The sequence below is a fragment of the Mycobacterium sp. IDUB_28 genome, assembly GCF_055419285.1.
In genome coordinates this window covers 854767-909220 of the sequence record NZ_JBVAXK010000001.1, presented here as the reverse complement: position 1 = coordinate 909220, position 54454 = coordinate 854767, and the positions used below count along the sequence as shown (strand labels likewise).

Annotated in this window: 42 protein-coding genes, 3 tRNA genes and 1 pseudogene (1 of these 46 cut by a window edge); 32 read left to right on the top strand and 14 right to left on the bottom strand. The window is 64.5% G+C overall.

The genetic code is table 11. From position 1 onward, the window contains the following. Nucleotides 1-162 precede the first annotated feature (162 nt). The 6 genes and pseudogenes from ACZYZ9_RS04105 to ACZYZ9_RS04080 form a co-directional block, all read left to right on the top strand. A pseudogene (locus ACZYZ9_RS04105) lies at nt 163-711 on the top strand (recombinase family protein); the annotation flags it as partial. Between the two features lie 604 nt (nt 712-1315). Next, nucleotides 1316-2353 (top strand): hypothetical protein, encoded by a 1038-nt coding sequence (locus tag ACZYZ9_RS04100; RefSeq protein WP_463824896.1) that lies wholly within the window; start codon nt 1316-1318, stop codon nt 2351-2353. A gap of 122 nt (nt 2354-2475) precedes the next feature. Beyond that, entirely contained in the window at nt 2476-4452 is a 1977-nt protein-coding gene (locus ACZYZ9_RS04095) for a type I restriction-modification system subunit M (protein WP_463824895.1), read from the top strand. After that, complete coding sequence (locus ACZYZ9_RS04090; protein WP_463824894.1) at nt 4449-5711, top strand: restriction endonuclease subunit S; 1263 nt, start codon at nt 4449-4451, stop codon at nt 5709-5711. The genes ACZYZ9_RS04095 and ACZYZ9_RS04090 overlap by 4 nt, the downstream gene beginning before the upstream one ends. 3 nt (nt 5712-5714) lie before the next feature. Beyond that, nucleotides 5715-8846 carry a type I restriction endonuclease subunit R gene (locus tag ACZYZ9_RS04085; RefSeq protein ID WP_463824893.1) on the top strand — a complete coding sequence of 1044 codons (3132 nt, stop codon included), beginning with the start codon at nt 5715-5717 and terminating at the stop codon, nt 8844-8846. Nucleotides 8847-9093: 247 nt separating this feature from the next. Continuing rightward, complete coding sequence (locus ACZYZ9_RS04080) at nt 9094-9726, top strand: DUF2510 domain-containing protein (RefSeq protein WP_463824892.1); 633 nt, start codon at nt 9094-9096, stop codon at nt 9724-9726. A gap of 428 nt (nt 9727-10154) precedes the next feature. Here ACZYZ9_RS04080 and ACZYZ9_RS04075 read toward each other — a convergent pair whose 3' ends face one another. The 7 genes from ACZYZ9_RS04075 to ACZYZ9_RS04045 form a co-directional block, all read right to left on the bottom strand. After that, the gene (locus ACZYZ9_RS04075; RefSeq protein WP_463824891.1) at nt 10155-10598 is read right to left on the bottom strand and encodes a hypothetical protein; all 444 of its coding nucleotides are present in this window, start codon (nt 10596-10598) and stop codon (nt 10155-10157) included. Between the two features lie 102 nt (nt 10599-10700). Then, nucleotides 10701-11099: a hypothetical protein gene (locus ACZYZ9_RS04070; RefSeq protein ID WP_463824890.1), complete on the bottom strand. Its 399-nt coding sequence runs from the start codon at nt 11097-11099 to the stop codon at nt 10701-10703. Between the two features lie 254 nt (nt 11100-11353). Next, nucleotides 11354-12538 carry an AAA family ATPase gene (locus tag ACZYZ9_RS04065; protein WP_463824889.1) on the bottom strand — a complete coding sequence of 395 codons (1185 nt, stop codon included), beginning with the start codon at nt 12536-12538 and terminating at the stop codon, nt 11354-11356. A 134-nt stretch (nt 12539-12672) separates the two neighbouring features. Continuing rightward, on the bottom strand, nt 12673-13656 hold the full coding sequence (locus ACZYZ9_RS04060; RefSeq protein WP_463824888.1) for a bifunctional DNA primase/polymerase: 984 nt from the start codon (nt 13654-13656) through the stop codon (nt 12673-12675). 88 nt (nt 13657-13744) lie between these two features. Beyond that, the gene (locus ACZYZ9_RS04055; protein ID WP_463824887.1) at nt 13745-13948 is read right to left on the bottom strand and encodes a helix-turn-helix transcriptional regulator; all 204 of its coding nucleotides are present in this window, start codon (nt 13946-13948) and stop codon (nt 13745-13747) included. A 204-nt stretch (nt 13949-14152) separates the two neighbouring features. Further along, on the bottom strand, nt 14153-15238 hold the full coding sequence (locus ACZYZ9_RS04050) for a tyrosine-type recombinase/integrase (protein WP_463824886.1): 1086 nt from the start codon (nt 15236-15238) through the stop codon (nt 14153-14155). Between the two features lie 271 nt (nt 15239-15509). Next, nucleotides 15510-15583: transfer RNA gene (locus tag ACZYZ9_RS04045), tRNA-Arg, on the bottom strand. A gap of 187 nt (nt 15584-15770) precedes the next feature. Here ACZYZ9_RS04045 and lipQ point away from each other — a divergent pair. The 4 genes from lipQ to ACZYZ9_RS04025 all read left to right on the top strand — a co-directional run bounded on the left by lipQ (nt 15771) and on the right by ACZYZ9_RS04025 (nt 22799). Continuing rightward, on the top strand, nt 15771-17030 hold the full coding sequence (gene lipQ / locus ACZYZ9_RS04040; protein ID WP_463824950.1) for an esterase LipQ: 1260 nt from the start codon (nt 15771-15773) through the stop codon (nt 17028-17030). A 152-nt stretch (nt 17031-17182) separates the two neighbouring features. After that, nucleotides 17183-18637: a WS/DGAT/MGAT family O-acyltransferase gene (locus ACZYZ9_RS04035; RefSeq protein ID WP_463824885.1), complete on the top strand. Its 1455-nt coding sequence runs from the start codon at nt 17183-17185 to the stop codon at nt 18635-18637. Continuing rightward, complete coding sequence (locus tag ACZYZ9_RS04030; protein ID WP_463824884.1) at nt 18634-20379, top strand: HAD-IB family hydrolase; 1746 nt, start codon at nt 18634-18636, stop codon at nt 20377-20379. Before ACZYZ9_RS04035 ends, ACZYZ9_RS04030 begins: the two co-directional genes overlap by 4 nt. A gap of 8 nt (nt 20380-20387) precedes the next feature. Then, nucleotides 20388-22799, top strand: a complete 2412-nt coding sequence (locus ACZYZ9_RS04025; RefSeq protein WP_463824883.1) for a glycerol-3-phosphate 1-O-acyltransferase — start codon at nt 20388-20390, stop codon at nt 22797-22799. On the opposite strand, the gene ACZYZ9_RS04020 is transcribed toward ACZYZ9_RS04025, so the two are convergent. Then, a complete protein-coding gene (locus ACZYZ9_RS04020) occupies nt 22747-23487 on the bottom strand; it encodes a hypothetical protein (RefSeq protein WP_463824882.1) in 741 nt (246 codons plus the stop codon). The genes ACZYZ9_RS04025 and ACZYZ9_RS04020 overlap by 53 nt on opposite strands. Nucleotides 23488-23678: 191 nt before the next feature. On the opposite strand from ACZYZ9_RS04020, the gene ACZYZ9_RS04015 reads away from it, so the two are divergent. From ACZYZ9_RS04015 to ACZYZ9_RS03995, 5 genes are all read left to right on the top strand, one after another. After that, nucleotides 23679-24179 (top strand): single-stranded DNA-binding protein, encoded by a 501-nt coding sequence (locus tag ACZYZ9_RS04015; RefSeq protein WP_463824881.1) that lies wholly within the window; start codon nt 23679-23681, stop codon nt 24177-24179. A 79-nt stretch (nt 24180-24258) separates the two neighbouring features. Beyond that, the gene (gene ettA, locus ACZYZ9_RS04010) at nt 24259-25935 is read left to right on the top strand and encodes an energy-dependent translational throttle protein EttA (protein ID WP_463824880.1); all 1677 of its coding nucleotides are present in this window, start codon (nt 24259-24261) and stop codon (nt 25933-25935) included. A gap of 51 nt (nt 25936-25986) precedes the next feature. Next, nucleotides 25987-30825 (top strand): NAD-glutamate dehydrogenase, encoded by a 4839-nt coding sequence (locus ACZYZ9_RS04005; RefSeq protein ID WP_463824879.1) that lies wholly within the window; start codon nt 25987-25989, stop codon nt 30823-30825. Further along, nucleotides 30822-31238: an acyl-CoA thioesterase gene (locus ACZYZ9_RS04000; RefSeq protein WP_463824878.1), complete on the top strand. Its 417-nt coding sequence runs from the start codon at nt 30822-30824 to the stop codon at nt 31236-31238. The genes ACZYZ9_RS04005 and ACZYZ9_RS04000 overlap by 4 nt, the downstream gene beginning before the upstream one ends. 5 nt (nt 31239-31243) lie before the next feature. After that, nucleotides 31244-31906: a DUF8010 domain-containing protein gene (locus tag ACZYZ9_RS03995; protein ID WP_463824949.1), complete on the top strand. Its 663-nt coding sequence runs from the start codon at nt 31244-31246 to the stop codon at nt 31904-31906. Nucleotides 31907-31946: 40 nt separating this feature from the next. Here ACZYZ9_RS03995 and ACZYZ9_RS03990 read toward each other — a convergent pair whose 3' ends face one another. The 3 genes from ACZYZ9_RS03990 to ACZYZ9_RS03980 all read right to left on the bottom strand — a co-directional run bounded on the left by ACZYZ9_RS03990 (nt 31947) and on the right by ACZYZ9_RS03980 (nt 34988). After that, nucleotides 31947-32963: an FAD/NAD(P)-binding protein gene (locus tag ACZYZ9_RS03990; RefSeq protein WP_463824948.1), complete on the bottom strand. Its 1017-nt coding sequence runs from the start codon at nt 32961-32963 to the stop codon at nt 31947-31949. A 61-nt stretch (nt 32964-33024) separates the two neighbouring features. After that, nucleotides 33025-34593: a glycoside hydrolase family 13 protein gene (locus ACZYZ9_RS03985; RefSeq protein WP_463824877.1), complete on the bottom strand. Its 1569-nt coding sequence runs from the start codon at nt 34591-34593 to the stop codon at nt 33025-33027. Then, nucleotides 34593-34988, bottom strand: coding sequence for a globin (locus tag ACZYZ9_RS03980; protein WP_463824876.1), 396 nt, complete (start codon nt 34986-34988; stop codon nt 34593-34595). The genes ACZYZ9_RS03985 and ACZYZ9_RS03980 overlap by 1 nt, the downstream gene beginning before the upstream one ends. A 134-nt stretch (nt 34989-35122) precedes the next feature. Here ACZYZ9_RS03980 and ACZYZ9_RS03975 point away from each other — a divergent pair, with 134 nt between their 5' ends. From ACZYZ9_RS03975 to ACZYZ9_RS03965, 3 genes are all read left to right on the top strand, one after another. After that, nucleotides 35123-35776 carry an HNH endonuclease gene (locus tag ACZYZ9_RS03975; protein WP_463824875.1) on the top strand — a complete coding sequence of 218 codons (654 nt, stop codon included), beginning with the start codon at nt 35123-35125 and terminating at the stop codon, nt 35774-35776. 63 nt (nt 35777-35839) lie between these two features. Beyond that, on the top strand, nt 35840-36064 hold the full coding sequence (gene ctaJ / locus ACZYZ9_RS03970; protein ID WP_463824947.1) for an aa3-type cytochrome oxidase subunit CtaJ: 225 nt from the start codon (nt 35840-35842) through the stop codon (nt 36062-36064). Next, a complete protein-coding gene (locus ACZYZ9_RS03965) occupies nt 36051-36518 on the top strand; it encodes a DUF5130 domain-containing protein (RefSeq protein WP_463824874.1) in 468 nt (155 codons plus the stop codon). The genes ctaJ and ACZYZ9_RS03965 overlap by 14 nt, the downstream gene beginning before the upstream one ends. Nucleotides 36519-36529: 11 nt before the next feature. Here ACZYZ9_RS03965 and pepN read toward each other — a convergent pair whose 3' ends face one another. Continuing rightward, nucleotides 36530-39109 carry an aminopeptidase N gene (gene pepN, locus ACZYZ9_RS03960; RefSeq protein WP_463824873.1) on the bottom strand — a complete coding sequence of 860 codons (2580 nt, stop codon included), beginning with the start codon at nt 39107-39109 and terminating at the stop codon, nt 36530-36532. A 109-nt stretch (nt 39110-39218) separates the two neighbouring features. On the opposite strand from pepN, the gene ACZYZ9_RS03955 reads away from it, so the two are divergent. The 3 genes from ACZYZ9_RS03955 (at nt 39219) to ACZYZ9_RS03945 (ending at nt 41201) form a co-directional block, all read left to right on the top strand. Beyond that, nucleotides 39219-39830: a mycothiol-dependent nitroreductase Rv2466c family protein gene (locus tag ACZYZ9_RS03955; protein ID WP_463824872.1), complete on the top strand. Its 612-nt coding sequence runs from the start codon at nt 39219-39221 to the stop codon at nt 39828-39830. Nucleotides 39831-39911: 81 nt separating this feature from the next. After that, entirely contained in the window at nt 39912-40391 is a 480-nt protein-coding gene (locus ACZYZ9_RS03950; protein WP_463824871.1) for a ribose-5-phosphate isomerase, read from the top strand. A gap of 3 nt (nt 40392-40394) precedes the next feature. Then, nucleotides 40395-41201: an Fpg/Nei family DNA glycosylase gene (locus ACZYZ9_RS03945; protein ID WP_463824870.1), complete on the top strand. Its 807-nt coding sequence runs from the start codon at nt 40395-40397 to the stop codon at nt 41199-41201. 118 nt (nt 41202-41319) lie between these two features. On the opposite strand, the gene ACZYZ9_RS03940 is transcribed toward ACZYZ9_RS03945, so the two are convergent. Both ACZYZ9_RS03940 and ACZYZ9_RS03935 read right to left on the bottom strand, forming a co-directional pair. Then, nucleotides 41320-42522 carry a serine hydrolase domain-containing protein gene (locus ACZYZ9_RS03940; RefSeq protein ID WP_463824869.1) on the bottom strand — a complete coding sequence of 401 codons (1203 nt, stop codon included), beginning with the start codon at nt 42520-42522 and terminating at the stop codon, nt 41320-41322. Between the two features lie 33 nt (nt 42523-42555). Next, nucleotides 42556-42626 (bottom strand) — tRNA-Gly (locus ACZYZ9_RS03935). Nucleotides 42627-42758: 132 nt separating this feature from the next. Between ACZYZ9_RS03935 and ACZYZ9_RS03930 the strand changes: the two genes are divergently transcribed. The 11 genes from ACZYZ9_RS03930 to ACZYZ9_RS03880 all read left to right on the top strand — a co-directional run. Next, nucleotides 42759-42835 (top strand) — tRNA-Pro (locus tag ACZYZ9_RS03930). 53 nt (nt 42836-42888) lie between these two features. Continuing rightward, a complete protein-coding gene (gene tig, locus ACZYZ9_RS03925) occupies nt 42889-44379 on the top strand; it encodes a trigger factor (protein ID WP_463824868.1) in 1491 nt (496 codons plus the stop codon). A 97-nt stretch (nt 44380-44476) separates the two neighbouring features. Continuing rightward, complete coding sequence (locus ACZYZ9_RS03920; protein ID WP_463824866.1) at nt 44477-45079, top strand: ATP-dependent Clp protease proteolytic subunit; 603 nt, start codon at nt 44477-44479, stop codon at nt 45077-45079. Then, on the top strand, nt 45079-45714 hold the full coding sequence (gene clpP2, locus ACZYZ9_RS03915; RefSeq protein WP_463824865.1) for an ATP-dependent CLP protease proteolytic subunit ClpP2: 636 nt from the start codon (nt 45079-45081) through the stop codon (nt 45712-45714). Before ACZYZ9_RS03920 ends, clpP2 begins: the two co-directional genes overlap by 1 nt. A 251-nt stretch (nt 45715-45965) precedes the next feature. Then, nucleotides 45966-47246 carry an ATP-dependent Clp protease ATP-binding subunit ClpX gene (clpX, locus tag ACZYZ9_RS03910; protein WP_463824864.1) on the top strand — a complete coding sequence of 427 codons (1281 nt, stop codon included), beginning with the start codon at nt 45966-45968 and terminating at the stop codon, nt 47244-47246. A 299-nt stretch (nt 47247-47545) separates the two neighbouring features. Continuing rightward, on the top strand, nt 47546-49498 hold the full coding sequence (locus ACZYZ9_RS03905) for a 2-oxoacid:acceptor oxidoreductase subunit alpha (RefSeq protein WP_463824863.1): 1953 nt from the start codon (nt 47546-47548) through the stop codon (nt 49496-49498). An 89-nt stretch (nt 49499-49587) separates the two neighbouring features. Then, nucleotides 49588-50679 (top strand): 2-oxoacid:ferredoxin oxidoreductase subunit beta, encoded by a 1092-nt coding sequence (locus ACZYZ9_RS03900; protein ID WP_463824862.1) that lies wholly within the window; start codon nt 49588-49590, stop codon nt 50677-50679. 13 nt (nt 50680-50692) lie between these two features. Next, nucleotides 50693-51298, top strand: a complete 606-nt coding sequence (gene mobA, locus ACZYZ9_RS03895) for a molybdenum cofactor guanylyltransferase (RefSeq protein WP_463824861.1) — start codon at nt 50693-50695, stop codon at nt 51296-51298. A gap of 757 nt (nt 51299-52055) precedes the next feature. After that, nucleotides 52056-52589, top strand: coding sequence for a transglycosylase family protein (locus ACZYZ9_RS03890; protein ID WP_463824860.1), 534 nt, complete (start codon nt 52056-52058; stop codon nt 52587-52589). Between the two features lie 171 nt (nt 52590-52760). Continuing rightward, nucleotides 52761-54017, top strand: coding sequence for a saccharopine dehydrogenase family protein (locus tag ACZYZ9_RS03885; RefSeq protein ID WP_463824859.1), 1257 nt, complete (start codon nt 52761-52763; stop codon nt 54015-54017). Nucleotides 54018-54121: 104 nt separating this feature from the next. Then, nucleotides 54122-54454, top strand: the 5' portion of a protein-coding gene (locus ACZYZ9_RS03880) for a DUF937 domain-containing protein (protein ID WP_463824858.1). 258 nt of this gene lie beyond the right edge of the window; only the first 333 of its 591 coding nucleotides appear in the window; its start codon is at nt 54122-54124; the stop codon falls past the right edge of the window.

The following is a 54454-nucleotide window of genomic DNA, read 5'->3' as shown; positions in this document are numbered from 1 at the left end:
TCAGCGCAACGGCGTAACATCACCCACCGAAGCCAGAAGCTCCGAAGGACCATTTACACCGGATTACGGACGCCACCCGATCGTCTAAGTAGGGTCGTTGCCGGATTGATAGGCAGTGTCTAAAATAGTTCTGAGAGTTCAAATAGGCAGACAGGGGTATGAATGGGCAAAGGTCAGATCGTCGGCTATGTGCGGGTGAGCACCGCCGACCAGAACACCGACCGTCAGCTCGACGGCATAGAACTGGACGAGGTGTTCACCGACCACGCCAGCGGCAAGGACACTAAGCGGCCCCAACTTCAGGCGATGATCAAGCACGTCCGCAAGGGCGACGAGCTGGTGGTGCACAGCATGGACCGGCTGGCCCGGTCGTTGGTTGACCTTCGCCGCACCGTCGATGAGCTGACAGCCAAGGGGGTACGAGTCCGCTTCGTGAAGGAGGGCCTGACCTTTGGCGACACCACTGATCCGTGCGCGACGCTGATGTTGTCGGTCATGGGAGCGGTCGCAGAGTTCGAACGTGCCCTTCTACTTGAACGCCAGCGCGAGGGCATCGCCATCGCCAAGACCAAGGGGGTTTACCGGGGCCGCAAGCCGACGTTGAGCGCCGAACAGGCCGCCGCCATAGACCGGCGGCTGGATGAAGGTGAGTCGGCCTCAGCGCTGGCGCGCGAGTACGGCGTCAGCCGGGCGACCATCTACAACATGCGATGGCCCGAGGCCGACGTCGTCGCCGTGGACCACCTGTACCGCCAGCACGGAGAACCTCTCGATGCCTCACACCGCCTCGTGGATCTCCTGGCACGCCGTCTAAAGCGCACACCGGAGGCGGTTGCCGAGCGGATGCGCAACCTCCATGGCGCACATAGCGAACCGGGATATCCCGGTACTCGCTCGCACTTCACCAAGCTTGACCGCAAGGTGGCCGACCGCAAGCAGGGCGACTGGTGATCGAGCGGACCCGCGCCGGACTCGCAGCGGCTGCTGCTAATGGGCGCGCAAGCGTGGTCGCCCCCGCAAGGTCCATGACGCCGCCCCCACCAAGGCGCGCAACCTCGGGGGCAAAGGTATCGCCGCGACCGACATGGGAAAGATGCTGGGAGTCTCCCGGGCCACCCGTGTACCGCTACTTCTCCGAGGATGTGCCAATCCTCGCCTAACGGCGTCGCTAGATCTGTCTCGACTTCGAGCCGAGGATGCCACTCGAATTGAGCTTTGATGAAACAACGCCCAGTCTGTCAGTACCCAGGTGTATTCCTGATCTAACGCCGATTCGCGTGAGGAGCGGCATCCGAACACACGTCAGGAGTCGATGATGGGGTTTGACGCCCATGTGCTGAAAGTGTTGATAGCTTCCCCCGGCGATACTGGCCGGGAGCGAGATGCGGTCGAAAAGGCCCTTCACGGTTGGAATAGTGCGAGGGCCGAACGAGAGCAAATTCAACTAGCGCCGTGGCGGTGGGAGTTGCATGCCATTCCCGAGTTGGGTGGCTCGGCGCAAGCAATCATCGACCGCCAAGCGGTTGATGCGTGCGACGTGGTCATCGCTGTCTTCAACGCCTACCTTGGGACGGCGACGGACGAAGCCGTGTCGGGTACAGCCCACGAGATTCTTCGAGCACATCGCGCAGGCAAGCCGGTTCATGTGTATTTCTCGACGGAACCGCTGCCTCGGGACACAAAACCCGAGGAACTGATGCGGTTGAACGACTTCAAGAAACAACTCAGCGGAGACGCGCTCCTTGGCGAGTACTCCGGCGTCGAAGACCTGCAGTTCAAGGTAAGGGATGCGATCGAGCACGATCTCGCGGGCCTAGATCTAGGCAAGGTAATCATCCGCAGCAACAAGGCGGACCAAGCTCGGAAAATCATGACGTATCGGATGTCGGTCAGTCTGCTGGGCACGGGGGCGTGGCGAGTGAAGGTCCATAACCATAGTGTCGGCCCCGTCACCGGGCTGGTGGTGGATGTGTCGGCGTTGGACTCTTCGGGCAACATAGTGGCCAATAGCGTTGTGCGCTCGAAGGACATGATTTCAATCGAAGAGGCGATGGCTCGTGTCATCGGTGACGCATTGTCCGGCGGCTTAAGGCCGATACTTGGCGCTGGCACCGCCTCAATGGCCAGCAGTGCGCTGCGACCAACCATCCAGCCGAGATTTCAGGATGTGCTAGTCGCGCACATGGCTGACGGGTTTCCTTCGGGCCTGGCTCCGGACGAGTCCGCGGTTGCTTTGTACATGTTGCCGCCCAATACATCTCCCATCGTCAAGATCGAGTTCAACGACGAGACCGGCGTCAGGTGGGCACGAGAAAACGACGAAGATCCGCAGCGCGTTCCCGACCCAGAGTGAATACGCTAGACGCGCTCGCGACGCTCACGTAAAGGGGTTTCCGCGTCTTTGGGTGCATCGTTCGAGGTTCGGGGTAGCTTTCAGCTGACTCAACATTTCGAACCGGGGAGCAAACCGACACCATGGCTCAGACCAACGCCAACCTGATCTGGAAGATCGCTGACCTGCTGCGCGGGCCGTATCAACCGAACCAGTACGGCGACGTGATCCTACCGTTCACCATCCTGCGCCGCTTGGACTGCATCTTGGAACCGACCAAGGACGAGGTGCTGGCGGAGTACAACAACATCGCGGCGACCAAGGTGGACCCCAGCGTGTTGTTGAAAGCCAAGTTCAAGTTGCCCTTCTACAACACTTCGAAGTGGAGTTTCGCGTCCCTGATCAGCGACCCGGACGGCGTGGCGGACAACGTAGTTGACTACATCGAGCATTTTTCCCCGAACGTGCGTGACGTGTTTGACGGTTACAAGATGCTCGACGAGATCGCCAACCTGGCCAAATCCGACCGGCTCTACCTGATCGTCAAGGCCTTCGCAGCCGTCGACTTGCACCCCAAGGTCGTCACCCAGCACGACATGGGCTACATCTTCGAAGAACTGATCCGCAAGTTCGCCGAATCCAACTCCACCCAGGCTGGCGATCACTTCACCCCGCGCGAAGTCATCGCCCTGATGGTCGACATCCTGTTCTCCACCCAAGACGACGCGCTTACGAAGCCGGGCACCGTGCGCACCATCTACGACCCGGCTGCCGGTACCGGCGGCATGCTCTCCACCGCCTACGACCACCTCGTCGAGATGAACCCCAAAGCGCGACCAGTGCTGTACGGCCAGGACATCAATCCTCGCTCCTACGCCCTCTGCAAGTCCGACATGATCATCAAAGGCCAGGACATCGACAACATCTACCTCGGCGACACCCTCACTGATGACGGATTCCGCACTCAGCACTTCGACTTCCTCCTGTCAAACCCGCCGTTCGGGGTTGCCTGGAACAGTCAGCAGAAGAAGGTGACTGACGAACACGAACAGCGTGGATTCGCAGGACGATTCGGCCCAGGCCTGCCCCGCGTCTCCGACGGATCCTTACTGTTCCTGATGCACCTGATCTCCAAAATGCAACCCGTCAAGAACGGTGAAGGCGGCAGCCGCCTGGCCATCGTCCTCAACGGCTCCCCACTCTTCACCGGAGGAGCAGGGTCTGGCGAGTCCAACATCCGGCAGTGGATCATCGAGAACGACCTACTGGACGCGATCATCGCATTGCCGACTGACATGTTCTACAACACCGGAATCGCGACCTATATTTGGATTTTGGACAACAACAAGCCCGCTAAGCGCAAGGACAAAGTCCAGCTCATCAACGGTGTGGAGATGTTCGGCAAGCTGCGTAAGTCCCTCGGTTCGAAGCGCAAAGAGCTGCGGCCCAAGGACATTGAGCGGATATGCCACCTGTACGACAGCTTCCGCAACGAACACGGCAGCGACGAACACCCCGCCCTGTCGAAGGTCTTCAACGGTGAGGAGTTCGGCTACTCCACCATCACCGTCGAACGCCCCCTGCAACTGCGGTTCACCCCCACAGAGGACAAAGTCGAGGAAGTGCTAGCTCAGAAGAGCATCGACAAGCTCAAGCCCGTTGAGCGAGAGGCGATCCGCACTGCTCTGACCAGGCTAGTCGGGTGGGAGTGGAAGGACCGCGATGAGTTCATTACCGAACTCAAAGACGCGCTCCGCAAGCCGGGGTTAACCAAACCGCCTGCCCCACTGATCAAGACGATCTGGTCCACCATCGGCGAACACGATGAGACCGCCACCATCGTCACCGACACCAAAGGCAACCCCGAACCCAACCCAGCACTTCGCGACACCGAAAACGTGCCCCTCACCCAGGACATCCAGGAGTACTTCGCCCGTGAGGTCTTGTCGCACGTACCCGATGCCTGGATCGACCACACCAAGTCCAAAATCGGCTACGAGATCCCCTTCACCCGTCACTTCTACCGGTACACGCCGCCGAGGCCGTTGGAGGAGATTCAGAAGGATCTCCGCATCCTGGTCGGTGAGATCCAGGCCATGCTCGCTGAGGTCGGAGTATGAACTGGCCCGTGTACCCGGCATACACAAAGGAAGGTGTTTCACGGCTCGACAATTACCCCGCCGGTTGGTCAGCCAAGCCGCTCAAACTGCTGGCAACGATGCGCAACGGGGACTCGATAACGTCGGATTCGATTCACGATTCAGGTGACTACCCCGTCTATGGCGGTAACGGGCTGAGAGGCTTCACTTTTGCCTACACACACCAGGGCGAACGGGTGTTGATCGGACGCCAAGGGGCGCTGTGCGGGAACATCCACCTAGTCTCTGGAAAGTACTGGGCCTCTGAGCATGCAATCGTGACAACGCCGGTAGCTGCCGTCAGCCCCCGGTGGCTTGCCTATGTGCTAGGCATTATGAATCTCGGTCAATACTCCCAGGCTGCTGCGCAACCGGGCATTGCCGCCGATGTCATTGGGAACCTTCGGATTCCTACGCCGTCTCTCAAAGAGCAAGAAAGCATTGCAAGCTTCCTCGACTCTGAGACCGCGAAGATCGATGCGTTGATCGACAAGCAGGAGCAGCTCATCGCCACCCTGCGCGAGGACCGTCAGGCGCAGCTGATCAATCTTGTGGCGCATGGCTGTGACTCATCCTGGCCCCTGAAGCAATGCGGCCTGGGGTGGGTAAGCGAGGTACCTGTTCACTGGACGGTGCTCAACATTCGCCGCGTGGCCACGATGAAGACAGGGCATACACCCAGCCGGTCGGTGGCCCAATACTGGGAAAACACCACCATCCCGTGGTTCACACTTGCCGATGTATGGCAGTTGCGCGATGGTCTGCGAACTTACCTCGGCGAAACATCAGACCATATAAGCGATTTGGGCCTGGCTAATTCGGCAGCAGAGTTGCTGCCAGGAGGGACGGTGGTGTTGTCGCGGACTGCGTCAGTCGGGTTTTCTGGCATCATGCCCAGACCGATGGCAACCAGTCAGGATTTCTGGAATTGGGTGTGCGGACCGCGACTGCTTCCTGAGTACTTGATGTTCATCTTCCGTGCGATGCAGGGCTATTTCTCCGCATTAATGATGGGTTCTACACATAAGACTATCTACCAAGCGGACGCGGCGGCAATCCGCATCCCGTTGCCGCCGTTGGAGGAACAGAAAGCGATTGTCTCGCAGATCAGCACGAAGACAGCCGCCATCGATGCCCTTATCGATAAGGCAACATTTCTCATCAGCACAATGCGCGAGTATCGGTCCGCGCTGATCACAGACGCGGTGACCGGCAAGATCGACGTGCGAGGGACGGCGTAGGACATGTCGCAGCAGCACCACGAGTCCTCATTTGAGGGTGAGATCTGCGCGCACCTGGCCGAGCATGGCTGGCTGTACTCGCCAACTGATGCGGGTTACGACCGTGAGTTGGCGTTGTTCCCGGAGGACGTGTTCGGTTGGCTGGCGGATACGCTGCCGGAGCAGTTGGCCAAGCGGGTCAAGCCGGAACTAACCGGAGAGGCGTTGACCAAGGCCAGGGCGGGAGTTTTAGCGACACTGGTGAAGCAGCTGGGAGCCGATCCGAAGGCGAACGGTGGGACATTGTCGGTGCTGCGTCGGGGTTTCAAAGACCTCAACGCGCAGTTTCAAATGTGTCAGTTCCAGCCCAACACCACTTTGAACGAGACCAGCAAAAAGCGTTACGAGGCAGTCCGTTTGCGGGTGATGCGGCAGGTCCACTACTCGACTCAACACGCGAACAGCATCGACCTTGCGTTCTTCGTCAACGGCATCCCTGTAGCCACAGCAGAGCTGAAGACCGACCTGAGCGTCCAGAACGTCACGGATGCGGTGCTGCAGTACAAGAACCACCGGCTGCCTAAGGGTGAACCGCTGCTGCAGTTCGGTTCTCGGGCATTAGTGCACTTCGCGGTGTCGAACTCCGAGGTGCAGATGACTACCAAGCTGGCGGGCAAAGACACCATATTTCTGCCGTTCAACCGAGGCGATCACGGCCATGCCGGAAACCCGGCCAACCCTCACGGCTCGCCCACGGCCTATCTGTGGCAGCAGATCCTGAACCGTGACACCTGGCTGGACATCCTCGGGCGCTTCTTGCACCTGCAGATCGACGAGAAGATTGACCCCGTCACGAATAAGAAGACTCGCACCCAGACCATGCTTTTCCCGCGCTACCACCAGTGGGACGTGGTCACTCGTTTGGTCGCCGACGCGCACAGTAAGGGTCCGGGTCAGCGCTACCTGATTCAGCATTCCGCCGGATCGGGCAAGACCAACTCGATTTCGTGGTTGGCGCACCGACTTTCGGTGCTGCACGACGACGCCAACAAGCCCGTGTTCGATTCGGTCATCGTGATCACCGACCGCAACGTGCTCGATGCCCAGTTGCAGGAAGCAATCCGCCAGATCGACCGCACCCCAGGGGTAGTCGCCCACATCGCCGGTTTAGGCGGTGCCAAGTCTCAAGAGCTGGCGGAAGCGCTGACCGGTGGGACCAAGATCATCATCGTCACCATCCAGACCTTCCCCTACGCCCTGCAACTGATTCAGGAGCAAGCCGACCTCAAAGGCAAGAACTTCGCGATCATCGCCGACGAAGCGCATTCGTCCCAGGCGGGGGAAGCCTCCAAGCGGCTTAAAGCGGCCCTGACCGCCACGGAGCTTGACGAACTCGCCGACGGCGGCTCAGTCGATGCAGAAGACGTGTTGGCGGCGGAGATGGCCGCTCGGGCGGAGTCGAAGAACCTGTCCTTCTTCGCATTTACTGCCACCCCCAAGGCCAAGACTCTAGAGCTGTTCGGCCATAAGTCCGGCATCACCGACAAGCCACATCCGTTCCACCTGTACTCGATGCAGCAGGCCATCGACGAGGGGTTCATCCTCGACGTGCTGCGCAACTACACCCCCTACAAGACCGCCTTTCGGCTCACCCACCACGGGCAGACCTTCCAGACCGAGGACACCGCCGCTTCCGGAACCATCCAGGTCTCCGGCGAACCCACCGAAGGCTTGGTGGACAAGAGCGCGGCGATCAAGTCGGTGATGAATTGGGTCAAGCTGCACCCCACCAACATCAGCCAAAAGGTCGCCATCATCATCGAGCATTTCCGCGACAACGTCGCGTGGCGGCTCGACGGCAAGGCCAAGGCCATGGTGGTCACTTCCTCGCGCAAGGCGGCAGTGCGCTACAAGCTGGCCTTCGACAAGTACATCGACAAGCGCAAGTACACCAACATCGCGGCCCTGGTGGCGTTCTCCGGCGAGGTCACCGATACCGATTCCGGGTTGGAGAAGGTCACCGAAACATCGCCCCTGATGAATCCCAGTTTGAAGGGTCGCGATCTCCGCGATGCGTTCGCCACAGACGAGTACCAGGTGATGTTGGTGGCCAACAAGTTTCAAACTGGATTCGATCAACCGCTGCTGGTCGCGATGTACGTCGACAAACGCCTGTCGGGCGTGGCGGCGGTGCAGACCCTGTCGCGGCTCAACCGGACTGCGCCGGGCAAGGACCAGACCTTCGTCCTGGACTTCGCCAACGCCGCCGAAGACATTGTGGAGGCCTTCGAGCCTTACTACGAAGCCACCACCCTGGCCGATGTCACCGATCCCAACATCGTGCACCAGACGGTCAACAAGCTTGATGCCGCCGGGATCTACCAAGAGTCCGAGGTCAACGGTCTGGTCGTGGACTACTTCAAGTACGCCCAGCAGCCCGGTAAAGGCCACGAGGCACTCAACAAGTGGATCAAGCCAGCACGGGACGTGTTTCGGGACCGGGAGCGCCAGGCTCGCGACCACGGCGACAGCCTGGCCCTAGAAGAGCTAGACATTTTCCGCAAGGACATCGGCACGTTCCTGCGCCAGTACGACTTCCTGTCTCAAATCGTCAACTACGAAGACCCCGCCATCGAGAAGCTCTCGATCTACCTACGCCACCTCGCGCCCATGATCGCCAGCGAGCAGCTCCACCACGAGATCGACCTGTCTGGCGTCGACTTCGACTACCTGGCCCAGCACGCCGGGCAGTCCACGGATGGGAAGCTTGCCGGTGGGGTGATGCTCGAACCGGCGAAGGCCGGGGGCACCGGAACGGCCCGCGATCCCGAGCTGGTCGCCCTAGAGCAAGTCATCGCTCAGATCAATGACCTGTTCTCCGGCGAGCACCCCGATTCCAGCGTGCGCAACGTCGTCACCCACATCAAGGACCGGCTCGAAGAGAGCGAAACGCTGCAACAGCAGGCTGAGAACAACACGCTGGCCCAATTTTCGGCCAGCCCGGACCTGAAGAACGAGTTCGTCAGCGCGGTGATCGGTGCGATGGCCTCCTCTGAAGACTTGTCCACGCAGATCCTCAACAACCCCGAGTTGTCTTCGAAGCTGCTCGGTGAACTCGTGCCCATCATCTATCAGGGCTTGAAGCCGACGGCATGATCGACTCCTTGCCCGCAGCACTGCTGCTCCGGCTGCAGAAAAGTGTGGGGAAGCGCAAGCGCCGCAAGGAGTTCCAGCCGGTGAGGTACGTGAAGCTAACAACGCCAGAGTCAGTCGGAGCGAGGCAATATCCGACAGATGACGATGCGCCCGCGCGGAGGCTTACCCGAGGATGTTATGGGGACAGAAGCCATGGCCCTGTCCGACGACCCCCGTATGCTGACGCGCAGCTGATGAGAGGGGATCTGTGACGCAAGCATCACCACCCGGTTGGTATCCGGACCCGCACGGTGGCGGCGGTCAGCGGTATTGGGACGGTCGGACATGGCTCGCCACACCACCCGTTCCAGCCAAACCGCGCAAATCGTCCTCCTTGAAGATCTTGCTGATTATCGGTGCCACTATGTTGCTGTTGCTAGGTGGGTGCGTAGCGATTCTTGCGGTTATTGGTAGCAGTGGCGGCACGAACAGAGGCACTACTGCATCGACACATCCGCCGTCACCGCAAGATTTGGATCCCTCGAATTATCACCCGATCTCGGCGCGGGACTACGCCCTGTTGGTCAAGAACCCCGATGCCGCAAAAGGCCGCAAGCTAATTGTCTATGGCGTGGTTACGCAGTTCGACCCCGCCACCGGGACTTCAGATTTCCGCGCCGATACCGGCACGCAGAAGAGCGCCAACCGTTACGACTATGACCAGAACACCCTCCTGCACGCACCCGATCCGGCCATCCTCAAGGATGTGGTCGAGAAGGATCTGGTGACCATGTACGTCGACGTAGTCGGCTCGCAGTCTTATGACACTCAGATTGGTGGGCACACGACCGCCCCGCTGTTTGACGTCTACATCATCAAGGTCGACAGTTCCGGCCAGTAGCGCGCCTTGTAGTCGGCTTGCGCCTGGGCCTAGTGCAGGAGAGTCCGTCGGACCGAACGCCCAGCTGGCTGGCTATGATCGCCCGTCATGTCCGACCAACTACCGGCGCTGGCGACGCCCGCTGAAGTCGCCGATTATCTCCATACCACAACAGCTTCGCTCGCACAGGACCGTTGCCAAAGGGACCGGCCCAAGGTTCATCAAGCATGGACGCCCGGTCCTTTACCACTGGTCGGATATTTTGGACTGGCTGGACGAGAACACCTTCCAGCGCACCGATGAGCCAGAACTGCGCCGATGAGCGATGCCGCCCGCCCGGCTTGCACAAGCAGTCCGCGACCTCATCAGGGAGGCTGTCCAAGATGGCGTCGAGCAGGAGCGCCTAATGCCCCCTGCGCGAGTTGTTGAACGGCCTAGGGTCTCGAAGATCACCAGGCGTCGCGCTCGTCGGGACCGTCGTCCTCTGTATCGGGGTCACCGGGCATCAGCTGAGACATGTACAGTGCGTCGCCATCCCAGAACTCTTCGGCTAGCTCCTGCGGGTCGGTGTGAGTTGGCTCGTCCAGTGGGTCCGGCAGGTGTACGACGGTCGCGTAGCTCTCTCCCCACTCGATCCTTGTCGTAACGGGCCGCCCATCCGAATAAATGCCGCAATGGATCTCGACTGCCTTGCCCGGCGTCCGTTCGCAGGGCGAGCGGAAGAAAGCGAGACCCAATAGCCGAAGCTCAGCTTGTTCTAACAAGCACGCAATCGCCAGCTCTGCTTCTGGTTCCAGGCCAATCTGGCGGATGCGCGCATAGATTCGCCTGAGATCGCGCGTATTCAGGGCATACAAATACTTCTTGTGGTCCTCTGGCGTGTACGAGGTCATAGACGTTCCTGTCTCAGTTGGTATTTAAGTGCCTGCGGGATCAGGCGTTTGGTTAGCCGGGTGCGGTCGGAGAAGGCGTTCGAGCTACTTAGAAGTCACCCCCTAGGACAGGCACGTGGCACCCACCGGTGGGATGCGAGCGGCGGGCATTGTTGGCGTCCAACTCGGCCAGCGGGTCGGCTTCCAGGCGGGCGACGATGCCCCGCACGATGAAAGGGTCGATGTGGGCGAGATAGATGTTGTGTTCAGATTCGTTCCCGTGGCCGGGAAAGGGGTCCACCGCAGGGGCGGCCCATCGTCTAGGACCGAGCAACGCCAAGCGCTCGATAACGCGGACACGGCGTTCTCGCCGGTTGCCGGGTTGACGGCTTCGATCTCATCTACGACGTTGCAGAACGTCTGCGCCTGGGCATGCTGCGCGGCGAAGGTTTGGTTGGCCAGGGCGAGGAGCAGCCGCAGCAAAAGGACGTAGTCGGTGTCGAAGTTGGCAATGTCGGTCATGTCATCCATTCCGTAGGACCCGTTGGGTTGGTGCCGGGGGTCGGGCGGTCGAGGCGAGCAGGTTTTTTTTGTGCTGCGTTTTTTGGGGAAAGTCGTTCGACTGAGGACAATGGGATATTCGTTCGGAGTAGCCATCAAAGTCGTTCCAGAAGTCGTTCGCCCCTATAGGGCGTGACGAACGACGAACGACTTTTCTGAGGGACGCTTTGCCGTTCTTGTCGAACGACTCGAACGACCTCCGAACGACCGAACGGCTAGCGCTTTCCCGAGTCATTGACCCCCTCCTCGGTGCTGGCTTCCTTGTTCTGCTTCAGGCGTTGCTGAAGGTCGGCGGCGTTCGTTCTGGCCATCGGGTCGTCGCTTTGCCGGTACGGCTTGACCGAGGTGTAGCGCGGGTACCGGTCGTCGCTCTTAGTGACGTGCCCTTCTGCGAAGAGGAGGTCAATGGCGGCGAGGGTGTATTTCTTGGTTCCTCCTGCCTCCCTAGCCACTCGGTCGCGGGTGAACACACCAGGGTGTTCCTCGATCACCCGGCTGGCCTTCTCCATCAGGTGGGTCGGGCGGAACTCACCCCTGTCAGCGGCGGGGTCCATCGACGGGGCCTCCACCGTCCAAAGGAGGCTTCCGCCGACGATCTCAAGCGTGAAGGTGCCCGCCCACTCCTCCTTCTTTCCCGAGTGCGGCGGCGGGCAGTGCTCCCTCACCCCGCCGTGGCGGTCCTTATTGACGTACAACTGGGCCTTGCCGCCGAGGCCCCTGCGGAACGGCGTCTTCGCCTGCACCCTCAACTGCACGCCGCCGATGGCACGTTTCTTGGCCCCCGCGCCGGTCGCACCGTACTGCCGGGAGTCGTTGTTCTTGGCCAGGTGGTCGATCAGCACCACCGCCGCACCCGTCCCGGCGAACTTGTAGAGCACCCGCTGGCAGGCGGCGGTAAAGTCGTCGTTGCTCTCACTTCGCAGTCCGAGCATCGGCATCAGTTCGCCGACCGAGTCGATCCCGACTAGATCGGGAGTCCAGCCGTCCTCCTGGATGCAGTCGCCGACCACCCGGTACAACTCTGCGTCGTCTGCGGGGGTGACGATGCGGCATCGGTCGAAGTCGACGACAACCTGCTCGGACACGCCCAACTCCTGCAGTCGGGCGACGATGGCCTTCGCGCCGTTGTGGTCGAGGTCGATGATTAGAACGCGGCACCCGCTGGCGAGCACCTCGGCGCAGCTGCACAGCATGATCCAGGTTTTGCCGCTGTCAGGATCGCCGAACAGGGTGTTGACCTCGCCCCGGTAAAACAAGCGCTGACCGTCGCTACGGGCGAGCAGTTCCGGTACCGGGGACTCGATCCCGCCCGCCAGCAGTGCCGCAACATTGATGTACCCACGGGCGAATGGATCCTCGTCACCATGCACGCCGAACATCCCGGTCTCGGCCTTCTCCATGTCTTGTCGGCGCTTGGCCTCATCGTTGATCCGCCAGTACCGCTGCGCTGCTGCGATGTCCCGCTTATCCTCTTCAGACCAACGCCCATGGCCGTCGGTGCTCGGATCACCGAACCTGGTGCCTCCTGTCTGCTTCATGACTCACCGCCCACCGTCTGCATTGCGGAGCGCAGGGTGCGGTGGATCTCTCGATCGGGCAGCCCGGCGCACGCGGCTGCCTCGGCCAGGGCCTCATACATCGAATCGCCCTCTCGGGCCAGCAACCCGTCGCGGATCGCCTGGCACCCGGCCCAGTGCAGGGCACCGTTGCGGTTGCCCTCGCTGGCCTCGCGCACGAATCGCACCAGGCCAAGACGTGCCCTGTGCCCGAACCGAGGGGGCAGCCCCGGTGGTAGTGGTCGGGCCGGACGATGGGAGGCACTCCTAGCGCGCTGTCTGTCCACCCGTTGGATGCCCACCTGCTCCGCCACCCGCTTGCGGACCCAGGCGGTCAGCGCGGCGGCACCCTCGTAGTCACCCTCCTCGGCCAGCTTCGCCAGCTCGTTGAACACGATCGTGTAACCGCGCCAGCCGTACTTCGGGCGCTCGGTGCCCGGCAGGAATGCGTTGGTCCAGAAGGACAGGATCTCGACACCGGGGAATCCCGGCAGCCTGACCTTCTTCTTGTCCTGATGCAGAGTGGGGAGGTCGGGGTGTCCGGCGACGTAGAAGTGCTTCCCGCCCGAGGGGGTGTCGACCTCGGCGAAGATCGGCACCCTCAGCTCGTCGAGCAGGGCGCGCGCTGCCTCGATGTCGCCGCCGTTGCGGCTGTCCACGTCGACCACGGCGACTTGCCCGCCCAGGTTGACGCACACGCACCAGCCCGGCTCGAACTCCGCCAGCCGGTCGCGGTTGTTACCGCTGCTCAGCCGTTGCCAGCCCAGGGGCCGACGGAACTCGGGGGCGGTGGCAATCGGTGCCCACGGCTGGACGCAGCAATCCTTCCAGGGTGGGACACCGTGGGGCGGCGCTGTCCAGATCGGGCTGTCAAGGCTGTCGAGATCGCCGATGAACTGACACTCGTCCTCGCTGAGCAGGGCTCGCCAGCCCGTGGCGTCATTACGCTCAGATAAGCTCATAGCCGAGACCCTTCTTGCCCGGCTGGCGGATTGATCTCACTGCAATGGCCCGGATCCCTACCGACCGGGCCATTGCTATATCTGGCCTTCATCGGATCGCTCCGCCGGAACGGTCCGCGCCACCCCGCAGGCTGGCGGCTTTTTGCGCGGCCAGCCATAAGTCCAGGTCGGCCTGGTCGTAGAAGACCTTGGTGCCGATGCAATAGCTGACCGGGCCGATGTCGGCGTGACGGTAGTACCTCAGTGTGGACTCGGCCACACCCGTGTACTCGGCAGCTTCACAGGTACGCATCCTGCGGTTAGCAGGAGGAGGTGAATAAGACATTTGCGGGCCTTCCCGGTGATGTACGGACACGACAACCACCCACGCCCGCTCAGCGGGAATCGTGTTAGACCCCTGCAGGGTCAGTGGTTGCCGAACATCAATTGGTGCACTCCGACTCGTCGAAGTGCTTCGGCTCAGCAATGTCAGGTTACACGAGCAACAACGCCGCTGTCATGAATTGGCGTTGGCGGCTTTGTTCACTGCAGAGTCCATCGCCGCAGCAAGAGTGTCGAAGTCGTCGGGCAGCATGTGGCTGTAGACCCGCAACGTCGTTGTGGCGTCCTTGTGTCCGAGCAGTCGCTGTGCGGTGACCACCGAGGCCCCCGACTGTAAGGCGAGTGATCCGGCGGTATGCCTCAGTGTCTTGATGCTGATACCGGTCAGCCCCGCTGCGGCGCAGGCAGTATCGAAGCGCCAGCGCAAGTAGGAATTGCGCATAGGGCCGCCGTCATGGGCCGGGAAAAGGTACTCGGTGGGTATGCGGTCCCTGGTGACCTCGGTCAGTACCTTCACCAGCTCAGTAGTCACGACCGGAACCGAGCGCGCCTGGTGGGTCTTGGTGGTGTCCTCGGTCAGGCCCTGGCCAGTCACTTGAGCCACCGCTTTGTCGACCAGGATGCGGCGCTTGGTCAGGTCCACGTCGCCCACCCGCAGCGCAGCCAGTTCACCGAACCGCAGGCCGCAGTAGGCCAGCGTCAGGATGATCGCACCGGCGTCACCTGCAGCGTCCGCCAGCGCGGCCACTTCCTGGTGCGTCAGCGCCGTCTCGCCCCGGTGCACCACGCGCGGTAGCGCAATGTCGTCGGCGACGTTGACGGCCAGGCGCTTGGTGCGGATCGCATAAGCCAACACCTGCTTGAGGATGCCGTAGGCCTGCACCGCCCGCCGGGGGGAAAGCGGCTGGCGCTTCTCGTTGTGGGTCTTGTCGGTCGTTCGTGGCTGGCGGGCCTCCTTGCTCGTGGTCAGCCAGGTAACCCACTCCTGCACGGCGGCGTGGCTAATCTCGGCAAGCGCTACGTCCTGCCAGCGGGGGAGCACCGTCATATCGAGCAGCGAACGGTAGCCAGCTGCTGTTGAGGGCTTCAGTCCGGGGCGTTTGGCGGTGAACCACTCCTCCGCGATCGTGCTGAAGATGGCCGAGGACCGCCTGCTGTCTACGTAAGCGCCGGTGACCACGTCGGCAGTCACTTGCTTCACATGCGCCTCGGCGTCCGCCTTCTTGGCGAAGCTCTTCGAGCGCTCCCTGCCGTCGCCCACCCACCGGGCCTGCCAACGTTGCCCATGGTCATGTCTGCCGGTGCACACCAATGTGCCGGGGTGCCCGTGCTTAGCGTTAGTGCACCACACCGGGTCACTGGGACCGGCGTTGGCGGGATCCCGCACCAGCTCGCCTCTGCGGGCTGGTCGGTGCCATCGGTCTTCGACACCGGCGCGGGCTCCTCGTGTCGTCATGTCGCAAGTCTAGGACGTTGCGGGCTGACTGCGGGCTGGAACACTGCGACGAGAAACAGAAAAACTTTCTGACCAGCGCCCCCGGCACGACTCGAACGTGCGACCTAGGGATTAGAAGGCCCTTGCTCTATCCACCTGAGCTACGGAGGCAATGCGCAGGTCAGTCTATCCAACCGCGAAATATCAAGCGGCACAGCCGACACAACACCCGCGAAAGATGTTTAAGTCAGCTACGAATGGGTTATTGTGTGAGCCTCGACACACGTACAACATCGGCCGGTAATCGGCCGTTAACCGCAATGAGGCGTGTGCCTGACGTCGAGGGGTGGACTTCGTTATGTGCTTGTCCAGTGTGGCTACGCGGTGCTCGCGGGTCGGTGCTGAGGCGCGACGGCAAGGCGCGCAGCTGGCTGCTGACGCCAAGACGACCTATCGGGCCAGTTCGCTCCTCCTGCGCGGATCACCGTTCGCCGTCGGGTGGGTGGCGGGCTGGGTGGCCACCGAGTTCCCGCCGCACGTCGTCACCGGGCACGCATTGACCCGGATCGCTCCGCCGTCGATCAACCGGGTGGGTGCCAACTGGGCGGCGCAGCGCGCCGGCGAGGCGCTGAACGCCGCGCTCGAGCACGCCTTCGGACCAGAATTCCGCGACCTCGTCTCGCACCCGACCACCAACCGCTCGGTGCTGCCCCGGCGCGGCTTGCTGCCCAAGCCCAAGCCCGGCCCACACCGGCGTTACGCGGCCAAGACCTCCAACATCTCCTACGGTCCGGGCGGCAACGAGCATCTGCTGGACATCTGGCGTCGGCCCGACCTGGCGCCCGGTCACCGCGCCCCGGTGCTGATTCAGGTTCCCGGCGGCGCATGGAGCCTCAACGGCAAGCGTCCGCAGGCCTACACGCTGATGAGCCGGATGGTCGAACTCGGTTGGATCTGCGTGTCGATCAACTACAGCAAGAGCCCGCGCGCCAAGTTCCCCGCCCACATCGTCGACGTCAAACGCGCCATCGCGTGGGTGCGAGAGAACATCGGCGACTACGGCGGCGACTCCGACTTCATTGCGATCACCGGCGGCTCAGCAGGCGGCCACCTGGCCTCGCTGGCCGCGCTGACCCCGAACGACCCCACGTTCCAGCCGGGCTTCGAACGCGCTGACACCACGGTTCAGGCGGTCGCCCCCTATTACGGCGTCTACGACTTCACCGACTTCGACAACATGCACGAAATGATGTTGCCGTTCCTCGAGCAGTTCGTGATGAAGGCCCGCTTCGACAAGCACCCGGAACGCTACGTCGCCGCCTCGCCCATTTCTTACGTGCACAGCGAGGCCCCGCCGTTCTTCGTGCTGCACGGGGATAAGGATGAGCTGGTGCCCAGCGGCCAGGCCCGGGCGTTCTGCGCCGCACTGCGTCAGGCCGGGGCGGAGACGGTGACGTATGCCGAATTGGCGAACGCGCACCACGCATTCGACATCACCCCGACGGTCCGCTCCCGGCTGGCCGCTGATGCCGTCGCCGACTTCCTGGGCGTCGTCTACGGGCGACGGGACAGCGCGTCGCTGGGTTCGCTGGCGCTGGTGGCCAATTCGGCCAGTTGACCGGCATCCGCGCGATACCTGAGCCGATCCTCACCTTTCACCACCGCCGCAACGCGACTAGCGTTGTGTTGGCATTTCGATGGCGGGGTTCAAGCAGGAGGTTCGATCAGCGGTGAGGTGTCGAGTTGCCCGGCTCGCCAAGGGACGTGACCGTGGCTGAGTCCGGCGGGCCCGTCGGGTTGTCGGACGAGTTGGGACCGGTCGACTATCTGATGCACCGGGGCGAGGCGAATCCGCGAACGCGCTCGGGAATCATGGCGCTGGAACTGCTGGATACGACTCCCGACTGGGATCGATTCCGGTCCCGTTTCGAGAATGCGTCCCGAAAAGTGTTGCGGCTGCGGCAGAAAGTCGTGGTGCCGACGCTCCCGACGGCTTCGCCGCGCTGGGTGGTCGATCCCGATTTCAACCTGGATTTCCATGTGCGTCGCATGCGGGTGGCCGAACCCGGCACGCTGCGCGAGGTTCTTGATCTCGCCGAAGTGATGTTGCAGTCGCCGTTGGACATCTCGCGACCGCTGTGGACGGCCACCCTGGTCGAGGGTCTGGCCGATGGCACGGCCGCCACTCTGCTGCACCTCAGTCACGCGGTCACCGACGGGGTGGGCAGCGTGGAGATGTTCGCCGAGATCTACGACTTGGAGCGCGACCCACCGCCCAGGCCGATGCCCCCGCAGCCGGTTCCGGAGGATCTCACCCCCAACGACCTGATGCGCCAAGGCATCAACCACCTGCCCCTCGCCATCGTTGGCGGTGCGCTGGGCGCGCTGACCGGTGCGGTGTCGGCGGCCGGACGCGCGGTGCTGGATCCGGTGTCGACGGTGTCGGGTGTCGTCGGCTACGCCGTGTCGGGAGCGCGGGTGCTGAACCGGGCCGCCGAGCCTTCGCCGCTGCTGCGGCGGCGCAGCCTGACCACCCGCACCGAGGTGATCGACATCCGACTCGCCGATCTGCACAAGGCCGCCAAAGCCGCCGGCGGGTCCATCAACGACGCGTACCTCGCCGGCCTGTGCGGTGCGCTGGGGCGTTACCACGAAGCTCTCGGAGTGCCGATCAAAACCCTGCCGATGGCGGTGCCGGTGAACCTGCGGTCCGACGGCGACGCGGCGGGTGGGAACAACTTCACCGGCGTCAACCTGGCGGCGCCGGTCGGCACGGTCGACCCGGTGGCGCGGATCAAGAAGATCCGCGCGCAGATGACCCAGCGCCGCGACGAACCCGCTATGAACATCGTCGGATCCATCGCGCCGGTCCTCAGTGTGCTGCCCACCGCGGTGCTCGAAGGGATCACCGGCTCGGTGATCGGGTCCGACGTGCAGGCCAGCAATGTCCCGGTGTACCCGGGGGACACATTCATCGCCGGGGCAAAAGTGTTGCGGCAGTACGGCATCGGGCCGCTGCCCGGTGTGGCGATGATGGTGGTGCTGATCTCGCGCGGCGGCTGGTGCACCATCACCGTGCGCTACGACCGAGCTTCGGTGCGAAAGGACGAGTTGTTCGCGCAGTGCCTGCTGGACGGATTCGACGAGATCTTGGCGCTCGCCGGTGATCCGCCGCCGCGTGCGGTGGCGGCGTCCTTCGAGTCTGAGCAGGCGGTGTCGTCGTGAGCGCAGCGGACGAAAACGACGCGGGGCGGTCCAAGGACCTGAGGCTGCCCGGTTCGGTCGCCGAGATCATGGCCAGTCCGCCGGGCCCGAAAGTCGGCGCGTTCTTCGACCTGGATGGAACGTTGGTGGCCGGGTTCACCGCCGTCATCCTCACCCAGGAACGGTTACGCCGCCGCGACATGGGGGTTGGTGAGCTGCTCAGCATGGTGCAGGGGGCGCTGAATCACTCGCTGGGCCGCATCGAGTTCGAGGAACTCATCAGCCGGGCGTCCATGGCGCTGGCCGGACGGGTCCTGACCGATCTGGATGAAATCGGGGAACGGCTGTTCAACCAGCGGATCGAATCGCGGATCTACCCCGAGATGCGGGAATTGGTGCGCGCCCACGTGGCCCGCGGGCACACCGTGGTGCTCAGTTCGTCGGCGCTGACCATTCAGGTCAACCCGGTCGCCCGGTTCCTGGGCATCTCCAACACCCTCACCAACAAGTTCGAGACCAACGAGGACGGGATCCTCACCGGTGGTGTGGTGAAGCCGATCCTGTGGGGGCCGGGCAAAGCCGCTGCGGTGCAACGGTTTGCCGCTGAGCACGACATCGACCTGAAGGACAGTTACTTCTACGCCGACGGTGACGAGGACGTCGCCCTGATGTATCTCGTCGGCAACCCGCGCCCGACGAATCCCGAAGGCAAGATGGCCGCCGTCGCCAACCGTCGCGGTTGGCCGATCCTCAAATTCGACAGCCGGGGCGGGGTAGGGCTGCGCCGGCAGATCCGTACCCTGGCCGGGTTCGGTTCGATGTTGCCCATCGCCGCCGGCGCGGTCGGGGTCGGGCTCTTGACCCGCAACCGGCGGCGGGGGGTGAATTTCTTCACGTCCAACTTCTCCCAGACGGTGCTGACTGCCGCTGGAGTGCACCTGAATGTCATCGGCAGGGAGAATCTCACCGCGCAGCGTCCAGCGGTGTTTATCTTCAACCACCGCAACCAAGTTGATCCGATCATCGGTGGCGCGCTGATCCGCGACAACTGGGTTGCCGTGGCCAAGAAAGAACTCGAAAAAGACCCGATCATGGGCACGCTGGGCAAGGTGCTGGAGGGGGTGTTCATCGACCGCGACGACTCGGCCGCAGCCGTGGAGACACTGCACACCGTTGAGGAACGCGCCAAGAACGGACTGTCCATTTTGATGGCGCCGGAAGGTACCCGGCTCGACACCACCGAAGTCGGCCCGTTCAAGAAAGGGCCGTTCCGGATCGCGATGACGGTCGGGATACCAATCGTCCCGATCGTGATCCGTAACGCGGAGATCGTCGCATCCCGCAATTCGTCCACCATCAACCCTGGCACGGTCGATGTCGCAGTCTTCCCGCCGATTTCGGTCGATGATTGGACGCTGGACAACCTGCCCGAACGGATTGCCGAAATTCGCCAGCTCTACCTCGACACGCTGTCGAATTGGCCGATCGACGAGCTGCCCGAGCCCGCGCTGTACAAACCGCGGAAACCCGCGAAGAAAGCGCCGCCGAAGAAGGCTGCTGCCAAGAAGGCCCCTGCTAAGAAGGTTGCCGCCAAGAAGGCCCCGGCCAAGACGACGAAAAAGGCTGCCGCGAAGAAGGCGCCCGCCAAAAAGGCGCCGACTAAACTGCCAGCCACCCCGAAGGCGACGCCGAACATCACCCCGCACGAATCAACCGTCGAACCCAAAGATGTTGAGGCGCACCAGCCCAACGCGGATCAGTGAGGACGGCCGTGACGAAGCCGGCCGCCGACACCAGCGCAGACCTGACTGCCGAAGACGCGCTGGTACTCGCGTCGATGGACACAGCGGTCGAGGTGAAGCTGGTCACCGATTGGTTGGGCGCGCAGCGGGACCGCTGCCCGCAGACATCCTTGGATGTGGTGCAGCTGCCGTCGGAGGACGCGCCGCCGGAGGCGTTGACCGCGCTGATCGAGCAGCTCGAGTCGGGGGGCGACCGGTCGATCGTGCCGGTACGGGTCTTCTGGCTGCCGCCCGCCGACCGCGGCAAGGTGGCCAAAGTGGCCGCGCTGCTCCCAGGCCGGGATCCCTATCACCCCAGTCAACGTCAGCAGCGACGCATACTGCGCACCGAGCCGTGGCGCGCACGAGTGGTGGCCGGCGAGTCGGCCAGGGTGTCCGAGCTGCGCCAGCAGTGGCACGAAACAACCGTCGCTGAGAACCCCCGAGAATTCGCGCAGTTCGTCACCCGGCGCGCATTGCTGGCGTTGGCCCGCGCGGAGTACCGGATCCTGGGACCGCAGTACAAGTCACCTCGACTGGTCAAGCCGGAAATGTTGGCCTCAGCGCGTTTTCGCGCCGGACTCGATGCGATCCCCGGCGCCACCGTCGAGGAAGCCGGCAAAATGCTCGACGAATTGGCGACGGGTTGGAGCCAGGCCTCGGTAGACGTGATCTCGGTCCTTGGCAAGTTGCTCAGCCGCGGCTTCGATCCGGAATTCGACTACGACGAGTATGAAGTCGCGGCCATGCGGACCGCGCTGGAAGCCCATCCCGCGGTGCTGCTGTTCTCGCATCGTTCCTACATCGACGGCGCGGTGGTACCGGTTGCGATGCAGGACAACCGATTACCCCCGGTCCATATGTTCGGTGGCATCAACCTGTCTTTCGGAGTGATGGGACCGTTGATGCGGCGGTCGGGGACCATCTTCATCCGGCGCAACATCGGCGACAACAAGCTCTACAAGTATGTGCTCAAGGAATACGTGGGTTACATCGTCGAAAAGCGGTTCAACCTCAGCTGGTCCATCGAGGGCACCCGGTCGCGTACCGGAAAGATGTTGCCGCCCAAGCTCGGGCTGATGAGTTATGTCGCCGATGCCTACCTCGACGGTCGCAGTGAAGACATTCTGCTGCAGGGTGTTTCGATCTGTTTCGACCAGTTGCACGAGATCGCCGAATACGCGGCCTACGCCCAAGGTGCGGAGAAGACACCCGAAGGTTTCAGCTGGCTCTACAACTTCATCAAAGCCCAGGGCGAACGCAACTACGGCAAGATCTACGTGCGTTTCCCCGAAGCGGTGTCGATGCGCCAGTATCTCGGCGAACCGCACGGTCCGCTGGCCCACGATGATGCCGCCAAAAGGCTTGCGCTGCAGAAGATGTCATTCGAGGTGGCATGGCGCATCCTGCAGTCCACACCGGTGACGGCGACCGGGCTGGTCTCGGCGTTGCTGCTGACGACTCGCGGTACAGCGCTGACCCTCGATCAGTTGCACCACACATTGCAGGATTCGTTGGACTACCTGGACCGCAAGCAGACGCCGGTGTCCACCAGTGCGCTGCGGTTGCGTTCCCGTGAGGGAGTGCGGGCAGCCGTGGACGCATTGTCCAACGGGCACCCGGTGACTCGCGTCGACAGCGGGCGGGAACCGGTGTGGTACATCGCACCTGAGGACGAGCACGCCGGGGCGTTCTATCGCAACTCGGTGATTCACGCATTCTTGGAGACATCGATCGTCGAACTGGCGCTGGCGCACGCCCGGCACGCTGAGGGCGACCGGGTCGAGGCGTTCTGGGCGCAGGCGATGCGGCTGCGGGATCTGCTGAAATTCGACTTCTACTTCGCCGACTCGGCGTCCTTCCGCGCCAACATCGCCGAAGAGATTGCCTGGCACCAAGATTGGGAAGCGCACGTGGCGGCCGGTGGCGAGCAGATCGAGAAGATTCTGTACGCCAAGCGCCCGTTGATGTCCGAAGCGATGTTGCGGGTGTTCTTCGAGGCCTACGAGATTGTCGCCGATGTGCTGCGCGATGCCCCGGCAGACATCGGCCGGGAGGAACTGACCGACCTGGCACTTGGCGTGGGCCGGCAGTACGTCGCACAGGGACGGGTTCGCAGCAGCGAGTCGGTGTCGACGCTGTTGTTCGACACCGCCCGACAGGTGGCCGCCGACCAGGATCTGATCGCGCGGGGTCCGGACCTTGCTGAGCGCCGCGAGACGTTCCGGCGCGAACTGCGAAATATTTTGCGGGACTTCACCTACGTGGGGCAGATCGCGCGCAACCGGTTCGCCGAGCGGGAGTTTCAGGCGCGCCAACAACGCATCGCAAAACACCGGGAGGTTGGTGTCACCGGCGCGGCCAAACTTGCTGGGGCGGATCCGTCGTCCCCGTCGGATTGAGGGCGTCGCTGTCCGCGGTGATGCCGACGCTCACGCTGACGCGTGCCGTTTCCAGACCGGGGGCGGCCACGATTTCCTCAACACAGGCCGCCGAGGCGCCCAGATAGGTGCTGTCCAGGTCGATTTCGGTAATCACACACCAGGCCTGGTCATCGGGCCACCACAGGTTGGGGGAGAGGTGCCGAAAACCCGGCGCTGCCACCGACTGCGCGGCGGCGGTGATCGGACCGCAGGCAAGGTGATAGCTGCGGGCGGGTAACTCGAAGGTCGGCCGACCGTGAAACGCCCGGTCAAGGTCACTGCGACCGTGCCATACCGCGAACCAGCACTTGTCGGCCGTCGTCGTGTGCCGCGCCAGGATCCGCGACAGCGGCCCGGCGATCTCAGGCCGCAGGGTCCCCGCCGCCGGTGCTTCCTCGAACACTCCGGGTCGCGACGCGCGATAGGCGGGGTCGTAACGCGACGCGTAACCGGTCAGCGCGGTGAACTGCATCCGGGGGTGGGCAACCTTGTTGTTGGCGTGCGCGACCTCCGCCCAGCGCACCTGTTCCGAGCCGTCAAATGCTGGGTGGAACACCCGGGCGAAGGCCGCGAAGGTAGCCGGCAACAGCGACCCCACATTGTGGGCGAAGCTTCGGACGCTCTCGGTTAGCCAGCGTGCTGGCCACATGTCATCAACGACGTTCATTGCCCCCACCGCCGCCACGTCGTCCACGGTAATCGCGCCGCATCGACCTATCCACAGTCGCGGGGTTTTCCACAGGGTGCCACCCTCGCAGCGATCACCGGCTCGGGGTGTCGGTGACTCGGCGCTCAATGGGTTCCAGACAAGCACGCGACCGGGGAAGGACCCCCGGCGAATCGGAAGGAATCAGCGCAATGTTCGAAACATCCCTCACCGTCGTCGGTCACATCGTCAACGACCTGCAGCGCCGCAAGGTCGGCGAGCAGGACCTGATCAAGTTCCGGGTAGCCAGCAACTCGCGGCGGCGCACCAGTGACGGTGGGTGGGAGTCGGGCAACTCCCTGTTCATCACCGTCAACTGCTGGGGCCGGCTGGTCGCGGGTGTGGGCGCCACCCTCGGTAAGGGCTCTCCGGTGATCGTCGTGGGCCACGTCTACACCAGCGAATATGACGATAAGGACGGCAACCGTCGCTCCTCGGTCGAGATGCGCGCGACGGCGGTGGGACCGGACCTGTCCCGGTTGCGGGTCGAGACCCCGGGCCGCACCGGGGAGGACGCCGCGACCACCGCGGCAACCGGCCTACCGGACGCCGCCGCAACCGACGGCGAACTCGCCGGGACGGATGAACCCGCTCTGGATCTGACCGTCGGTGCCGATGCGGCGGGACGCCGGGCGCTGCCACTGTCGGCCTAGCGGACCGCGGTGGTGCATAGGATGGTCCGCGGATATTTCACAGCGAGTTTCTTGAAGACCAGAAAGGCAACACCGCGGCATGGCTGAGTTCATCTACACGATGAAGAAGGTCCGCAAGGCGCACGGCGACAAGGTGATCCTCGACGACGTCACGTTGAGCTTCTATCCCGGCGCCAAGATCGGCGTCGTCGGCCCCAACGGGGCCGGAAAGTCGAGCGTCTTGCGGATCATGGCCGGGTTGGACAAGCCGAACAACGGTGACGCCTTCCTGGCCAACAACGCAACGGTGGGCATCCTGTTGCAGGAACCACCGCTCAACGAAGAGAAAACCGTTCGGGGCAATGTCGAAGAGGGCCTGGGTGAGATCAAGGTCAAGCTCGACCGCTTCAACGAAGTGGCCGAGCTGATGGCCACCGACTACACCGATGAGCTGATGGAGGAGATGGGCCGGCTGCAGGAGGACTTGGATCACGCCGACGCGTGGGACCTGGATTCTCAGTTGGAGCAGGCTATGGACGCGTTGCGCTGCCCGCCGCCGGACGAACCGGTCACCAACCTCTCCGGCGGTGAACGGCGCCGCGTCGCACTGTGCAAGCTGCTGCTATCCAAACCGGATCTGCTGCTGCTCGACGAACCGACCAACCACCTGGACGCCGAAAGCGTGCAGTGGCTCGAACAGCACCTAGCCAGCTATGCGGGGGCAATCCTGGCGGTCACCCACGACCGCTACTTCCTCGACAATGTCGCGGAATGGATTTTGGAGCTCGACCGCGGCCGCGCCTACCCCTACGAAGGCAACTATTCGACCTATTTGGAGAAGAAGGCCGAGCGGATCGCAGTGCAGGGGCGCAAAGACGCCAAGCTGCAAAAACGGCTGCAAGAGGAACTGGCCTGGGTCCGATCCGGCGCCAAAGCGCGTCAGGCCAAGAGCAAGGCCCGACTGCAGCGCTACGAGGAGATGGCTGCCGAGGCGGAGAAGACCCGCAAGCTCGACTTCGAGGAGATCCAGATCCCCGTCGGACCCCGCCTGGGCTCGGTGGTGGTCGAGGTCGACCACCTCGACAAGGGCTTCGAAGGCCGCACTTTGATCAAGGACCTGTCCTTCACGCTGCCCCGGAACGGCATCGTCGGTGTCATCGGACCCAATGGGGTCGGTAAGACGACGCTGTTCAAGACGATCGTCGGGCTCGAGGAGCCGGACAGCGGCACGGTGAAGGTCGGCGACACCGTCAAGCTGAGCTACGTCGACCAGAGCCGGGCCGGCATCGATCCCAAGAAGACGGTGTGGCAAACCGTCTCCGACGGCCTGGACTACATCGAAGTAGGCCAGACCGAGGTACCGTCGCGGGCCTACGTGTCGGCGTTCGGGTTCAAAGGTCCCGACCAGCAAAAACCCGCAGGCGTGCTGTCCGGCGGCGAACGCAACCGGCTGAACCTCGCGCTGACCCTCAAACAGGGCGGCAATCTGATCCTGCTCGACGAACCGACCAACGACCTGGACGTCGAAACGCTGAGCTCACTGGAAAATGCGCTGGTGAACTTCCCCGGCTGCGCAGTGGTGATTTCCCACGACCGCTGGTTCCTCGACCGCACCTGCACCCACATCCTGGCGTGGGAGGGCGACAACGACAACGAGGCCAAATGGTTCTGGTTCGAGGGCAACTTCGGCGCCTACGAGGAGAACAAGGTCGAACGCCTCGGTGCCGATGCGGCGCGTCCGCACAGAGTGACCCATCGCAGGCTTACACGGGACTAGTGTCAGCTCTGCCAACCCAGTTGGGTCCGTCACGAGTGGGGAGCAATCGGAATGACGATCGATCCCGGAGCCAAGGAGGACGTCGCGGCGTGGACCTCATTCACGCAGGACGCAGACATCCCTGACTGGATAGTCAAGGCCTACACCGACAGCTACCGGGGATCGCAGGAAGACGGATCTCAACCCGGGTCGGCGCCCGCGCTGGCGGTGACACCGGCACTGCTGGCTGCCCATTACCGGCTCGGTCGTCTCCGCCCGCCGGGGGAAAGCCGGGTCGCCGTCTACCCCGTGGATGACTCGGGCGGCTTCGGTCCGGCGCTGCAGGTGGTCACCGAGCACGGCAGCATGCTGATGGACTCGGTGACGGTGCTGCTGCACCGGCTAGGCGTGTTCTACACGGCGATCATGACCCCAGTGTTCGAGGTGCAGCGCAGCCCGACCGGAGAACTGCTCGGTATCCAGGCGAAGTCGCAGGACAAATCGCCCTACGTCGGCGAGGCCTGGATCCACGTGCAACTCTCGTCGTCCGTCGACCGCAAAGCTCTCGCCGAAGTGGAACGGCTGCTGCCGAAGGTGCTCGCCGATGTGCAGCGGGTCGCCACCGATGCGACGGCGATGATCGCGACGCTGAGCGAGCTGGCCACGACCGTCGACGAGGACCCCGAAGGGCACTATGCGGCGCCCGACCGCCACGAGGTCGCCGAATTGCTGCGCTGGCTGGACGACGGCAACTTCCTGCTGTTGGGCTACCAGCCGTGCCGGGTGCAGGACGGTCTGGTCATCGGCGACGGCTCCAGCGGGTTGGGCGTGTTGCGCGCCCGCAGCGGCACCCGGCCGCGCCTCACCGACGACGACAAGCTGCTCGTGCTGGCGCAGGCTTCGGTCGGCAGCTACCTGCGGTACGGCGCCTACCCGTACGCGATCGCCGTCCGCGAAAACGTCGACGACGGCGTGATCGAGCACCGCTTCGTCGGGTTGTTCACGGTGGCCGCCATGAACGCCGACGTCCTGGAGATCCCGATGATCTCGCATCGGGTCCGCGACGCGCTCACCCTGGCCGGCAGCGACCCGAGCCACCCGGGCCAGTTGCTGCTCGACGTCATCCAGACCGTTCCGCGGCCCGAGTTGTTCACCCTGAGCGCCCACCGGTTGCTCACCATGGCCAAAGCCGTCGTCGACATGGGGTCGCAACGGCGTGCCCTGCTGTTCCTGCGCGCGGACCGGCTACAGTTCTTCGTCTCGTGCCTGGTCTACGTGCCGCGCGACCGCTACACCACGCCGGTGCGGCTGCAGATTGAGGACATCCTGGTCCGCGAATTCGGCGGTACCCGACTGGAATTCACCGCCCGGGTCAGTGAATCGCCCTGGGCGCTCATGCATTTCATGGTGCGGCTGCCACAGGGTGACGCCGACGGCGGTCTCGCGCCGGTCGACGTCTCCGAAGCCAACCGCACCCGAATTCAGGCGCTGCTCAGCGAGGCCGCCCGAACCTGGTCGGACCGTCTGATCGCTGCGGCGGCCGCGCTGCCGGAGAGCGCCGTCGAATCCGCCGATGCCGAGCATTACGCCGCGGCCTTCTCTGAGGCCTACAAGCAGGCCGTCACCCCGGCCCAGGCCATCGACGACATCGCGGTCATCAACGAACTGGCCGATGACACAGTCAAGTTGGTCTTCGCCGACGGCGACGAACAGGGACTGGCCCAACTGACCTGGTTCCTGGGCGGGCGCAGCGCCTCGCTGAGTCAATTGCTGCCGATGTTGCAGAGCATGGGTGTGGTGGTGCTCGAAGAACGGCCGTTCACCGTGACCCGGCGCGACGGGCTGCCGGTGTGGATCTATCAGTTCAAGATCTCGCCGCACCCCACCATCCGGCCGGCTTCCAGTGCGGCCGAGCGCGAAGCGACCGCCCGACGGTTCGCCGACGCGGTCACCGCAATCTGGCACGGGCGCGTTGAGATCGACCGGTTCAACGAACTGGTCATGCGTGCCGGACTAACCTGGCAGCAGGTCGTACTGCTGCGCGCCTACGCCAAGTACCTGCGGCAGGCGAACTTTCCCTACAGCCAGTCCTACATCGAATCGGTCCTGAACGAACACGCTTCTACCGCAACGTCTCTGGTGGCGTTGTTCGAGGCGCTCTTCGACCCGTCGCCGGCATCGCCGTCGGGCCGGGACGCACAGACCGCGGCCGCCGCCGTCGCCGCGGACATCGACGCACTGGTGAGCCTGGACACCGACCGCATCCTGCGCGCGTTCGCCTCGCTGGTGCAGGCCACGCTGCGCACCAATTACTTTGTGACGCGCGAAGGTTCGGCGCGCAGCCGGAACGTGTTGGCGCTCAAGCTCGATGCTCAGCTGCTCGACGAACTCCCGCTGCCGCGACCGAAATACGAGATCTTCGTCTACTCGCCCCGTGTCGAAGGCGTGCATCTGCGGTTCGGCCCGGTCGCGCGCGGCGGGCTGCGCTGGTCGGACCGTCGCGACGACTTCCGCACCGAGATCCTCGGCCTGGTCAAGGCACAAGCAGTGAAAAACGCCGTCATCGTGCCGGTCGGGGCGAAAGGCGGGTTCGTGCTCAAGCGGGCACCGCTGCCCACCGGGGACGCTGCCGCCGACCGCGACGCCACCCGCGCCGAGGGTGTGGCCTGCTACCAGCTGTTCATCTCCGGGCTGCTCGACGTCACCGACAACGTGGACCAGCTGACCGGTGCGGTGAATCCGCCGGCCGAAGTGGTCCGCCGCGACGGCGACGACGCCTACCTCGTGGTGGCCGCCGACAAGGGCACCGCCACCTTCTCCGACATCGCCAACGACGTCGCCAAGTCCTACGGATTCTGGCTCGGTGACGCGTTCGCCTCGGGCGGATCGGTCGGCTACGACCACAAGGCGATGGGCATCACCGCCCGCGGCGCCTGGGAAGCCGTCAAGCGCCACTTCCGGGAAATCGGGGTAGACACCCAGACCCAGGACTTCACCGTCGTCGGGGTCGGCGACATGAGTGGCGATGTGTTCGGCAACGGCATGCTGCTGAGCAAGCACATCAGGCTGATCGCCGCCTTCGATCACCGGCACGTGTTCTTGGACCCCGACCCCGACGCCGCGACGTCGTGGGCCGAGCGCGCCAGGATGTTCGACCTGCCCCGGTCCAGCTGGGAGGACTACGACGTCTCGCTGATCAGCGAGGGCGGCGGCGTGTACAGCCGCGATCAGAAGGCGATCCCGGTCAGCGCCCAGGTGCGCGCGGCGCTCGGCATCGAGGGCGAGGTCTCCGAGATGTCGCCCCCCAATTTGATCCGGGCGATTCTGCAGGCGCCGGTCGACCTGCTGTTCAACGGCGGCATCGGCACCTACATCAAGGCCGAATCGGAATCCGACGCCGACGTCGGTGACCGCGCCAACGACCCGGTGCGCGTCAATGCCAACCAGGTGCGCGCCAAGGTGGTCGGCGAGGGTGGCAACCTCGGGGTGACGGCGTTGGGCCGCGTCGAGTTCGACCTCTCGGGTGGTCGCATCAACACCGATGCGATGGACAACTCCGCCGGCGTCGACTGCTCCGACCATGAGGTCAATATCAAGATCCTGATCGACTCGCTGGTCACCGCGGGCAAGGTCAAACCCGAGGAGCGCACCGCGCTGCTGGAATCGATGACCGACGAGGTCGCCCGCCTGGTTCTCACCGACAACGAGGACCAGAACGATCTGATGGGCACCAGCAGGGCCAACGCGGCCAGCCTGTTGCCGGTGCACGCCGACCAGATCAAGTACTTGGTAGCCGAACGCGGTGTGAACCGGGAACTGGAAGCGCTGCCGTCGGAGAAAGAGATCCTACGGCGCGCGGAGGCCCACATCGGTCTGACCTCGCCCGAACTCGCGACGTTGATGGCGCACGTCAAGCTCGCGCTCAAGGAGCAGGTGCTGAAAACCGAGCTGCCGGACCAGGATGTGTTCGCCTCGCGGCTGCCGCAGTACTTCCCGAAGCCGCTGCGGGACCGGTTCACTCCGGAAATCCGCACGCACCAACTGCGCCGCGAGATCGTGACCACGATGCTGATCAACGACCTGGTGGACACCGCGGGCATCACGTATGCGTTCCGGATCACCGAGGACGTGGGTGTCGGTCCGCTCGACGCGGTGCGCACCTACGCAGCCACCGACGCCATCTTCGGCGTGGGCCACGTGTGGCGGCGGATCCGCGCGGCCAACCTGCCCGTCGCTCTGTCCGACCGCCTCACCCTGGACACCCGGCGGCTTATCGACCGGGCCGGACGTTGGTTGCTCAACTACCGGCCGCAGCCGCTGGCCGTCGGGGCCGAGATCAACCGTTTCGCCGCCAAGGTGAAGGCGCTGACACCGCGCATGTCGGAGTGGTTGCGCGGCGACGACAAGGCCATCGTCGAGAAGGAAGCGGCGGAATTCACCGCGCTCGGCGCACCACCGGACCTGGCCTACCGGGTCGCGGTCGGCCTGTACCGCTACAGCCTGCTCGACATCATCGACATCGCCGATATCACCGAGATCGAGACCGCCGACGTCGCCGACACCTATTTCGCATTGATGGACCACCTGGGCACCGACTCACTGCTGACCGCGGTTTCCGAGCTGGAGCGCAACGATCGCTGGCACTCCTTGGCGCGCTTGGCGATTCGCGACGACATCTACGCCTCGTTGCGGTCGCTGTGTTTCGACGTGCTGGCAGTGGGGGAGCCCGGGGAGAGCGGTGAAGAGAAGATCGCCGAGTGGGAGCACATCAGCGCCTCGCGGGTGGATCGGGCGCGGCGGACGCTCGACGAGATTCAGCAGAGCGGTGCCAAGGATCTTGCGACGCTGTCGGTGGCGGCCCGTCAGATCCGGCGCATGACACGGACCAGCGGACGGGGATCGTCAGGGTGAGCATCGGATACGTCGCGCCGGTACCGGTGCGGTGGTCGGACATCGACATGTACCAGCATGTCAACCACGCCACCATGGTCACGATTCTCGAAGAGTCGCGGGTGCCGTTCCTGCGTGAGCCGTTCGGCGCCGACATCACCACCATCGGTCTGCTGATCGCTGACGTGCGGGTTACCTACAAAGATCAATTGCGGCTGGTGGATTCGCCGCTGCAGGTCACCATCTGGACCAAGCGGCTGCGCGCGGTGGACTTCACCCTGGGCTACGAGGTTCGTTCGGTCAATGCCGACCCGGAATCCAAACCCGCCGTGATCGCCGAGTCGCAACTCGCCGCAGTGCACATCGAGGAGCAGCGCCTGGTGCGCCTGACACCTCACCATCGGGAGTATCTGCAGCGGTGGCTCAGGGACTAGAAGGCGTGCGCGAGCGGGGGCTGTGGCTTGACCCGGACGGGTTGGCCGCCCACCGCGCGGATCTGGCCACCTTCGTCGATCATGCACTGCGCCTGGACGACGCCGCGGTCATCCGCATCCGTGCCCGCTCGCCGGGACTGCTGACGGCTTGGGTGGCAACGGGTTTCGATGTGCTGGCCAGCCGGGTGGTAGCCGGCAGGGTACGTCCCGACGACATGTCTGTCGGCGCTGACGCGCTGGCGCGCGGTCTGGCCAATGTGGACGCCACGGGCTTCGTGGACCCCGGCTTCGCGATGGACTCCGCCTGGCGCGGGGGGTTACCGCCGGAGTCAGGCTTCACCCACCTCGAGGACATACCGGCGCGCGTCGTGGTGGACCTGGCGCGCGACGGTGCCCAACTGGCCCGGGAGCAGGGTAGTGCCCACGGCCCCCCGGTGTCGCTGCTCGACCAGGAAGTCATCGAAGTCAGCTCCGGCGATGTCGTCGTCGGACTGCCGATGCGCAGCGTATTCGCTTTGACTGCGATGGGTTTCGTGGCCCAGTCGGCCGAAACGATCGACGCCGGCGAGATGATCCGGGTCCGGGTGTCGCCGTCGTGGCTGCGGATCGACGCGCGGTTCGGTTCGGTCTACCGGCGGCGCGCCCATGCCGCGCTGATGCTGAACTGACCGGGCGCATCAATCAGGCCGATTTTATCGGCCTGCCTACTCACGTGCGGTAGACCATCCACAGCGGCAGCACGGAGTTGAGGTAGTCCATGAACTTCTTCAGCCCCACTCGATATTGACCGTAGCCGTAAGGGTCCTCGGCGTATTCCGGGAACGCGATGCCCAGCCCGAAGAGTCCGGGCGCGATGATCCCGTTCTGAGGGTTGTAGTCCAACGGGCCCCACTGCGGGGTCTCGGGTAGCGTCCTGCGCTGGAATCCCACGGTGTAGACGACGCGGTCACATTCGGCGAGTTTCCCGTCGAACTCGGCGCTGGAAACCCAGCACCGCTCCAACCGGTCGGGGTACCGGCCGTCGATGTTCTCGCGGGCCCACTCCGCTGCCCGGCCCTTGAGGCCGGTGTCGTCGAAGAGAATCCAATCATCAAGATAAACCGCGTATTTGAGTGGACCGCGGTAGAAGTTGATTACTTTTGCCACCGGCCGGCGCAGCAGATGCGGCAACACGATCATCGACGAGTGCGACGAACCGAACACGGCGACGGTCACGCCGTCCAACGTCACCTGCGCGAGTTTCTCCGGATCGAGCGCGACGTCCACCGGAATCTCCTCGAGCTGCGGATAATTCAGCGTCTTCGGGACGGCACCCACCGCGAGAATCACGTTGTCGGAGACGATTTCGGCGTCCTCGGTGTCGACTCGCCAGCGCCGGTTCGCCAACCACAGCGCCTTGGCCGTGGACTGAAAACTCGTCACCCGGTCGCGCAGCTGCCCGGTGATCCACAGCAACGGATCTGCCACCAGCGCAAGGGCGCAGGTCTCTGCCGGGTCGACCTCTCGCAGCGGACACGGCGGCGCTTCGGAAAACCGGAACGCCGACGAGCCGTTCAGATACTCCAGGAACGTCCCGGCGATGGTGTTGCTCGAGACGGAACGCCATTTGCCGCCCAGATCACCCGCCGCAAAGGCGGGATCGATCCAGGCGATCTGCTCCGGCCCGATGCCCTGATCGAGTAGTCGTCCCACCGCGGCGATTCCGGCGGGGCCGGCTCCGATCACTGTCCACGCGTAGGGCGCCATGCATCAGATATAGAGCAGCGGGCACCGAATCGCGAAACGGCTAACCAAGCACCCAGGCCGTGCTGTCCGGTGGCAACCGCCCTTCGGTCAGCGGGGCGCTGGTGAGAATGACGTCCCCCGGGGGCAGCGCGATCGGGAGTTCGCCGGCATTCAGCGCGCACACCAACCCGCCGGGACGCGCGAACACCACCGCGTCCTTGGGAGCAGGCCGCCACCAGACCTCTGCGCCGTCGAATTCACCATGCTCCCTACGCAATCGGAGCGCTTGCCGGAAGAACATCAACGTCGACCCGGCATCGGCGAGCTGCTTTTCCACGGTCAGCCCCGCCCAGTCCGCCGGCATCGGCAACCAGGTGTCGGGATTGGTGGAGAACCCGAACGGGGGGACCTCGCCCGACCAGGGCAGCGGCACCCGGCAGCGGTCACGGCCACGCTCGGTGTGCCCGGAACGTTCCCAGGTCGGGTCCTGCAGCACCTCGTCGGGCAGGTCCACGTCGGGCAGCCCGAGCTCTTCGCCGTTGTAGAGGAACACCGCGCCGGGCAGCGCGAGCATCACCATCGCCATGGCCTTGGCGCGGCGCAGTCCGACTTCGCCGTCGCCGTACCGGCTGACCTCGCGGCCGACGTCATGGTTGGACAGCGTCCAGGTCGGGGTGGCGTTTTCCAATGCGGCGGCGTCCAGCGAGTTCTGTATCGCATCGCGGATCTCGGTGCTGTCGAAGCCGGTACGGGTGAGCCGGAAGTTGAAGCCGAGGTGTAGTTCGTCGGGGCGCAGGTACTGCGCCCACTGGGCGTTGTCGTGCACCCACACCTCGCCGACGGTGACCGCCCCCGGATAGTCGTCGATGACCTTGCGGATGTCGCGGTGGATGGCGTGCACGTTGGGCCGGTTGAACCGCGGGTCGTCGTCGGTGTGACGCAGCACCTCGGTCACGTCGGGTGAGTCCGGCAGCCCCGCGGGCTTGGCCATCCCGTGCGCCACGTCGATGCGGAACCCGTCGACACCGCGCTCCAGCCAGAACCGCAACGTTTTCTCGAAGTCGTCGGAGATCTCCGGGTTATCCCAGTTCAGGTCCGGCTGTTCGGTGTCGAACAGGTGCAGATACCACTGGCCGGGAGTGCCGTCCGGCTCGATCACCCGCGTCCAGGCCGGTCCGCCGAACACCGATTCCCAGTTGTTGGGCGGCAGCAGCCCGTCAGGTCCGCGACCGTCGCGGAAAAAGTAGCGGTCACGTGCCTCGGTGCCGGGACCGGCAACCAGCGCGGCCTGGAACCACGGATGCTGGGAGCTGCTGTGGTTGGGCACCACGTCCATAGTGACTTTGATGCCACGGGCGTGCGCGGCGGCGATCAATCGCTCGAAGGCGGCCATCCCGCCGAACAGCGGGTCGATGTCGCGGGGATCGGCGACGTCGTAGCCGTGGTCGGCCATCGGCGAGACGGTGACCGGGTTGATCCAAATCGCTTGCACGCCAAGTTGTTCCAGATGTTCCAGCCGGTCGGTCAGACCGTCGAGGTCGCCGACGCCGTCGCCATCGCTGTCGGCGAACGAGCGGGGATACACCTGGTAGAAGACCGCGGAGCGCCACCAGTCCTGTTGAGCGGTCATCAGAACGCGGAGTTGACCAACGAGTGGGCGGCCATCTCCAGGTACTGCAGCAACTGGCGCCGGTGCTCGTCGTCCAGGGTCTGCGAATCGATGGACGCGACCGCGGTGTGCATGCACCGCAACCAGGCGTCGCGCTCTATCGGCGTGATGCGGAACGGCATGTGCCGCATCCGCAACCGGGGATGTCCGCGTCGGTCGGAGTAGGTGCGTGGGCCGCCCCAATACTGCTCGAGGAACATGCGCAGGCGCTCCTCGGCGCCGGTCAGGTCCTCCTCGGGATACAACGGCCGCAGGATCTCGTCGTCGGCGACCTGTTCGTAGAAGCGCGCCACGATCGCGTCGAACGTCTCCGCCCCGCCGACGGCGTCGTAAAAAGACTCGGTTGCTTGTTCCATCGCCCTCCATTGTGGGCCCACCGCCACAGGGCGGCGCAGCCACCGCCCCGGTGTTCACCGGATCGACACGACGTAGCCGGAACAAATGTCGTGCGATCGGCAGCAAATCATGGTGGACTGTCGGCGGAGGATTTATGGCGCAGCGCAACAAACGTCGTGGCCACCGAGGTGTCGGCAGCACGGCAAATGGAACCGGGCCAGCCACCGCGTCATGTCTGCACAGCGTCGATTCACCGTCTCATCCGCCCACGCGGGTGGAGAGCGCATCGGTCTGGAATCGCCGTCGGGTGCTGCTGCTGAACTCCACCTACGAGCCCCTCACCGCCCTGCCGTTGCGCCGCGCCATCGTGATGGTGATGTGCGGCAAGGCCGACGTGGTGCACGCCGACCCGGCCGGCCCGGTCATTCACTCCGCTACCAGGGCGATCGCGGTGCCATCGGTGATCCAGCTGCGCTCCTACGTCCGGGTGCCGTACCGCGCCCGGGTTCCGATGACGCGCGCGGCGCTGATGCATCGAGACCGGTTCTGCTGTGCATACTGCGGGGCGAAGGCGGACACCATCGACCACGTAGTGCCCCGCAGTCGCGGCGGTGACCACTCCTGGGAGAACTGCGTCGCTTGCTGCGCCACCTGCAATCACCGCAAGGGCGACAAGTTACTCACCGAACTCGGCTGGTCGTTGCGGCGGGCGCCGCTGCCGCCGACGGGACAGCACTGGCGGCTGTTGTCCACAGTCAAGGAGCTGGACCCGCACTGGGCGCGGTACCTGGGTGAGGGCGCGGCCTGATTTCCCGGCCGCCAGGTGTGCCGTATCCGACTCGGGTGGGATAGCGTTTGCCTCGTGAACGCTATGGAGTTGCACCTGATGTTTCTCGGGATCCCGCTGGTGCTGGCGGGCCTGCTGCTGTTGGTGTACATGACCCGCAAGGGACCGCACCCGGCAACCTATGACATGTCGGAGAAGTGGACCCACGCCCCGATCCTGTGGGCGGCCACCGACGAGGCTGTCGGCGGCGGCCACGGCGGACACGGGTCGGAGTTCTCGGTAGGAGGTGGCGCAAGTGGCACATGGTGAAGTTGCGACGATAGACCCGGCCGATCTGCCGAGAGGCTGGGTGGTCACCAGCAGCGGACGTCTGTCCGGAGTCACCCAGCCCGGTGAGCTCTCCGTGCACTACCCGTTCCCGATCAGCGATTTGGTCGCCGTGGACGATGCGCTGAAATACGCGTCGCGGGCGTCCAAGGCGCGGTTCGCCATCTATCTCGGTGACTTGGGCAGCGACACTGCCGCCCGCGCGCGCGAAATTCTGGCCAAGGTGCCGACGCCCAACAACGCGGTGCTGCTCGCCGTGTCCCCGGACCAGAGCGCCATCGAAGTGGTTTACGGGTCGGCGGTGCGTGGTCGGGGCGCGGAGTCCGCTGCGCCGCTCGGGGTCGCCGCTGCGTCGTCGGCCTTCGAACAGGGGCATCTGATCGACGGACTGGTCAGCGCAATCCGCGTGCTCAGCGCCGGGATTTCGCCGGCCTAGGGCCCGATGCCCTAGTCGCCGCCGCTGTCGAAGTTGCGCGCGCGCAGTGACCGCTGCACCGCGGCCTGCCCTTCCAGCACCAGCCTGCGCAGCGCCGGTGGCACCTGCGGGTCGGACAGGAACTCGTCGGCGGCGGCGATCGCCTCCTCGCTGATGTCCTGGTGGGGGTACAGGCCGATCACCACCGACTGCGCGACCTCGCTGGATCGCCGGGCCCAGACGCCGGCGATGACCGCGAAATAGCGCTCGGTGAACGGCTTGAGCAGCTCACTCTGTCCCGGCGCACTGATGCCCGCGATCATGGCGCGGCTGACGGCATTGGCCAGGGTGTCGTCCTCGACCACCGCGGTGAACGCCTGTTCCTTGACGGCAAGTTGCGGGCGCGCGGCCGATGCCTGCGCACCGTGCCGTTTGCCGGCCGCAGTCGGGTCGTTGCGCACCTCGGCGTCGATCCGCGGGGTCTCGGGCCCGTCGGCGTCGATCACGCCCGCGGTGGCCAGTGCGACCACCACCCGCCAGCGCAGGTCGGTGTCGACGTCCAGACCTGCCAGCCCCTGCTCGGCGGGATCGCCGTCGAGCAGGCCGGTCAGCACTTCCACATGCCGCGGCGACAACACCGAGGACAGCAGGGCGTTGACGAAGGCGAGCTGATGGTCGGAGCCGGGCTCGGCGCCGCGTGCCAACTCCAGCAACCGGTCGGCGAGCTGCGGCCAGCCGTGCTCGCGCGCCCAGCCCGGCTCGGCGTAGGACCCCACCGCGGTCTGGGCCTGCAACAGCAGCCGCTGCAACACGGTGACCTCGGTCTCGGCCTGGATGCCGCCGGACACCAGCGCCACGAAATCGCGCGCGCGTAGTTCGGCGTCGCGGGTCATCTCCCACGCTGCCGACCACGCCAGCGACCGGGGGAGCGGTTCGGCGATGTCGGCGATGCGGTCGAGTGCGGTCTGCAGCGACTCCGGGTCGAGCCGCAGCGAGCAGTAGGTGAGGTCGTCGTCGTTGACCAGGATCAACTTTCCTCGCGAAACACCAACCAGCGCAGGGACTTCCGTCGTCGAACCCTCGACGTCGATCTCCTCCCGATGCACGCGCACCAATTTCCCGGAACCGTCGTCGTCGTAGATCCCGATGGCCAGTCGGTGCACCCGGGTTTCGCCCGCGCCGGGTGCCGCGCCGCTCTGCGCGACTGCGAACCGGGTGAACGTGCCCTCGTCATCGACGTCGAAATCGGCCCGCAGGGTGTTCAATCCGGTGGTCTTCAACCACTGCTGTCCCCAGTCGGACAGGTCACGTCCCGATGCCTTCTCCAACGCGGCGACGAGATCGCTGAAGGTGGCATTGCCGAAGGCGTAGGTCTGGAAGTAGTCGCGCAGGCCGGCCAGGAAGCCCTCCAAGCCCACATAGGCGACCAGTTGCTTGAGCACCGAAGCGCCCTTGGCGTAGGTGATGCCGTCGAAGTTCACTTCGACCGCGTGCAGGTCCGGAATGTCGGCGGCGATCGGGTGCGTCGAGGGCAGCTGGTCCTGCCGGTACGCCCACGACTTCTCCACCGTTGCGAAGGTCGTCCACGCCTGGGTGTATTCGGTGGACTCCGCCTGGCACAACACCGAGGCGAAGGTGGCGAAGGATTCGTTGAGCCACAGATCATCCCACCAGGTCATGGTGACCAGATCGCCGAACCACATGTGCGCCATCTCGTGCAGCACCGTCTCCGCGCGTCGTTCATAGGATGCGCGGGTGACCTTGCTGCGGAAGACGTAATCCTCCAGGAATGTCACCGCGCCGGCGTTTTCCATTGCGCCGGCGTTGAATTCGGGCACGAACAACTGGTCGTACTTGCCGAACGCGTAGGGTAGGCCAAAGTTGTTGTGGTAGAACCCGAATCCTTGTTTGGTCTCGGTGAACAACCGCTCGGCGTCCATGTAGGGCGCCAGCGACGCCCGACAGTAGATGCCCAACGGGATGTCACCATGCTCGTCGGTGTAGTTGTCGTTCCACACGGCGTACGGCCCGGCGACCAGAGCAACCAGGTAGGTGCTCATCCGCGGCGTCGTAGCGAAGGTGTGCACGCCGTTCTCGACCGACACTGTTGCAGCGTTGGAGACCACCTTCCAGTGCTCGGGTGCGGTCACCTGGATGTCGAAGGTGGCTTTGAGGTCCGGTTGGTCGAAGCAGGCGAACATGCGTTTGGCGTCGGCGGTTTCGAACTGCGAGTAGAGATACGTCTCGTCGTCGACGGGGTCGACGAAGCGGTGCAGTCCCTCGCCGGTGTTGGAATAACGGCAGTCGGCGTCGACCACCACGACGTTGCGGTCGGCCAGGCCTTGCAGCGGGATCCCGGTCGATTCGTCGTAGCCGGAGACGTCGATGTCCCGGCCGTTGAGGGTGGCGCTGTGGAGCTTGTCGGCGGCGATGTCGATGACTGTGTCGGCGCCGGCGAGCGCGTCGAACGCCACGGTGGTGTGGGAGCGGAACGTGCGGGAGCCGGGAGCCCCCGCCCCGTCGGTGACGTCGAGGTTGATCCGGTAGCTGTGCACGGTGACCAGGGCGGCGCGTTCGACCGCCTGGTCGCGGGTGAGGTTGGGTAGGGCCACGCGTTCCAACATATCGGCTGACATCGCGGGGTTCGCGGCGGCGGGAACAGTCCGCCCGCGGTTGCGGTTGTGTCTGAGCGGACCCACTACCGAGGAGAGGACCGCAGCAATGCCTGAAAAGTCGAAAGCCGATTTCTGGTTCGATCCGCTGTGTCCGTGGTGCTGGATCACCTCACGCTGGATCCTCGAGGTGGAGAAGGTCCGCGATATCGAGGTGCAGTTCCACGTCATGAGCCTTGCGGTGCTCAACGAAGACCGGGAAGGTCTGCCCGACGACTACCGGAAGAAGATGTCAAAGGCCTGGGGGCCGGTGCGGGTGGCGATCGCCGCCGAGCAGGCGCACGGCGCGAAGGTGCTGGAACCGCTCTACACCGCGATGGGCACCCGAATTCACAACGAGGGCAACACAGATCTCGACGAAGTCGTCAAACTAGCCTTGGTCGATGCCGGCCTGCCCGCCGAGTTGGCGCAGGCGGCCTCCGACGACGCCTACGACGAAGCGTTGCGCAAGAGCCATCACGCCGGCATGGACCCGGTGGGACTCGACGTCGGTACTCCGACGATCCACGTCAACGGGAGCGCGTTCTTCGGGCCGGTGATGTCGAAGATCCCGCGCGGCGAGGAGGCCGGCAAGCTCTGGGACGCATCGGTGACGTTTGCGGCCTACCCCCACTTCTTCGAGCTCAAGCGAAGTCGTACCGAGGCTCCCGAATTCGACTGACCTCCCACCGAGTGCACACTCGGCGGGCGGCGGTGCCGGTTCGCTGCTGCCGGCGCCGGGACGTCGGGCACAATGTCCGGCATGCGCGTCTACTTGGGATCCGACCACGCCGGATTCGAGCTCAAGCAGCAAATCATCGAGCACCTGAAGAAGACCGGCCACGAGCCGATCGACTGCGGCGCGTTCAGCTATGACGCCGAGGACGACTACCCCGGATTCTGCATAGCTGCGGCGGCACGCACGGTTGCCGACCCGGAAAGCCTCGGCATCGTGCTGGGTGGGTCGGGCAACGGCGAACAGATCGCCGCCAACAAAGTGCCCGGCGCGCGCTGCGCCCTGGCGTGGAGTGTGGAGACCGCAACGCTGGCCCGCGAGCACAACAACGCGCAGTTGATCGGTATCGGTGGGCGCATGCACACCGTCGACGAGGCCCTGGCCATCGTCGACGCCTTCCTGTCCGCGCCGTGGTCGAAAGCTGAACGCCACCAACGCCGTATCGACATTCTCGCCGCCTACGAACGCACACACGAAGCGCCTCCGGTGCCCGGCGCCGGAGAGTGAGCAGTGCCCGAAGGGCATACCCTGCACCGGCTGGCCCGGTTGCACCAACGCCGGTTCGCCGGTGCGCCGGTGGCGGTGTCGAGCCCGCAGGGCCGGTTCGACGACGCCGCCGCAGTGGTCAACGGTCGGGTGTTGCGCCGTGCCAGCGCCTGGGGTAAGCACCTGTTCCACCATTACGCCGGTGGCCCGGTGGTGCACGTGCACCTCGGGCTCTACGGCGCCTTCACCGAATGGCAACGACCCGAGGACGGCACCGTTCCAGAACCGGTCGGACAGGTGCGGATGCGCATGGTCGGGGCGCAGTACGGCACCGATCTGCGCGGCCCGACGGTGTGTGAGTTACTCGACGAGAGCCAGGTCGACGAAGTAGTCGCCCGGCTGGGTCCCGACCCGTTGCGCGCCGACGCCGACCCGGCCCGGCCCTGGGCGCGAATCAGTAAGTCTCGCAGGCCAATCGGTGCGCTTCTGATGGACCAGACCGTCATCGCCGGGGTGGGCAACGTCTACCGCAACGAGTTGCTGTTCCGGCACAACATCGACCCGCACCGACCGGGCGTGGACATCTCCGAGCCCGAGTTCAGCACCGCATGGACCGATCTGGTGGCGCTGATGAAGGTCGGGTTGCGTCGCGGCAAGATCGTTGTGGTCCGCCCGGAACACGATCACGGCGCGCCCTCGTACGGACGCGGCCGGCCGCGCACCTATGTATACCGGCGAGCCGGCGACCCGTGCCGGGTGTGTGGGGAAACGGTGCGCACTGAAGTGCTGGAGGGCCGAAATCTGTTCTGGTGCCCGAATTGCCAGACCTGACTCATCACCTGCAGCGACCTTAGGCCTCGAGCCTGTAGTGGTGGCGCCGAGACTGAACTCAGCGCGTTTCCGCGGCGAATGTGGCGTCCTGAATACCGTCTCGACGCGGTGGCCCTGCTCAGCTCGGGATGACCCCGAGCGCCCGATAGACCTCGTTGCTCAGGGCGACACTGCGCGGGTCGGCGTTGGCCTTGCTGGCATCGAAGCGATTCGACACGTAGCCGTAGCCGATCCGGTGTTCCAGGTCGACGAACGCGAACGAACCACCCAACCCGCCGTGGCCGAACATCTTCGGGTTGGGCCCGTTGATGCAGCGCTGGTTGAGCATGTAGCCCAGACCCCAGCCGTGGTCGGCGACGCGGGGACCCAGCACCAGGTCGGGTTCGAATCCGCCCTGGCATTCCCGGACCAGGTCCATGTGTTCGCGGCTGAGCAGCTTCTCCTGGGCCAGCGCGTTGTAGAAGGTGGCCATCCCCAACGCGGACACCTGGCCGTTGGTGCCGGGGAACTCGAGCTGCCGCCACAGCTGCAGGTTCTCGGTGTCCAGGTCGTCATCGGCGAGGAAGCCCATCGAGATCGCCATGCCGGCCTTGGGGTGCTCGGCGAGGCTGGTCGGGTAGCCGGGGGCGTGCAGTTCGGCCAGCAGTTGGCGGCCGGTGGGTTTGTTCACCCGGTCGGCGCAGCGCAGCTGCTCGCTCGGCGACAGACCGATGTGGATCTCGGCGCCGATCGGTTCGGCGATTTCGGTCCGCAGATACTGGCCGACCGTACGGCCGGTGACGCGACGAAACACCTCACCGACGATGAAGCCGTAGGTCGTCATGTGGTAGCCCTGCGCGGTGCCCGGCCGCCACCACGGTTCGGCGACGGCGAGTTGCTCGCAGACGAAGTCCCAATCGAGCAACTGCTCGGTGGTCAACCGGGTACGCGGCCCGATCACCCCGGATCGGTGGCTCAGCACCATCGCCAGCGTGATGTCTTGCTTGCCGGCCTGCCCGAACTCGGGCCAGTAGCGGGCCACCGGCGCCTGCAGGTCCAATTCACCCCGGTCGGCGAGTTGGTGGACGCAGGTGGACGTCAGACCCTTGGTGCCGGAGAGCACCGTGGTGAGGGTGTCCTCCTGCCACGGACGGGTGCCGGCGGCGTCGGCGGAACCGCCCCACAGATTGACGACCAGGTCGCCGTCGACCCAGACCGCGACCGCGGCGCCTACTTCGTGGCGCAGCACGAAATTGCGCTCGAATGCCTCGCGGACGCCCTGGAATTTCGGCACGCACGAGCCTTGAATGCTCACGTTGCTGACGCTTTCGACGTCGCTCATGGCGCCTTTCCGTTGAGCAAAATATACGCCCAGAGCGGGCGACGGGAATCGAACCCGCGTAGCTAGTTTGGAAGACTAGGGCTCTACCATTGAGCTACGCCCGCATGTATTAGTCGAGCGAGACGATACGTGGTGGCGGAGATCAAATCTAATCGACGCTGTCACGTGACCGCTCCGTGAGGTCTGAGGTCGCTGCGTGGCCGGTGTGACCGGGCCGTAGGATTTCGTGGTCACCGCGGGGTGTAGCGCAGCTTGGTAGCGCATCCGCTTTGGGAGCGGAAGGCCGCAGGTTCAAATCCTGTCACCCCGACCACGTCCACAAGCGCACTGCCGCGCGCCGAAACGAACACATCGAGGAGCACGCCCGTGAAGAGCACCGTCAAGCAGTTGAGCCCCACCCGGGTTCGCATCAATGTGGAGGTGCCGTTCACCGAGCTCGAGCCAGATTTCCAGCGGGCCTATAAGGAGCTGGCCAAGCAGGTCCGGCTGCCGGGCTTCCGCCCCGGCAAGGCTCCGGCGCGGTTGCTCGAGGCGCGCTTCGGACGCGAGGCGCTGCTCGACCAGGTCATCGAGGAGGCCGTGCCCAGCCGCTACGGCCAGGCGCTCACCGAATCCGATGTGCAACCCATCGGCCGCCCCAACATCCAGGTGACCCATAAGGAGTACGGCGAGGAACTGCAGTTCTTCGCCGAGGTCGACGTCCGTCCCAAGCTGGAGATCCCCGACCTGGATGCGCTCACGGTCTCCGTCGACCCCATCGAGGTGACCGACGAGGAGGTCGAGGCCGAACTCGACTCGCTGCGCGCCCGGTTCGGCACCCTGACCGGCGTGGACCGGACGGTATTGATGGAGGACTTCGTTTCAATCGACCTGTCGGCGACCGTCGACGGTGAGGACGTGCCGGGCGCCGCGGCCGAGGGACTGTCCCACGAGGTGGGCTCGGGTCGACTCATCGCCGGGCTGGACAACGCGGTGATCGGCCTGGGTGTCGACGAGTCCAAGACGTTCACCGCCAAGCTGGCGACCGGGGAGCATGCCGGTCAGGACGCCGAGGTCACCGTCACCGTGCGGTCGATCAAGGAACGCGAACTGCCCGAGCCCGACGACGAGTTCGCCCAGTTGGCCAGCGAGTTCGACACGATCGAGGAGCTGCGCGAGAGCCTCCGCGAGCAGGTGCGCAACACCAAGCGGGCGCAGCAGGCCGACCAGATCCGCGAAGCCGCCCTGGACGCGCTGCTCGAGCACGTCGACGTGCCGGTGCCGGATGCGGTGGTGCGATCCCAGATCGACGAGACCGTGCACGCCGCGATGAGCGGCCTGAACCAGGACGAGGCCAAGTTCGCCGAGGTGCTCGAGCAGCAGGGCTCCTCACGTGCGGAGTTCGACGCCGAAGCCCGTGCCGCCGCCGAGAAGAACGTGAAGCGTCAGCTGCTGCTCGACGCCATCGCCGACGAACTCGACGTCCAGGTCGGTCAGGAGGACCTGACCGAACGGCTGGTGCTGACCTCGCGCCAATACGGCATTGAGCCACAGCAGTTGTTCGCCTACCTGCAGGAGAACAACCAGTTGGCCGCCATGTTCGCCGACGTGCGGCGCGGTCTGGCGATCGGCGCGGTGATCGAGAAGGCGACGGTCACCGATAACGCCGGCAATGCCATCGACACCAGTGACTTCTTCGGCAAGCGGCACGCGGGCCACGACCATGACCATGACCATGACCATGACGATCACGACCATGATCACGACCATGAGCCAGGGAGTGTCGACCAGGTCGAGCCGGCGGAGTCCGACGAAGACGCCGACGAAAAAACATCGGCAGCGGACGACGCCGAGAAGAGCGACGAATCCACCACATGACGCTGTGAGCGAACGCGCCCGTTTCAGGTAGTCATGGGGCGGGTCGGGTTCGTTAGTGTCGGTGCAACAAGCAACAAAGAAAGCAGGTGTCCCCGCGGTGGGAAAAGTGACTGACATGCGATCGAACTCGGTGGGTCTCAACCTCACGGACTCCGTCTATGAGCGCTTGCTCTCCGAGCGCATCATCTTCCTGGGCTCGGAGGTGAACGACGAGGTCGCCAACCGGTTGTGCGCGCAGATTCTGCTGCTCGCCGCCGAGGACGGCGATAAGGACATCAACCTCTACATCAACTCGCCGGGCGGCTCGATCAGCGCCGGCATGGCCATCTACGACACGATGGTTCTGGCGCCCTGCGACATCGCGACCTACGCGATGGGCATGGCCGCCTCGATGGGGGAGTTCCTGCTGGCAGCAGGTACCAAGGGTAAGCGGTACGCGTTGCCGCACGCCCGCATCCTGATGCACCAGCCCCTCGGTGGAGTCACCGGCAGCGCGGCCGACATCGCCATCCAGGCTGAGCAGTTCGCCGTCATCAAGAAAGAGATGTTCCGCCTCAACGCCGAGTTCACCGGTCAGTCCATCGAACGCATCGAGGCCGACTCGGATCGCGACCGCTGGTTCACCGCCCAGGAAGCCCTGGAATACGGCTTTGTCGACCACATCATCACCCGCGCCGCACACATCAACGGAGACGCATAATGAATCCCCAGATCCAGCCGCAGGCGCGCTACATCCTGCCGTCGTTCATCGAGCACTCCAGCTTCGGCGTCAAGGAATCCAACCCGTACAACAAGCTGTTCGAGGAACGCATCATCTTCCTCGGCGTCCAGGTCGACGATGCGTCGGCCAACGACATCATGGCGCAGCTGCTGGTGCTGGAATCGTTGGACCCCGACCGCGACATCACCATGTACATCAACTCGCCCGGTGGCGGGTTCACCTCACTGATGGCGATCTACGACACGATGCAGTACGTGCGGGCCGACATCCAGACCGTGTGCCTGGGTCAAGCCGCGTCTGCGGCCGCGGTGCTGTTGGCTGCCGGCACACCCGGTAAGCGGATGGCGCTGCCCAACGCGCGGGTGCTGATCCACCAGCCGTCGCTGTCCGGCGTGATCCAGGGGCAGTTCTCCGACCTGGAGATCCAGGCCGCCGAGATCGAGCGGATGCGCACGCTGATGGAGACCACGCTGGCCCGCCACACCGGCAAGGATGCTGAGGTGATTCGCAAGGACACCGACCGGGACAAGATCCTCACCGCCGAGGACGCCAAGGATTACGGCATCATCGACACGGTGCTGGAGTACCGGAAACTTTCCGCGCAGAACGCCTGACCGCCGGCACTCTGAGCGTCGGTGGCGTAACGACCGCGACACGCCAGAGACACGTAAAGCGCGTCTCGTCGAGTGACGGACCCCGACGGGCGATATGTTGCTTGCACACGAGAAGCGCGATCATCCAGTGAATCCCAAGCAAGCTATTCGGCGTTAACGGTCGCGGCGAGCCGGAACAAACGGGTAGCGTCGTGGGGAACACGCGGCAGGCAAGACGATACGGCGACACAGGAAGTAGGCCCTGAAGCATCATGGCGCGCATCGGAGACGGCGGTGACTTGCTGAAGTGCTCGTTCTGCGGAAAGAGCCAGAAGCAAGTCAAGAAACTCATTGCGGGCCCCGGTGTGTACATCTGTGACGAGTGCATCGACCTGTGCAACGAGATCATCGAAGAGGAACTCGCCGACGCTGACGATGTGAAGCTCGACGAATTGCCCAAGCCGATCGAGATCCGCGACTTCCTCGAGGGTTACGTCATCGGGCAGGACACCGCCAAGCGGACGCTGGCGGTCGCGGTCTACAACCATTACAAGCGCATCCAGGCTGGCGAAAAGGGCCGTGACTCGCGCTACGAGCCCGTCGAACTGACCAAGTCCAACATCCTGATGCTGGGTCCGACCGGTTGCGGCAAGACCTACCTGGCCCAGACGCTGGCCAAGATGCTCAACGTGCCGTTCGCCATCGCCGACGCCACCGCGCTGACCGAGGCCGGTTATGTGGGCGAAGACGTCGAGAACATCTTGCTCAAGCTCATCCAGGCCGCCGACTATGACGTCAAGCGTGCCGAAACCGGCATCATCTACATCGACGAGGTCGACAAGATCGCTCGCAAGAGTGAGAACCCGTCGATCACCCGTGATGTTTCCGGCGAGGGCGTCCAGCAGGCCCTGCTCAAGATCCTGGAGGGCACCCAGGCCTCGGTGCCGCCGCAGGGCGGCCGCAAGCACCCGCACCAGGAGTTCATCCAGATCGACACCACCAACGTGCTGTTCATCGTCGCGGGCGCCTTCGCCGGTCTGGAAAAGATCATCTACGAACGGGTCGGCAAGCGGGGCCTGGGCTTCGGCGCCGAGGTGCGTTCGAAGGCCGAGATCGACACCACCGACCACTTTGCCGAAGTGATGCCGGAGGATCTGATCAAGTTCGGCCTGATCCCGGAGTTCATCGGCCGCCTCCCAGTCGTCGCGTCGGTCACCAACCTGGACAAAGAATCCCTGGTCAAGATCCTGTCCGAGCCGAAGAACGCGTTGGTCAAGCAGTACACGCGGCTCTTCGAGATGGACAACGTGGAGCTGGAATTCACCGGCGACGCCCTCGAGGCCATCGCCGACCAGGCGATTCATCGCGGCACCGGTGCCCGTGGCCTGCGCGCCATCATGGAAGAAGTCTTGCTGCCGGTGATGTACGACATCCCGAGCCGCGACGACGTCGCCAAGGTGGTCGTCACCAAAGAAACGGTGCAGGACAACGTGTTGCCGACGATCGTGCCGCGCAAGCAGTCCCGCAGCGAGCGACGCGACAAGACCGCTTAAACGCCCCGGCTTCCTGCGCGAGCCGTAGCTCGTGCGCGGGCGGAGCGCGCCGTCTCGCCGGCACAGTGACCAAAACCACAGTTTTGCTCCTGACGCCCACCGGCGTCACCGTGACATCGGCATTTACCTGCGTACTCGCCGGTAATAAGCCTGAGGCGTCGAACAGACATCCTTAGAAAAGTGTCATAATTGGTACCGCTGGTGACAGCAAAAACGTGTTAGCGGAGATGGCACTTCGGCGCGCGTATCGTCGAGCTGCAGCGGAGTGCCCGTCCGGAGGGCCAATGGAAGGCGGAGGCGTGAATCCGAACGGCAACGGCGCCGGGACAGAGTCTCACAACGGATCGCAAAGTCAAGTCGGCCGACAGCGGCTGGAGAACGTCGTCATCCGATTCGCCGGGGACTCCGGCGACGGCATGCAGCTGACCGGTGACCGGTTCACCTCAGACGCGGCCCTGCTGGGCAACGACCTGGCCACGCAGCCCAACTATCCCGCCGAGATCCGCGCTCCCGCAGGGACTTTGCCGGGCGTCTCGTCCTTCCAGATACAGATCGCCGACTACGACGTACTGACCGCCGGAGACCGGCCGGACGTGTTGGTCGCGATGAACCCCGCGGCCCTCAAGGCCAACATCGGCGACCTGCCGCGCGGGGGCATGGTGATCGTGAATTCCGACGAATTCACCAAGCGCAATCTCACCAAGGTCGGCTACGTCACCAATCCCCTCGAGACTGATGAGCTCGAGGAATATGTGGTGCATTCCGTTGCGATGACCACGCTCACTCTCGGCGCCGTCGAAGCGATCGGGGCGACCAAGAAAGACGGTCAGCGCGCCAAGAACATGTTCGCCCTGGGCCTGCTGTCGTGGATGTACGGGCGTCCGATCCAGACCAGTGAGAACTTCATCCGGGAGAAATTCGTCCGCAAGCCCGATGTGGCCGAGGCCAATGTGCTGGCCCTCAAAGCGGGCTGGAATTACGGCGAGACAACCGAGGCGTTCGGCACCACTTACGAGGTGTCCAAGGCTTCGCTGCCGGCCGGCGAGTACCGGCAGATCTCCGGTAACACCGCGCTGGCCTATGGCATCGTCGCCGCGGGCCAATTGGCCGACAAGCAGGTAGTGCTCGGCAGCTACCCGATCACGCCGGCGTCGGACATCCTGCACGAGCTGTCCAAACACAAGAACTTCAACGTCATCACCTTCCAGGCCGAGGATGAGATCGGTGGCATCTGCGCCGCCATCGGCGCCTCGTACGGCGGCGCGCTGGGCGTCACCAGCACTTCAGGCCCCGGCATTTCGCTGAAGTCCGAAGCACTCGGGTTGAGCGTGATGACCGAACTGCCGCTGATCGTGATTGATGTGCAGCGCGGCGGTCCGTCAACGGGTCTGCCGACCAAAACCGAGCAGGCCGACCTGTTGCAGGCGCTGTTCGGCCGCAACGGTGAGTCCCCGGTGGCCGTGGTGGCGCCCCGGTCACCCTCGGACTGTTTCGAGACAGCTATCGAAGCTGTCCGCATCGCGGTGTCGTACCACACCCCGGTGATCGTGCTCTCTGACGGCGCCATCGCCAATGGCTCCGAACCGTGGCGCATCCCGGACGTCACTTCGCTGAAGCCGATCAAGCACGTCTTTGCCAAACCGGACGAGCCGTTCCAGCCGTATGCCCGCCACCGGGACACCTTGGCCCGACAGTTCGCAGTGCCCGGAACGCCGGGTCTGGAGCACCGCATCGGCGGCCTGGAGGCGGCGAACGGTTCTGGTGACATCTCCTACGAGCCGGTCAACCATGACCTGATGGTCCGGATCCGGCAGGCCAAGATCGACGGCATCAGTGTCCCGGATCTCGAGGTGGATGATCCCACCAGCGACGCCGAGCTGCTCCTGATCGGGTGGGGGAGCTCCTACGGACCGATCGGTGAAGCCTGCCGACGGGCGCGCCGCAAGGGCGTCAAGGTGGCCCACGCCCACCTGCGCTACCTCAACCCGTTCCCGGCCAACCTCGGGGACGTGCTGCGGCGTTATCCGCAGGTGGTGTGCCCGGAGATGAACCTCGGCCAACTCGCGATGCTGTTGCGGGCGAAGTACCTGGTCAACGTGCAATCGGTCAGCAAGGTGCACGGCCTGGCGTTCCTCGCCGACGAAGTGGGCCGCATCATCCGTGCTGCCTTGGGTGGCACGTTGGCCGAGATCGAACAGGACAAAGCGATGGTCGCCAGGCTGGGCGCGGCAACGGTCGGAGCGAACGCGTGACGATGCAGAGCGTAGCGATGAGGAGGAGCGGCGCAGATGACTTCCGCCGGTGACGATGCAGAGCGTAGCGATGAGGAGGAGCGGCGCAGATGACTAGCGTGATCGGCACAGACCTCGGTATCACCCCGGAGTCACATCGCAGATTGACCAAGAACGACGGGGTGCCCACTACCGACCAGCCGCAGAAGGGCAAGGACTTCACCAGCGACCAGGAGGTGCGCTGGTGCCCGGGTTGCGGTGACTACGTCATCCTCAACACGATCCGCAACTTCCTGCCCGAACTCGGGCTGCGTCGCGAGAACATCGTCTTCATCAGCGGTATCGGCTGCTCCAGCCGTTTCCCCTACTACCTGGAAACCTACGGGTTCCACTCAATTCACGGCCGCGCACCGGCTATTGCCACCGGTTTGGCTCTGGCCCGTGAAGATCTGTCCGTCTGGGTGGTCACCGGCGACGGTGACGCGCTGTCGATCGGCGGCAACCACCTGATCCACGCGTTGCGCCGCAACGTCAACATCACCATCCTGCTGTTCAATAACCGGATCTACGGTCTGACCAAGGGTCAGTATTCGCCGACGTCCGAGGTCGGCAAGGTGACCAAGTCGACGCCCATGGGTTCGCTGGACCATCCGTTCAACCCGGTGTCGCTGGCGCTGGGCGCCGAAGCGACGTTCGTCGGCCGCGCGTTGGACTCCGATCGCGCTGGTCTGTCCGAGGTGCTGCGAGCGGCCGCCCAACATCGCGGTGCCGCCCTGGTCGAGATCATGCAGGACTGCCCGATCTTCAACGACGGCTCGTTCGACGCGCTGCGCAAAGAGGGTGCGGAAGAGCGTGTGATCAAGGTGAGCCACGGTGAGCCGATCGTCTTCGGCGGCAACGGCGAGTTCTGCGTGGTTAAGTCCGGCTTCGGCCTCGAGGTCGCCAAGACCGCAGACGTGCCCGCGGACGAGATCGTGGTGCACGACGCGCACACTGACGACTCGGCATACGCCTTCGCGTTGTCCCGGTTGTCGGACCAGAACCTCGACCACATGGTGATGGGCATCTTCCGCGACATCAGCCGCCCGACCTACGACGACGCGGCCCGATCGCAGGTCGAAGCCGCGCAGAAGTCGCGCGCCTCCGACGAGGCCGCGCTGCAGTCGCTGCTGCGCGGGCGCGACACCTGGACCGTGGGCTGAGGTGGCAGCGCAGGTGTCTGACGAGGGTGCAGCCGCCGGTTCGCTGGCCGGGGTGGTCCTTGCCGGCGGAGAGTCGCGGCGCATGGGTCGCGACAAGGCCACTCTGACCGTGCCGGGTGGTTCCACCACGTTGGTCGAGCATGTTGTCGACGTCCTCGGTCAGCGCTGCTCACCGGTCTACGTGGTGGCGGCTCCGGGGCAGCCCCTGCCTGCCTTGCCGGTGCCAATTCTGCGTGACGAACTTCGCGGCCTCGGACCGTTGCCGGCAACCGGTCGTGGCCTGCGCGCGGCAGCCCAGGCGGGAGCCCGCTGGGCATTCGTATCGGCGGTCGACATGCCTTCTCTCACAGCGGATTTGATCGACGACCTGATGCGTCTCGCCGCGGAGACGGACGCCGAGGTGGTGATGCCGTGGGATGGCCGCAGCCACTATCTGGCAGCGGTGTACCGCACGGACCTGGCCGACCGGATCGATGCGCTGGTCGCTGCCGGCCAGCGCAAGATGAGTGCGCTGATCGACGCATCGGACTCCCAGCAGATCGTGCTGGCCGACACCGATGTGTTGACCAATGTGAACACCGAGTCGGACCTGCGGGCGCCGGCCCGCTCGGCCCGCTGACCCGGCATCCGAGGCGCCCCAACGCGTTTGGGGACTTCATTACGTTATTGGTTGATGATCTGCTTGTAGATGCGGTCATTGTCGCTAAACGCGATGCATACAACGGCGTTTGACGGGCATTGCTCGTCAGCGCTAATGCCGCTCGAACTCGGGCGCCTTCGCGAGAAGTGTTGCAAAAGTGGGTATCTAGAGGATCAGTGCACTGCGGCCGGCTGAATTGGTCTAGGTCACTATCGAACTTGTTTGTGGCTCTGGTCACTCCGATAAGCTTTGTGCGAGGCTGGTTTTGTTCGCATGTCGGATATCGAAATCCGGTGTCCCAGCTCACAATTAGTGCGTGATTCGGCTCACGAAGCGTTGCTCGCACCGCCCCTTGTTCGTCGTGCCGGAATGCGCTGATGACCTGCAGTGATCATTCTGGATTCGACTCGTGATCAGTCCGTGATCCGGTCGAGATATCCGCATCATCGAGGTGACGAATTCAAATCGTTATCGTACGGTCCATTTAGCCCAGAAACGGGCGCGGTAAATAGATCAAAAATTGAATCCACGGACCCGCGTGTGAGCGGAACTGGGGACGACGCCAAGGTGGGTCGCCCCGACGGGTGACTGGCCACCGGCCGCCCCGGACGATTGAGTCCTCCGCTGTCGTGCCGAAACGAGACGGCACGCCCTGAAGCGATTTTATGCACCAATCACAACCCTCAACCCACTTCGGTGGGCTGGTTTCAGCGCGCGCGCAACGAAAGGAAATAGGTTGAAGAACGTCCGCAAGACGCTCATCGTCGCCGCGATTACAGGGACGCTCGTGACCGTGCCGACTACCGGCATCGCTCATGCGGATGTCCCGGGTGTGGACCCGAACGTGGCGCCTGGTTTTGACCCGAACGCCCCGGCTCCCGACGCGCCGCCGGCGCCCGAGCCCGTGGCATTCGACCCCACCGCACCGTCCCCGGATGCGCCGCCGGCCCCGGATGCGCCGGTTGGTTTCGACCCCAACCTGCCCGCCCCGGATGCTCCGCCTGTCGACCAGGTTCCGGCGCCCGCGCCGGCCAGGGCGTACAGCGTGAACTGGGACGCGATCGCGCAGTGCGAGTCCGGTGGTAACTGGGGCATCAGCACCGGTAACGGCTACTCCGGTGGTCTGCAGTTCACCCCGAGCACTTGGCGTGCCAACGGTGGTGCGGGTTCCGCTGCCGGCGCGAGCCGTGAGGAGCAGATCCGCGTGGCCGAGAATGTGCTGCACTCGCAGGGCATCGGCGCGTGGCCGGTCTGCGGTCGACGCGGCTGATCAACTGATGTACGGCAGGGTGCCGGGCCTTCGGGCCCGGCACTTCGTCGTATCGGGTGTCGCTGTTGGCAGGTCAAACGACGGGCTGGGGCGAGTCCGCCGAGCAGTGACCGGGGCCGGTGACGCAGACCGCGCCAGCTTGCCCACATCGCCGGGAGTAGCGTCGGGCGGGTGACTGATACGCCACGCGAATTCGACATCATCCTTTACGGCGCAACCGGCTTCGTCGGCAAGCTGACTGCGGAATACCTGGCCCGGGCCGGTGGCGATGCGCGCATCGCCCTGGCCGGCAGGTCGAAAGAGCGGCTGGCAGAGGTACGACGGTCCATCGGCGCGTCGGCAGAGCAGTGGTCTGAAGTAGCCGCGGATGCCACCGACCCGTCGAGCCTGAAGGAAATGGCCGCCCGCACGCGGGTGGTCATCACCACGGTAGGTCCCTACACCCGATACGGGCTGCCGCTGGTGGCCGCGTGCGCCGCCGCCGGCACCGACTACGCCGACCTGACCGGCGAGGCCAACTTCGTCCGGGAGAGCATCGACGTCTACCACAAGCAGGCCGCCGATACCGGTGCCCGGATCGTGCACGCGTGCGGATTCGACTCGGTGCCATCCGATCTGACCGTATTTGCGTTGCATCGCGCCGCTCAGCAGGACGACGCGGGAGATCTGACCGACACCAACCTCGTGGTGCGTTCCTTCCGGGGTGGACTGTCCGGCGGCACCATCGCATCGATGCTCGAACTGATGCGCGCTGCGTCCAAAGATGCCGAGGTGCGCCGTCAGCTCCTGGATCCCTACACCCTCAGCGATGACCGCGGTGCAGAACCCGATGTCGGACCGCAACCCGATCTGCCCTTGCGGCGTGGTCGCCAGATCGCGCCGGAGCTCAACGGTTTGTGGACGGCGGGGTTCGTGATGGCCCCGTACAACACTCGGATCGTGCGGCGGAGCAACGCACTGCTGGACTGGGCGTACGGCCGCGAGTTCCGCTACGCCGAGAGCATGAACCTCGGATCTTCCGCGATCTCCCCGGTGGCCTCTGCTCTGATCACCAGTGCCAGCAACGCGGTGTTCGGCTTGGGCAGTCGCTTCCTCGGTCTGTTGCCCGCCAACCTGATGGAACGGGTACTGCCCAAACCCGGCACCGGTCCCAGTGCCCAGGCCCGCGAGCGTGGTTACTACAAAGTCGAGACCTACACCACGACGACGTCCGGCGCCCGCTACGTGGCGCGCATGGAACAGCGGGGCGACCCGGGGTATAAGGCGACCTCGGTCATGCTGGGCGAATGCGGCCTCGCGCTGGCACAGGACCGCGACAAGCTTCCTGACCTGCACGGCGTGCTGACCCCGGCGGCCGCCATGGGTGATGCGCTGCTGGCCCGCTTCCCGGGCGCGGGTATCTCGCTGGAGACCGAACGGTTAATTTGACGTGCGGGTTGAAATTGGGCTGCGTCCAGGGGTGACGAACCAGATCGCGCGAGTCTAGTGTCGAATCGGGGCGTCTTTCATACCAGCAACGAAGGTGGACAGCGATGGCCGGACTCGATGACCTGTATGCGCAGATTCCCACCTCAGACATCGCCACCAAACTCGATGCCGACCAAGGCGAAGTCGAAAAGGCGGTACACACGCTGGTGCCGGTATTGCTCAGCGGTCTGCAGCACAATTCCCAAGATCCCGAGCACGCCAGCAAGATCGAATCGGCAGCCAGTGGCCACGCCGCCCGCGGCCTGCTTGACGCCGGCGGCGGTGTCGACCAGGTCGACGAGCAGGACGGGCACCAGGCCGTGGCGACCCTATTCGGCGGCAAGGACACCGACCAGGTGGCGGCGGCGCTAGCCGGCGGGGGCGCGGGCAACAGGGAC

Coding starts and splice junctions, on each gene's coding strand:
- ACZYZ9_RS03975 (WP_463824875.1), top strand. CDS start 35,123: ATGGCGCAGCGCAACAAACGTCGTGGCCACCGAGGTGTCGGCAGCACG.
- ACZYZ9_RS04075 (WP_463824891.1), bottom strand. CDS start 10,598: ATGACCTCGTACACGCCAGAGGACCACAAGAAGTATTTGTATGCCCTG.
- clpP2 (WP_463824865.1), top strand. CDS start 45,079: ATGAATCCCCAGATCCAGCCGCAGGCGCGCTACATCCTGCCGTCGTTC.
- ACZYZ9_RS04060 (WP_463824888.1), bottom strand. CDS start 13,656: ATGAGCTTATCTGAGCGTAATGACGCCACGGGCTGGCGAGCCCTGCTC.
- ACZYZ9_RS04005 (WP_463824879.1), top strand. CDS start 25,987: ATGACGATCGATCCCGGAGCCAAGGAGGACGTCGCGGCGTGGACCTCA.
- ACZYZ9_RS04100 (WP_463824896.1), top strand. CDS start 1,316: ATGGGGTTTGACGCCCATGTGCTGAAAGTGTTGATAGCTTCCCCCGGC.
- ctaJ (WP_463824947.1), top strand. CDS start 35,840: ATGGAGTTGCACCTGATGTTTCTCGGGATCCCGCTGGTGCTGGCGGGC.
- lipQ (WP_463824950.1), top strand. CDS start 15,771: ATGTGCTTGTCCAGTGTGGCTACGCGGTGCTCGCGGGTCGGTGCTGAG.
- ACZYZ9_RS04070 (WP_463824890.1), bottom strand. CDS start 11,099: ATGACCGACATTGCCAACTTCGACACCGACTACGTCCTTTTGCTGCGG.
- ettA (WP_463824880.1), top strand. CDS start 24,259: ATGGCTGAGTTCATCTACACGATGAAGAAGGTCCGCAAGGCGCACGGC.
- ACZYZ9_RS03950 (WP_463824871.1), top strand. CDS start 39,912: ATGCGCGTCTACTTGGGATCCGACCACGCCGGATTCGAGCTCAAGCAG.
- ACZYZ9_RS03985 (WP_463824877.1), bottom strand. CDS start 34,593: ATGACCGCTCAACAGGACTGGTGGCGCTCCGCGGTCTTCTACCAGGTG.
- ACZYZ9_RS04020 (WP_463824882.1), bottom strand. CDS start 23,487: ATGAACGTCGTTGATGACATGTGGCCAGCACGCTGGCTAACCGAGAGC.
- ACZYZ9_RS03980 (WP_463824876.1), bottom strand. CDS start 34,988: ATGGAACAAGCAACCGAGTCTTTTTACGACGCCGTCGGCGGGGCGGAG.
- ACZYZ9_RS03955 (WP_463824872.1), top strand. CDS start 39,219: ATGCCTGAAAAGTCGAAAGCCGATTTCTGGTTCGATCCGCTGTGTCCG.
- ACZYZ9_RS04015 (WP_463824881.1), top strand. CDS start 23,679: ATGTTCGAAACATCCCTCACCGTCGTCGGTCACATCGTCAACGACCTG.
- ACZYZ9_RS03940 (WP_463824869.1), bottom strand. CDS start 42,522: ATGAGCGACGTCGAAAGCGTCAGCAACGTGAGCATTCAAGGCTCGTGC.
- ACZYZ9_RS04065 (WP_463824889.1), bottom strand. CDS start 12,538: ATGGAGAAGGCCGAGACCGGGATGTTCGGCGTGCATGGTGACGAGGAT.
- ACZYZ9_RS04055 (WP_463824887.1), bottom strand. CDS start 13,948: ATGCGTACCTGTGAAGCTGCCGAGTACACGGGTGTGGCCGAGTCCACA.
- ACZYZ9_RS04090 (WP_463824894.1), top strand. CDS start 4,449: ATGAACTGGCCCGTGTACCCGGCATACACAAAGGAAGGTGTTTCACGG.
- clpX (WP_463824864.1), top strand. CDS start 45,966: ATGGCGCGCATCGGAGACGGCGGTGACTTGCTGAAGTGCTCGTTCTGC.
- ACZYZ9_RS04095 (WP_463824895.1), top strand. CDS start 2,476: ATGGCTCAGACCAACGCCAACCTGATCTGGAAGATCGCTGACCTGCTG.
- ACZYZ9_RS03900 (WP_463824862.1), top strand. CDS start 49,588: ATGACTAGCGTGATCGGCACAGACCTCGGTATCACCCCGGAGTCACAT.
- ACZYZ9_RS04085 (WP_463824893.1), top strand. CDS start 5,715: ATGTCGCAGCAGCACCACGAGTCCTCATTTGAGGGTGAGATCTGCGCG.